62 protein-coding genes, 1 other RNA gene and 2 pseudogenes (1 of these 65 cut by a window edge) are annotated in these 56,416 nt (G+C 47.9%); 25 read left to right on the forward strand and 40 right to left on the reverse strand.

Annotation, left to right across the window (positions count from 1 at the left end; genetic code table 11):
* Window positions 1–177: 177 nt before the first annotated feature.
* Together B3G15_RS00995 and B3G15_RS01000 are read right to left on the reverse strand one after the other, a co-directional pair.
* The gene (locus B3G15_RS00995; protein WP_197499314.1) at window positions 178–354 is read right to left on the reverse strand and encodes a helix-turn-helix transcriptional regulator; all 177 of its coding nucleotides are present in this window, start codon (window positions 352–354) and stop codon (window positions 178–180) included.
* Window positions 355–485: 131 nt separating this feature from the next.
* Window positions 486–710, reverse strand: a complete 225-nt coding sequence (locus B3G15_RS01000) for a DUF2188 domain-containing protein (RefSeq protein WP_290714534.1) — start codon at window positions 708–710, stop codon at window positions 486–488.
* A gap of 146 nt (window positions 711–856) precedes the next feature.
* On the opposite strand from B3G15_RS01000, the gene B3G15_RS01005 reads away from it, so the two are divergent.
* From B3G15_RS01005 to solA, 3 genes are all read left to right on the forward strand, one after another.
* On the forward strand, window positions 857–1,327 hold the full coding sequence (locus B3G15_RS01005; protein ID WP_290714537.1) for a DUF2975 domain-containing protein: 471 nt from the start codon (window positions 857–859) through the stop codon (window positions 1,325–1,327).
* Between the two features lie 485 nt (window positions 1,328–1,812).
* Window positions 1,813–3,558, forward strand: a complete 1,746-nt coding sequence (locus B3G15_RS01010; RefSeq protein WP_290714540.1) for a methyl-accepting chemotaxis protein — start codon at window positions 1,813–1,815, stop codon at window positions 3,556–3,558.
* Window positions 3,559–3,628: 70 nt separating this feature from the next.
* Complete coding sequence (gene solA / locus B3G15_RS01015; protein ID WP_290714543.1) at window positions 3,629–4,762, forward strand: N-methyl-L-tryptophan oxidase; 1,134 nt, start codon at window positions 3,629–3,631, stop codon at window positions 4,760–4,762.
* A gap of 62 nt (window positions 4,763–4,824) precedes the next feature.
* Here solA and B3G15_RS01020 read toward each other — a convergent pair whose 3' ends face one another.
* Window positions 4,825–5,073 (reverse strand): hypothetical protein, encoded by a 249-nt coding sequence (locus tag B3G15_RS01020; protein WP_231925606.1) that lies wholly within the window; start codon window positions 5,071–5,073, stop codon window positions 4,825–4,827.
* 149 nt (window positions 5,074–5,222) lie between these two features.
* On the opposite strand from B3G15_RS01020, the gene B3G15_RS01025 reads away from it, so the two are divergent.
* The 4 genes from B3G15_RS01025 to B3G15_RS01040 all read left to right on the forward strand — a co-directional run bounded on the left by B3G15_RS01025 (window position 5,223) and on the right by B3G15_RS01040 (window position 7,716).
* Window positions 5,223–5,741: a hypothetical protein gene (locus tag B3G15_RS01025; RefSeq protein WP_069940467.1), complete on the forward strand. Its 519-nt coding sequence runs from the start codon at window positions 5,223–5,225 to the stop codon at window positions 5,739–5,741.
* A 99-nt stretch (window positions 5,742–5,840) separates the two neighbouring features.
* Entirely contained in the window at window positions 5,841–6,068 is a 228-nt protein-coding gene (locus B3G15_RS01030) for a PLD nuclease N-terminal domain-containing protein (RefSeq protein WP_290714552.1), read from the forward strand.
* Entirely contained in the window at window positions 6,065–6,949 is an 885-nt protein-coding gene (locus tag B3G15_RS01035; protein WP_290714555.1) for an ABC transporter ATP-binding protein, read from the forward strand. Before B3G15_RS01030 ends, B3G15_RS01035 begins: the two co-directional genes overlap by 4 nt.
* A complete protein-coding gene (locus tag B3G15_RS01040; protein WP_290714558.1) occupies window positions 6,946–7,716 on the forward strand; it encodes a hypothetical protein in 771 nt (256 codons plus the stop codon). Before B3G15_RS01035 ends, B3G15_RS01040 begins: the two co-directional genes overlap by 4 nt.
* A gap of 47 nt (window positions 7,717–7,763) precedes the next feature.
* Here B3G15_RS01040 and B3G15_RS01045 read toward each other — a convergent pair whose 3' ends face one another.
* Genes B3G15_RS01045 through nikA form a run of 5 tightly spaced genes read right to left on the reverse strand, consistent with a single transcriptional unit; the run spans window position 7,764 to window position 12,767 of the window.
* Window positions 7,764–8,561 carry an ATP-binding cassette domain-containing protein gene (locus tag B3G15_RS01045; RefSeq protein WP_290714561.1) on the reverse strand — a complete coding sequence of 266 codons (798 nt, stop codon included), beginning with the start codon at window positions 8,559–8,561 and terminating at the stop codon, window positions 7,764–7,766.
* Window positions 8,558–9,364: an ABC transporter ATP-binding protein gene (locus B3G15_RS01050; RefSeq protein WP_290714564.1), complete on the reverse strand. Its 807-nt coding sequence runs from the start codon at window positions 9,362–9,364 to the stop codon at window positions 8,558–8,560. Before B3G15_RS01050 ends, B3G15_RS01045 begins: the two co-directional genes overlap by 4 nt.
* Window positions 9,361–10,206: a nickel ABC transporter permease subunit NikC gene (gene nikC / locus B3G15_RS01055; RefSeq protein WP_414651111.1), complete on the reverse strand. Its 846-nt coding sequence runs from the start codon at window positions 10,204–10,206 to the stop codon at window positions 9,361–9,363. The genes B3G15_RS01050 and nikC overlap by 4 nt, the downstream gene beginning before the upstream one ends.
* Window positions 10,203–11,144, reverse strand: coding sequence for a nickel ABC transporter permease (gene nikB, locus B3G15_RS01060; RefSeq protein WP_290714567.1), 942 nt, complete (start codon window positions 11,142–11,144; stop codon window positions 10,203–10,205). The genes nikC and nikB overlap by 4 nt, the downstream gene beginning before the upstream one ends.
* A 12-nt stretch (window positions 11,145–11,156) precedes the next feature.
* On the reverse strand, window positions 11,157–12,767 hold the full coding sequence (gene nikA / locus B3G15_RS01065) for a nickel ABC transporter substrate-binding protein (RefSeq protein WP_290714571.1): 1,611 nt from the start codon (window positions 12,765–12,767) through the stop codon (window positions 11,157–11,159).
* 255 nt (window positions 12,768–13,022) lie between these two features.
* Here nikA and B3G15_RS01070 point away from each other — a divergent pair, with 255 nt between their 5' ends.
* On the forward strand, window positions 13,023–13,580 hold the full coding sequence (locus tag B3G15_RS01070; protein ID WP_290714573.1) for a hypothetical protein: 558 nt from the start codon (window positions 13,023–13,025) through the stop codon (window positions 13,578–13,580).
* A gap of 107 nt (window positions 13,581–13,687) precedes the next feature.
* Here the strand turns inward: B3G15_RS01070 and B3G15_RS01075 are convergent, their stop codons facing one another.
* The 4 genes from B3G15_RS01075 to B3G15_RS01090 form a co-directional block, all read right to left on the reverse strand.
* Window positions 13,688–14,950, reverse strand: a complete 1,263-nt coding sequence (locus B3G15_RS01075; RefSeq protein ID WP_047395867.1) for a PTS ascorbate transporter subunit IIC — start codon at window positions 14,948–14,950, stop codon at window positions 13,688–13,690.
* A gap of 32 nt (window positions 14,951–14,982) precedes the next feature.
* Window positions 14,983–15,249 (reverse strand): PTS sugar transporter subunit IIB, encoded by a 267-nt coding sequence (locus tag B3G15_RS01080; protein WP_058705306.1) that lies wholly within the window; start codon window positions 15,247–15,249, stop codon window positions 14,983–14,985.
* Between the two features lie 3 nt (window positions 15,250–15,252).
* Window positions 15,253–17,268: a BglG family transcription antiterminator gene (locus B3G15_RS01085; RefSeq protein ID WP_290714585.1), complete on the reverse strand. Its 2,016-nt coding sequence runs from the start codon at window positions 17,266–17,268 to the stop codon at window positions 15,253–15,255.
* Between the two features lie 236 nt (window positions 17,269–17,504).
* Window positions 17,505–18,461 carry a sensor domain-containing diguanylate cyclase gene (locus B3G15_RS01090; protein ID WP_290714588.1) on the reverse strand — a complete coding sequence of 319 codons (957 nt, stop codon included), beginning with the start codon at window positions 18,459–18,461 and terminating at the stop codon, window positions 17,505–17,507.
* Between the two features lie 382 nt (window positions 18,462–18,843).
* Here B3G15_RS01090 and B3G15_RS01095 point away from each other — a divergent pair, with 382 nt between their 5' ends.
* From B3G15_RS01095 to B3G15_RS01115, 5 genes and pseudogenes are all read left to right on the forward strand, one after another.
* On the forward strand, window positions 18,844–19,836 hold the full coding sequence (locus B3G15_RS01095; RefSeq protein ID WP_056060816.1) for a siderophore ABC transporter substrate-binding protein: 993 nt from the start codon (window positions 18,844–18,846) through the stop codon (window positions 19,834–19,836).
* Window positions 19,837–19,856: 20 nt separating this feature from the next.
* Entirely contained in the window at window positions 19,857–20,852 is a 996-nt protein-coding gene (locus B3G15_RS01100) for an ABC transporter permease (RefSeq protein ID WP_041255397.1), read from the forward strand.
* Window positions 20,853–20,876: 24 nt separating this feature from the next.
* Window positions 20,877–21,913: pseudogene (locus B3G15_RS01105) on the forward strand (iron chelate uptake ABC transporter family permease subunit).
* Window positions 21,910–22,662, forward strand: a complete 753-nt coding sequence (locus B3G15_RS01110) for an ABC transporter ATP-binding protein (protein WP_290714599.1) — start codon at window positions 21,910–21,912, stop codon at window positions 22,660–22,662. Before B3G15_RS01105 ends, B3G15_RS01110 begins: the two are co-directional and overlap by 4 nt.
* A 28-nt stretch (window positions 22,663–22,690) precedes the next feature.
* Window positions 22,691–23,386: a dihydropteridine reductase gene (locus B3G15_RS01115; protein WP_290714602.1), complete on the forward strand. Its 696-nt coding sequence runs from the start codon at window positions 22,691–22,693 to the stop codon at window positions 23,384–23,386.
* Between the two features lie 61 nt (window positions 23,387–23,447).
* On the opposite strand, the gene B3G15_RS01120 is transcribed toward B3G15_RS01115, so the two are convergent.
* On the reverse strand, window positions 23,448–23,714 hold the full coding sequence (locus tag B3G15_RS01120; protein ID WP_290714605.1) for a hypothetical protein: 267 nt from the start codon (window positions 23,712–23,714) through the stop codon (window positions 23,448–23,450).
* A 165-nt stretch (window positions 23,715–23,879) separates the two neighbouring features.
* Between B3G15_RS01120 and B3G15_RS01125 the strand changes: the two genes are divergently transcribed.
* Entirely contained in the window at window positions 23,880–24,986 is a 1,107-nt protein-coding gene (locus B3G15_RS01125; protein WP_290714608.1) for a citrate synthase/methylcitrate synthase, read from the forward strand.
* A gap of 64 nt (window positions 24,987–25,050) precedes the next feature.
* On the opposite strand, the gene B3G15_RS01130 is transcribed toward B3G15_RS01125, so the two are convergent.
* The 7 genes and pseudogenes from B3G15_RS01130 to B3G15_RS01155 all read right to left on the reverse strand — a co-directional run bounded on the left by B3G15_RS01130 (window position 25,051) and on the right by B3G15_RS01155 (window position 31,505).
* Entirely contained in the window at window positions 25,051–25,608 is a 558-nt protein-coding gene (locus B3G15_RS01130) for a DUF1349 domain-containing protein (protein ID WP_290714611.1), read from the reverse strand.
* A 101-nt stretch (window positions 25,609–25,709) separates the two neighbouring features.
* Window positions 25,710–26,237 carry a general stress protein gene (locus B3G15_RS01135; RefSeq protein ID WP_290714614.1) on the reverse strand — a complete coding sequence of 176 codons (528 nt, stop codon included), beginning with the start codon at window positions 26,235–26,237 and terminating at the stop codon, window positions 25,710–25,712.
* Window positions 26,234–27,280 carry a DUF871 domain-containing protein gene (locus tag B3G15_RS01140; protein WP_290714617.1) on the reverse strand — a complete coding sequence of 349 codons (1,047 nt, stop codon included), beginning with the start codon at window positions 27,278–27,280 and terminating at the stop codon, window positions 26,234–26,236. The genes B3G15_RS01135 and B3G15_RS01140 overlap by 4 nt, the downstream gene beginning before the upstream one ends.
* Window positions 27,281–27,362: 82 nt before the next feature.
* The gene (locus B3G15_RS01145; protein WP_290714620.1) at window positions 27,363–28,736 is read right to left on the reverse strand and encodes a PTS transporter subunit EIIC; all 1,374 of its coding nucleotides are present in this window, start codon (window positions 28,734–28,736) and stop codon (window positions 27,363–27,365) included.
* A gap of 12 nt (window positions 28,737–28,748) precedes the next feature.
* Window positions 28,749–29,642, reverse strand: coding sequence for an N-acetylmuramic acid 6-phosphate etherase (gene murQ / locus B3G15_RS01150; RefSeq protein ID WP_290714623.1), 894 nt, complete (start codon window positions 29,640–29,642; stop codon window positions 28,749–28,751).
* 375 nt (window positions 29,643–30,017) lie between these two features.
* Window positions 30,018–30,401: pseudogene (locus tag B3G15_RS15965) on the reverse strand (BsuPI-related putative proteinase inhibitor); the annotation flags it as partial.
* Window positions 30,402–30,551: 150 nt separating this feature from the next.
* The gene (locus B3G15_RS01155; protein ID WP_290714625.1) at window positions 30,552–31,505 is read right to left on the reverse strand and encodes an SMI1/KNR4 family protein; all 954 of its coding nucleotides are present in this window, start codon (window positions 31,503–31,505) and stop codon (window positions 30,552–30,554) included.
* A gap of 156 nt (window positions 31,506–31,661) precedes the next feature.
* Here B3G15_RS01155 and B3G15_RS01160 point away from each other — a divergent pair, with 156 nt between their 5' ends.
* Window positions 31,662–32,573: an EamA family transporter gene (locus tag B3G15_RS01160; protein WP_290714628.1), complete on the forward strand. Its 912-nt coding sequence runs from the start codon at window positions 31,662–31,664 to the stop codon at window positions 32,571–32,573.
* A gap of 3 nt (window positions 32,574–32,576) precedes the next feature.
* Window positions 32,577–33,038: a hypothetical protein gene (locus tag B3G15_RS01165; protein WP_290714631.1), complete on the forward strand. Its 462-nt coding sequence runs from the start codon at window positions 32,577–32,579 to the stop codon at window positions 33,036–33,038.
* A gap of 78 nt (window positions 33,039–33,116) precedes the next feature.
* Here the strand turns inward: B3G15_RS01165 and B3G15_RS01170 are convergent, their stop codons facing one another.
* The 6 genes from B3G15_RS01170 to B3G15_RS01195 all read right to left on the reverse strand — a co-directional run bounded on the left by B3G15_RS01170 (window position 33,117) and on the right by B3G15_RS01195 (window position 35,216).
* Window positions 33,117–33,593, reverse strand: a complete 477-nt coding sequence (locus tag B3G15_RS01170; RefSeq protein WP_290714634.1) for a glutathione peroxidase — start codon at window positions 33,591–33,593, stop codon at window positions 33,117–33,119.
* A gap of 73 nt (window positions 33,594–33,666) precedes the next feature.
* The gene (locus B3G15_RS01175; protein ID WP_290714637.1) at window positions 33,667–33,885 is read right to left on the reverse strand and encodes a hypothetical protein; all 219 of its coding nucleotides are present in this window, start codon (window positions 33,883–33,885) and stop codon (window positions 33,667–33,669) included.
* A gap of 74 nt (window positions 33,886–33,959) precedes the next feature.
* The gene (locus B3G15_RS01180; protein ID WP_290714639.1) at window positions 33,960–34,184 is read right to left on the reverse strand and encodes a hypothetical protein; all 225 of its coding nucleotides are present in this window, start codon (window positions 34,182–34,184) and stop codon (window positions 33,960–33,962) included.
* Between the two features lie 19 nt (window positions 34,185–34,203).
* On the reverse strand, window positions 34,204–34,704 hold the full coding sequence (locus B3G15_RS01185) for a GNAT family N-acetyltransferase (RefSeq protein WP_290714642.1): 501 nt from the start codon (window positions 34,702–34,704) through the stop codon (window positions 34,204–34,206).
* A gap of 25 nt (window positions 34,705–34,729) precedes the next feature.
* Complete coding sequence (locus tag B3G15_RS01190; protein ID WP_290714645.1) at window positions 34,730–35,020, reverse strand: hypothetical protein; 291 nt, start codon at window positions 35,018–35,020, stop codon at window positions 34,730–34,732.
* A gap of 46 nt (window positions 35,021–35,066) precedes the next feature.
* Window positions 35,067–35,216, reverse strand: a complete 150-nt coding sequence (locus B3G15_RS01195) for a hypothetical protein (protein ID WP_290714647.1) — start codon at window positions 35,214–35,216, stop codon at window positions 35,067–35,069.
* A 434-nt stretch (window positions 35,217–35,650) separates the two neighbouring features.
* On the opposite strand from B3G15_RS01195, the gene B3G15_RS01200 reads away from it, so the two are divergent.
* Window positions 35,651–36,889: a hypothetical protein gene (locus B3G15_RS01200; protein WP_290714650.1), complete on the forward strand. Its 1,239-nt coding sequence runs from the start codon at window positions 35,651–35,653 to the stop codon at window positions 36,887–36,889.
* Window positions 36,890–36,969: 80 nt separating this feature from the next.
* Complete coding sequence (locus tag B3G15_RS01205; RefSeq protein WP_290714653.1) at window positions 36,970–38,118, forward strand: tyrosine-type recombinase/integrase; 1,149 nt, start codon at window positions 36,970–36,972, stop codon at window positions 38,116–38,118.
* 71 nt (window positions 38,119–38,189) lie between these two features.
* Here B3G15_RS01205 and B3G15_RS01210 read toward each other — a convergent pair whose 3' ends face one another.
* Both B3G15_RS01210 and rnpB read right to left on the reverse strand, forming a co-directional pair.
* Window positions 38,190–39,335 (reverse strand): THUMP domain-containing class I SAM-dependent RNA methyltransferase, encoded by a 1,146-nt coding sequence (locus tag B3G15_RS01210; protein ID WP_290714656.1) that lies wholly within the window; start codon window positions 39,333–39,335, stop codon window positions 38,190–38,192.
* 111 nt (window positions 39,336–39,446) lie between these two features.
* Window positions 39,447–39,820: RNase P RNA component class B (gene rnpB, locus B3G15_RS01215), an RNA gene on the reverse strand.
* Window positions 39,821–39,954: 134 nt separating this feature from the next.
* On the opposite strand from rnpB, the gene B3G15_RS01220 reads away from it, so the two are divergent.
* A complete protein-coding gene (locus B3G15_RS01220) occupies window positions 39,955–40,398 on the forward strand; it encodes a hypothetical protein (protein WP_041255063.1) in 444 nt (147 codons plus the stop codon).
* 47 nt (window positions 40,399–40,445) lie between these two features.
* Here the strand turns inward: B3G15_RS01220 and B3G15_RS01225 are convergent, their stop codons facing one another.
* From B3G15_RS01225 to B3G15_RS01240, 4 genes are all read right to left on the reverse strand, one after another.
* Window positions 40,446–41,789: a S8 family peptidase gene (locus tag B3G15_RS01225; protein ID WP_290714663.1), complete on the reverse strand. Its 1,344-nt coding sequence runs from the start codon at window positions 41,787–41,789 to the stop codon at window positions 40,446–40,448.
* Between the two features lie 49 nt (window positions 41,790–41,838).
* Window positions 41,839–42,252, reverse strand: coding sequence for a hypothetical protein (locus B3G15_RS01230; protein WP_050677067.1), 414 nt, complete (start codon window positions 42,250–42,252; stop codon window positions 41,839–41,841).
* A 59-nt stretch (window positions 42,253–42,311) separates the two neighbouring features.
* Window positions 42,312–43,004, reverse strand: coding sequence for a hypothetical protein (locus B3G15_RS01235; RefSeq protein ID WP_029341394.1), 693 nt, complete (start codon window positions 43,002–43,004; stop codon window positions 42,312–42,314).
* Window positions 43,005–43,073: 69 nt separating this feature from the next.
* Window positions 43,074–44,069, reverse strand: a complete 996-nt coding sequence (locus tag B3G15_RS01240) for a potassium channel family protein (protein WP_231884689.1) — start codon at window positions 44,067–44,069, stop codon at window positions 43,074–43,076.
* Between the two features lie 68 nt (window positions 44,070–44,137).
* On the opposite strand from B3G15_RS01240, the gene B3G15_RS01245 reads away from it, so the two are divergent.
* From B3G15_RS01245 to B3G15_RS01255, 3 genes are all read left to right on the forward strand, one after another.
* Window positions 44,138–44,365, forward strand: a complete 228-nt coding sequence (locus B3G15_RS01245) for a DUF1659 domain-containing protein (RefSeq protein ID WP_290714674.1) — start codon at window positions 44,138–44,140, stop codon at window positions 44,363–44,365.
* 36 nt (window positions 44,366–44,401) lie between these two features.
* On the forward strand, window positions 44,402–44,608 hold the full coding sequence (locus tag B3G15_RS01250) for a DUF2922 family protein (RefSeq protein WP_029341392.1): 207 nt from the start codon (window positions 44,402–44,404) through the stop codon (window positions 44,606–44,608).
* Window positions 44,609–44,697: 89 nt separating this feature from the next.
* Window positions 44,698–45,591, forward strand: coding sequence for a hypothetical protein (locus B3G15_RS01255; RefSeq protein ID WP_023467917.1), 894 nt, complete (start codon window positions 44,698–44,700; stop codon window positions 45,589–45,591).
* Window positions 45,592–45,692: 101 nt separating this feature from the next.
* Here the strand turns inward: B3G15_RS01255 and B3G15_RS01260 are convergent, their stop codons facing one another.
* The 5 genes from B3G15_RS01260 to B3G15_RS01280 form a co-directional block, all read right to left on the reverse strand.
* Window positions 45,693–46,763 (reverse strand): hypothetical protein, encoded by a 1,071-nt coding sequence (locus tag B3G15_RS01260; protein WP_290714689.1) that lies wholly within the window; start codon window positions 46,761–46,763, stop codon window positions 45,693–45,695.
* A 12-nt stretch (window positions 46,764–46,775) separates the two neighbouring features.
* On the reverse strand, window positions 46,776–47,594 hold the full coding sequence (locus B3G15_RS01265) for a hypothetical protein (protein ID WP_290714692.1): 819 nt from the start codon (window positions 47,592–47,594) through the stop codon (window positions 46,776–46,778).
* On the reverse strand, window positions 47,591–48,271 hold the full coding sequence (locus tag B3G15_RS01270; protein WP_058712861.1) for an ABC transporter ATP-binding protein: 681 nt from the start codon (window positions 48,269–48,271) through the stop codon (window positions 47,591–47,593). The genes B3G15_RS01265 and B3G15_RS01270 overlap by 4 nt, the downstream gene beginning before the upstream one ends.
* A 303-nt stretch (window positions 48,272–48,574) precedes the next feature.
* A complete protein-coding gene (locus tag B3G15_RS01275; RefSeq protein ID WP_055967405.1) occupies window positions 48,575–48,997 on the reverse strand; it encodes a hypothetical protein in 423 nt (140 codons plus the stop codon).
* 147 nt (window positions 48,998–49,144) lie between these two features.
* Window positions 49,145–49,819 (reverse strand): CPBP family intramembrane glutamic endopeptidase, encoded by a 675-nt coding sequence (locus B3G15_RS01280; RefSeq protein WP_290714702.1) that lies wholly within the window; start codon window positions 49,817–49,819, stop codon window positions 49,145–49,147.
* 107 nt (window positions 49,820–49,926) lie between these two features.
* On the opposite strand from B3G15_RS01280, the gene B3G15_RS01285 reads away from it, so the two are divergent.
* From B3G15_RS01285 to B3G15_RS01295, 3 genes are all read left to right on the forward strand, one after another.
* Window positions 49,927–50,610 (forward strand): lytic transglycosylase domain-containing protein, encoded by a 684-nt coding sequence (locus B3G15_RS01285; RefSeq protein ID WP_058704753.1) that lies wholly within the window; start codon window positions 49,927–49,929, stop codon window positions 50,608–50,610.
* 15 nt (window positions 50,611–50,625) lie between these two features.
* Entirely contained in the window at window positions 50,626–51,207 is a 582-nt protein-coding gene (locus tag B3G15_RS01290; protein ID WP_290714707.1) for a DUF1643 domain-containing protein, read from the forward strand.
* 106 nt (window positions 51,208–51,313) lie between these two features.
* Window positions 51,314–52,114, forward strand: a complete 801-nt coding sequence (locus B3G15_RS01295) for an SMI1/KNR4 family protein (RefSeq protein ID WP_290714710.1) — start codon at window positions 51,314–51,316, stop codon at window positions 52,112–52,114.
* A gap of 75 nt (window positions 52,115–52,189) precedes the next feature.
* Here the strand turns inward: B3G15_RS01295 and B3G15_RS01300 are convergent, their stop codons facing one another.
* The 3 genes from B3G15_RS01300 to B3G15_RS01310 form a co-directional block, all read right to left on the reverse strand.
* Window positions 52,190–54,565: a glycoside hydrolase family 31 protein gene (locus B3G15_RS01300; protein ID WP_214860618.1), complete on the reverse strand. Its 2,376-nt coding sequence runs from the start codon at window positions 54,563–54,565 to the stop codon at window positions 52,190–52,192.
* A 152-nt stretch (window positions 54,566–54,717) separates the two neighbouring features.
* Entirely contained in the window at window positions 54,718–56,241 is a 1,524-nt protein-coding gene (locus B3G15_RS01305) for a cardiolipin synthase (protein ID WP_290714715.1), read from the reverse strand.
* Window positions 56,242–56,352: 111 nt separating this feature from the next.
* A protein-coding gene (locus B3G15_RS01310; protein ID WP_214748260.1) for a GTP-binding protein crosses the window boundary here: on the reverse strand, window positions 56,353–56,416 show its end. It continues 1,058 nt past the right edge of the window; only the last 64 of its 1,122 coding nucleotides appear in the window; the start codon falls outside the window, past its right edge; the stop codon is at window positions 56,353–56,355.

Here is a 56,416-nt window from a genome sequence, read left to right on the forward strand (position 1 = left end):
GCATCCTGACGACGCGTGGCATAGATTCGAACTTCTACCGTGACGACTTGACTCATCTTTGACACCTCCTTCATCATAATAATCAACTCCATTATAGATTTACTATAAATGTATTTCATCAGGAAGAACAGTCGGCGACATGCGGTGTCTGAAGACATCCCGTCCCCGAACTCGCTATCATCCCACTTCTAAAGGAGTGGGCTTTCTCGCTCGTACATTCTGTAAAGTCGGATCATACTTGTTGTTTTCAATCGCATTGATTGTCTGCCGACTGACCTGACAGCGGTCAGCCAGTTCTTGTTGCGATAATTTTGCCGCTAGACGCAGTTCCTTGATGTGGTTTCTCACGTTCATTCCTCCACAACGGGTCAAATTCTTTTTAAATCTCTACTGTGATGAACTTCCATTCTCATATCAAAAACTTTTGACATGAGAATCATTAAAAAGACACGCTCTCATGCTCAGAACGTGTCTTATATGATGGCTCAACCTCGTGGTGGAAATGGATCGTGTCCGTAGGAATCTTTTTCGCGAATCTGCCCTTCTTTGTTATGAATGACGAGCTCTGTCTTCTGACTTTTCGCAATGCGACGCCATTCTGCAATCGCTTCTTTCTGTGTAGCGAATCGTTTGGTTGCTCGAGTCGCACCGGCAGCTTTCACTTGATAGCCACCTTTGGGATGCGGCGTGACATGTTGCTCTCGTTTCATCACGTGACCTCCATTTCCTTAATCTATTTCATCTTCATGAGACTGTTTTGGCGTACGGTTGTCTTTTCACTTGAATTTTTTACTAGCCTATCGGGGAATGCAGTATACTAAAAGAAACGTTTGTTGCCTCGAAAGGAGTTGATATCGTGAATCATTTCGTCTGGCAAATCCGGTTTTTACGTTTTATCGTCTTCGGTATCATCTTCAGTCTGTTCGGTTTAGCTGGACTTGGTATCCCACTTGTCTGGCATGGTATCACGAAAAACTTGTTACTCGAGCGACCTGGCTACAGTGTTCTATTGACCGCATACCTTATCTTCATCCCAACTCTTTTGATTTTATTCCATGCGCTCCGAATCCTTCGATATATGTCGATGACTCCTCCGGCTTTTCCGCTCATCACAGCTTCCATTCAATCGATGAAATTGTCTTTTTATATCGTCGCCATTTTAACGGCATGTCTCTTTCCCGTCTTTTTCTATATTGGTCAGATTGACGACGCACCTGGTCTGATTATCATCGGAATGGGTTTGATTCTTGCTCCGTTGACAATCGGAACGCTACTTGCCTGTATCCAACAATTATTATTACGCTATGTGTTGCCTATGAAATCCTAACGTGAACGACCGAAAAACAAGTGCTCATGATTGTTTTTGTCATTCTAGCCGTTGCTTTTCCTACCTAACACTTTGTTCAATCTCGCTCCTAAGAGCGGGATTTTTTAGTTCGCGTCACATTGATGGCTATCCTGATGTCCCTGTTTCAACAGAATCTTCGATTGGCAACGTAGACATGTCATCAATCGAAATGTAGTTTTTTTTGTGCTGACCGCATGTCTTCGTAATTCATTTTCATATACATGTCTTGCTTTGATTCGATGATCGACTTCACTTTCCATCTCGATCCCTCTTCCCTCAATTTGTATTTTTTCTATTTAATATGTGCCCTGAATCATTCTTGATAAATCCTTTTTTTAGAAAAAATAGTTTGTCTTCCAGCGGTGGTATAAAAAAAATCGTTAAAAGGTCCTGTTTAATATGTATTTTACCAACCGATAAATGAATTATAGATAGAAAATATGAGTTGAGAGGACTAGTTACAAGTGAAGAATACAACCAAAAACCATTCCATCCGAACACGCCTTTTAGTAATGATTAGTTTAATTTTGATTGCCTTTTTTGTTTTTAGTAGTCTGGCCTTATACTTCAATACGAAGCAAACTGCGGTTTCAACGCTTAAAGCGACCGCTGAAAAGGATGCGCTACGCATCAGCAAGACATTCGACACGGCGGCTTATAGCGAATTTCTACAATCGCCTATCACGTCTGAGCAATATGAAACGTTACGAAATGAACTTGATGCATTACGTAAGCAAAACGGACTCCTGTATGCATACACAGCACACATCGACCAAAATAAGGTCCGTTTGCTGATTGACGGTCTCCCTAAGAAAGATGCCGCAAAGATTAATGAACCGGCGAGTGGCGCAAAAGTTACTGACATGAAGGACGTATTAAATGGTGGAACACACGCGACGGACATCATTGATGATCCTGTAAATGGACAGTATATGAGTGTCTACGTTCCGTTAAAGGATGCGTCTGGTCAAATCATCGGCATTCTTGGCGTCGACATCGCTGCGAAGGAAGTCGATGCGCTTACGACGGATCTATTACAACAAAACGCTCCGATTTTCATCGGGTTAATGCTCCTGCTGTTAACGATCACCCTCGTCTTGCTCTACATCGTGCTCGGTCGAAAATTACGTCCGCTCGAGACGTTACAGAAAGTCGCCGCCTTGATCGCCGACGGACGACTGAATCAGGCGAAACAGACGTTGCGCGATTTGACAATCGCTTCAAAGGACGAAATCTATGCGCTTGCGATCTCGATTCGTGATATGAACGAGATGCTGCGGACGATGATTGTCGACATCAAACAGACGGCCACTCTCGTCTCGACGACGAGTCAATCGATTGATCAAAGTACATCAGAAGTACTCGACGGATCTGAGCAAATCGCTCATACGATGTCGGAAATCGCAACGGGAACTGAAAGTCAGACGCAAGTCACGCTTTCGTTGAATGACGAGATGAATCGGTTCGCAACATTGATTGAGACGACGAATCAGTCTGGTGTTGAAATTCAAGGAACGATGGAGCAGATGGCAACACTGACACGAGTCGGCCGGGAGCAAATGTCTACTTCTGTTGAACAAATGCGTCACATTCATCAGCATGTCACGCAATCTGCTGAACAGATTGATCTACTGAAACAGCAATCATCGGATATCCAAACGCTCGTCGGTATCATCCGCGGAATTTCCGAACAGACGAATCTACTCGCCCTTAATGCCGCGATTGAAGCGGCACGGGCGGGTGAACAAGGGAAAGGATTCGCTGTCGTTGCGACCGAGGTCAAGAATCTTTCGAGCCATGTCGCTAGCAGTGTCAGTGAGATCGCAACGATTGTCACGTCAATCGAAGCCAGTGCGCAGCAGATGCAACACAGCTTTAAGACGACGGTCGAAGCAACAGCAGCCGGCAAGCAGATCGTTCTCGATACAGATACAACGTTCGAACGGTTGACGGATCAAGTCACGCATGTCTCAACGGCAACACAGCAGATGACGCAACAAATGGAAGACGTCTTGCAGGCAGAACGGTTCATCCGCAATGCCTTGACGGAAATTGCTGCTGTCGCAGAAGAGCACACGGCGAGTAACGAAGAAGTTGCCGCTGCGTCTGAACAAATGATTGCGACGATCACGACGCTGCATACGCTCGTCGGTGATTTGAACGAGCGGACAGAACACTTAGAACAAGAAGCCCGTCGCTTCGAGATTTAATCTTTCATTTGTTCTTTTCTGGTTCTCACTCTATACTGGTGTGAACTTACATATGAAGGAGTCGAACCAGATGTCCCATTATGATGTCATCATCGTCGGTGCGGGTTCCATGGGGATGGCAGCCGGCTACTATCTCTCACGAACCGATCAAAACATCTTACTACTAGACGCCTATAATCCACCGCATGATCAAGCGAGTCACCACGGGGAGACACGAATCATTCGCCATGCCTACGGTGAAGGTGAAGCTTATGTGCCACTGGCGTTAGCCGCGCAACGCTTATGGTACGAGTTGGAACAAATCAGCGGTCGGAGCCTGTTTCTGAACACCGGAGTTTTGAATGCCGGTCACCGCTCGTCCCGTTCGATGCAGACGATCATCAGGAGTGCAGCGCAGTATGATTTACCGCTTGAGGTCCTGACGGCTGAGGAAATTAGAACGCGCTGGTCCGGTTTAACGATGCCCGACGAGTATATCGGTTGTTTTGAACCGACGTCCGGTGTGTTGAAGTGCGAGGATTGTATTGAAGCATACCGCGATTTTGCTGTCGCGAACGGTGTCGACATCCGGACGAATGCGAAAGTGACGACGCTTACCGCCCACGCCACTGGCGTTGACGTAACCGTCGGAACAGACACCTATTCAGCTGATGCATTGATTGTCGCAGCCGGTGCCTGGTCTGGTCCATTGCTCGAACAAACTGGACTCGCCTTACCGCTACGCCCGGTCCGCAAGACGTTCGCCTGGTTCGAAGCAGCGGAAGAGGTATTCAATGACACGGTGTTCCCGGCCTTTGCCTTTGATACACCCGCCGGTTATTATTACGGTTTTCCAAGTATCGCTCAAGCCGGTCTGAAAATTGGACGCCACGACGGCGGCATTCCCGTTGATCCAAATCAACCACGCCGTTCATTCGGTCAAGAGACGGGTGATCTGGCTGATTTACGACAGTTCACGAATACGTTCATGCCCTCAATCGATACTTTAACTCACGGCAAAACGTGTCTTTATACGATGACGCCAGACGAGGACTTCATCATCGATTTGCATCCAGACTATCCGCACATCGCGATCGCCGCCGGCTTCTCCGGTCACGGGTTCAAGTTCAGTAGCTTAGTCGGAAAAGTACTCAGTGAATTGATCATGGAACGATCGACGACTGAACCGATCGGACCTTTCGCGATTAAGCGTTTTGCGAAATAAGGCATATGAAACAATAAAGACCGGCAACGAAAATTCGTTGTCGGTCTTTTGATGTGCATATATTATTTTTGCTCTGTATTCGATAAGGCTTTATGTTGCGCTTCCGTCGATTTCCACCAGCCGTTGATGAATAGGACGAGTCCGGCGACTAAAGCAATGATTGGGAAGTACATCAAGTGATATTCTTCAAGTGTTTCGCCAGCAAATTCTGGTGATAATTCCACATATGCTCGGAACATCTGAACAAAGAAAAATAAGAAAAAGCTTGTAATGAGTGCATATGTACCATAGCGATAGTTTGAATCTTTCATAATAAACGCTCCTTTACCAATTAGTGTCATTATAGACTATTCCCTATTCACTTTTTATTTCCTCTTTTTTCATTATCATTTTTAAGAATGTTTCCAAAAGCATGATAAGATAGTTTTAGAAACGATTGGATGAAGGAGTGGGACACGACGTGAACTTTAACTTATTCAAAAATCATGTCCGGTTTAAGATTGCGCTTGAGTTGATTGATCTCGAAGACGGCTTATCAATCATGCAACTGAATCAACGTTTAACGGATGTACCGCAGTCTACTTTGTACCGGCAAGTCAATGCGATGATGGACGATCAGTTGTTGAAGGTCGTCGCCGTCCAGCGTGTTGGAAAAGTCGAAGAGAAGATCTATGCCTTGAACACAAGCGGCTATCAAATCAGCGAAGCAGACTGGAACAGTGCGACGTACGATGAAAAAGTAAATTTTGTCTCGTTCTACTTCATGTACGTCTTGCAGCAGTACCAGACGTACTTCGAACAGACCGTTCAAACGCAAGGTCAGGACCACTCGACGTTCTCGATCGCGAAATTGCACCTGACGGATGAAACCTTCAATGATTTTCAACAGGACATGCGGGCACTGCTCGAAAAATATCATCACCTGGAGACAGAAGACCAGGCAAAAGAAAGGACTGTCTCGCTCGTCATCTTACCGTAGACACTCTCCGAATTCAGGAGAGTGTTTTTTATCAGTACATCTTTTATTGACTTTTCTATTTTCATTATTGATAATGGTAATAGAAAAGGAGGGTTTTTCATGAATACAGATTTCTCTGCCTTATCACAAATCGACTGGGAACGATTCCTGCCCCTATTATTGATTTACATCTTCATCAACCTGATTCTACTTAGCTGCGCCTGTATCGATTGGTTCAGACGGAAGGACCGGATCGCGACACCGACTACTTGGTTATTGATCATTCTCCTCGTCCAGCCGATTGGCTCGATTCTCTACTTCGTCCTCGGAAGGAGGATGACAGCATGATTCAGATTTCTCATCTCCAGCTTTCACTTCAACGACGTCTTATCCTAGACGATATTTCCTTTACGATTCACGAACATGAATGTCTTGGACTGATTGGTCCGAATGGTGCCGGAAAAACGACACTCCTGAAATGTCTGAGCGGCATGATCGAGAGTGACCGTGGTTCGATCACGATGTCTTCGCGCCCTATCCGTCAACAGCAGCAATCGATCGGCTACTTATCACAACAAACAGATTTCAAGTCTTGGATGACGTGCGAACAATCACTACGTTTTTTCGGTCGCTTGTCAGGTCTCGATCGCGCAACGTTAAATAAGCGGATTCCAGCTGTTCTACATGAAGTTGGACTCCACGACCAACAAACAGAAGTCGTCGAACGACTGTCCGGCGGCATGCGCCAACGTCTCGGAATCGCCCAAGCCATCTTACATGAACCGACATTTTTGATTCTTGACGAACCAGCTTCCGCCCTAGATCCGAGTGGTCGACATGATATCAATCAATTAATCCTCCGCTTAAAGAAACGGATGACGATCATCGTCTCAACGCACCTGTTAGAAGACGCAAAGACGTGTTGCGATCGCTTCCTCGTCATTAAGCACGGAAAATTGTTAGGTCCACTCGACAATCAACGCAACGTGGATCAATATCGGATTCAAGTCGAGACGCTTACAGCTGCCCCTTCGTTTTCTGCGACACGATTTCCACGAATCGAGATTGATCGAATCAACCCATGCTGCTATCAGTTCTCCGCACAGCAGCCGCTTGATCTCTCACAGTTAGCGACCACCTTGATTCAACAGGGATGGTCGATTGCTTCGATTGCCTATCAACCGATCGGACTCGAGGAACGGTTCCTCGACATGGTGGCAGACGTATGAGGACGTTTTATACGCTGACATGGACCGAGTGGTTGGAAGCATGGAAAGAATGGAAGATCGTTTGGTTACCGCTGTTCTTCATTGCTCTCGGTGTGACCCAACCGTTGCTGTTGATGTACATGGATGTCTTGCTCGCACACGTCGGAAACGCGGACGGAATCATCGTTGATCCGAATCGTCCTGCTCCACAACCGCTTGACGTCTTCAGCGCAACGATCCACGGGCAGTTCAATCAGCTTGGCTTGATCGTCCTGATCATGAGCTTCATGGGATTGCTTGCTTCAGACCGACAAACCGGCATGCAGGATTTCATTCTGACGCGCCCTGTCTCTCGGAATGTTTATCTCCTGTCGAAATGGTTCAGTCACGGGATGATCAGTCTATTCGGGATGCTGATTGGTGCCCTCACATCCTACTGTCTGACCGTCTATTGGTTCGGATTCCTTTCGCCGATGCTTGCGCTACGCATCATCCTCGATTTTAGTCTTTGGACGTTATTCGTCGTCAGTCTGACGCTTCTGATCAGCACTTTCTTGCGACGCGCCGTTCCGATTGGTATCCTGTCGCTCGTCGTTTCCTTACTACTTGTTGCACTTCCTTCATTAATGCCAGACATTCTATTCTTTATGCCTGGCGCGCTACTGTCGCTCCCATCGTACACGTCGTTTTTTTCTTCGTCCCATCTAATCGGAATCATTTCTTGTCTCATTTGGATTCTTCTCATACTCGGCTGGTCAGCACTTCGGTTCCGAAAAACGGCTTATTGATCCACCGCTACAACACAAAAAGGATAACGGAGCCGTTCAGCAGTCCGTTATCCTTTGTTTGATTGTGTCTTTCGAATCGTTCGTTGCCTTGGATGCACGGCAAGCTTTGCTTGGCGCATCCGTTCAACGGCAGGATCCGTCGCAGCATCAAATGCAACTAAACTCGGGTAATTCCCGACGAGGCGCCCTTGCTCTAAGATCGCGAAGCTGTCACACAGTTGCTCCGCAGCTTTAATGTCATGGGTGATGAAGACATATGTTAGACCGTGTAGCCGCTTCAAGTCAGCTAGCAAAGCGAGAATCAATCGTTTATTGACCATGTCGAGACTACTGACCGCTTCGTCTAAAACAATCAGTCGTGGTTCGGCAGCAATCGCTCGCGCAATCGCGATCCGCTGCAGTTGCCCGCCACTGAACTGCGCCGGATATTTCGTCAAATCCGTTGCCTTGAGTCCGACTTGTTCAATAAGCGTGACGAGACGTTGTTGCCGTGCTTCACCCTTTAAACGAATGAAGTTATCAAGCGGTTCGGCGATAATATCAGCAGCCGTCAGCTTTGGATTGACGGCAGCAAACGAGTCTTGGAAGACGACTTGGACATCTCCTTGAAACGGTCGTTTTGTCGCATGCCGGTCGACACCGTTGAACCAAATCGTACCGCTTGAAGGACGTTCGAGCCCAAGCAACAATCGTCCGAGCGTACTTTTTCCGGCACCACTCGACCCGAGTAGTCCGAGACAACGTCCCGCTTCAAGCGTCAACGACACATCATGTAAGACGGTCTGTGCTGGTTGAAACCGGCGTTTATAGACGTGTGAGACTTGATCGATCTGTAGTAAACTCATCCGAACGCCTCCCTTCCTAGATGCTGTGCGAGAAGAGACTGTGTATACGGATGTTGCGGTCGATCAAACAAATCAAAGACATCTGCCTGCTCAACGATCCGTCCTTGTTGCATGACGAGGACATCGTCTGCAAGTTCAGCGATCACACCGAGATCGTGTGAGATGAGTAACATCGCCGTTCCGTAAGTTGCCCGCATCCGTTCAAGTAATTCAAGCACCGTCTTTTGATTGAAGACATCGAGTGCCGTCGTCGGTTCGTCGGCAATCAAGACGCTTGGGCGCAGGGCAACGGCTAAGGCAATCATGATCCGTTGCAACATCCCCCCACTCAGTTCGAACGGATAAGCTTTGAGCAACCGGGCGGCGTCCGTCAGATTGACTTCTTCGAGTGCCGTCATCGCTTGCTGTTTTGCTTCACGTTTTGAACAACGTGTATGGGTTTGAATCGTCTCGATTATCTGGTGCCCGATCGAGTAGACCGGTGTGAAGGCACTCATCGGATTTTGCATGATGAACGCAATCTCACCGCCCCGAATCGTTCGCACAGCGCGTTCTGATAAGGATTGAATTGATGTTCCGTTCAGTCGAATATCGCCAGTGACGTCTGTTGTCTGTGGATTAAGTAGACGCATCAAGGCGAGACTCGTCACCGTTTTTCCGCAACCACTCTCTCCGACAAGACCAAGAATCTGTCCAGCTTGAATTGAGAATGTCACACCTTCGATCAATGTTACTTGTTGTTTCGTATGGACGGTCAGACCGTCGACAGCTAAGATCGGTTCGATACGGGCACCTCCTCTCATTTCATCGTTTTTGATACACCGAATCGTTCTGCTAACTGTTCTCCTACTAGGTTAAAGCTGATGATGACGAGCATGATCGCAAGTCCCGGATAAATCATCAATTCCGGATTCGTCCGGATGTACGATTTTCCTTCGTGAATCATCGCCCCCCATTCGGCTGTCGGTGACTGGACACCAAGCCCAAGGAACGACATCGCCGAGATATCCATGATCGCCCAGCCCATCTCAAGCGTTCCGATGACGAGCAGCGGCGGTAAGATGTTCGGCAGGATGTGCGTCCGGATGATCTTCCACGAAGACGAACCGTTGACGCGAGCAGCGGCGATGAACGCTTCCGTCTTCAGCGTCATGACCATTCCGCGGAACATCCGCGCGTAGTAGACCCACTGGACGAGCATCAAGGCGATGATGACTTGCTTAAGACCTGGACCGAAAATCCCGACGAGACCGAGGATGAGAATCAGACTCGGAAATGCCATTACACCGTCACACAGACGCATCAAGAGTTGGTCGACCCAACCGCCACGGTAACCGGCAAGTGTTCCGACGAACAGTCCGATTGCGAGCGAGGCGACGAAAATCAACACGGCACAGCCGAGTGAAATCCGCGCGCCGTAAATCAAGCGCGATAAGAGACAGCGTCCGAGCTGATCGGTTCCGAGCGGATAGGCTGACGACGGACCATGGAGCTTTTGCGTCAGGTCGACGAGGTTCGGGTCATGCGGCGCAATCCATGGCGCAAATAACGCAATGCCTGCCATACCGATTAAGACGAATGCACAAAGATAAAGAAGCGGCGTATACCGCGACCGGATCATCGTTGCTGGAAGTGGAGTATTCATACCGTCCCTCCTTTTTTCGCTAGGCGTGGATCGAGCACAGCTTGAATGATGTCGACGAGCAAACTGCTACCGATGAAGACGAGGGCCGCGAGAAAGACGTAGCCTTGGATGACCGGCATATCCCGGTCAAAGATCGCTTCGATGAAGTAGCGACCGAAGCCTGGCCACGAGAAGACGGTCTCGACGATGATCGTTCCCGTCAGCAACTTCCCGAGGTTCATCCCAAGACCCGTGATCATCGGCGGAATCGCCATCCGAAGGACGTGTTTCCCAAGAATCCGTCCTTCCTTTAATCCACGTGTCCGGGCAAACAAGACATACGGTTCGTTCAATGATTCGATCACACTGCCGCGTAGCAATCGTGTATAAAGGGCAATCAACGGAAACGCGAGTGTCAATGCCGGTAAGATCAAGTGCATCACACTTCCCGTTCCGCCGACTGGGAACCAATCCAGCTGGACGGCAAAGAAGAAGATGAACAGATACCCGAGCCAAAACGACGGAATCGAGGCACCGATGAATGCGATCCCCCGACTGAGATGGTCAAAGAAGCCATTCTTCTTGATCCCAGCAAGGAACCCGAGCGGGATACTGACGACGAGTGCTAGCAGCAGACTCGTCACTGCCAGCTCGACCGTCGGTGGTAAGCGGAGCAAGACATCTTCTAAAACCGGTTTTCCAGAAAGATACGATGTTCCGAAATCGAGCTGCGCCAGGCGGATGACGGCATCGAAGTATTGTTTGTAGAACGGTTGATCGAGTCCGAATTCTGCTCGTTTTGCAGCGAGCAGTTCATCCGTCGGTTGGATATGGGCAGCGGATAGATAGGCCTGTGCCGGATCAACCGGTGACAAATGAATCAACCCTGTCAGAATCAAGACAGCAAGTAACAAGATCGGGATGACGGATAATATGCGTTTGACGAGGAAGACCACCATGTCATCCCTCCTTTACTTAATTCCGATTCGGGTAAATGGACTCTCATCCCGGTTCGCCGGGAACTGGAAGTTCGTCACGTCCGACTGATAGACCGCCATCTTCTTCAAGTACGAAATCGGAATCAATGCCCCTTGATCTTGGAGTGATGGCAGAATGTCGGCGTAAATCTTCTGACGCTTCGTCTCGTCTGTCGTCTTCAAGACATCTTTGATCTCTTGCAACAGTTGTTCTTTATTCGGATAAGCCGAAATCGCTTCTTTGAAGCCGAAGCCATCCGTATCAATCAGGTTCACGAACGTATGCGGATCGTACGGTGCACCGAAGTTGCTGTAGAAGTTGATGTCAAATCGGTTGTCCTTGAAGCGCTGGACTTGATCCGGTAATTCGACAGCTTCCGTCTTCAGCTCGACGCCGATTTTCGACCATTCCGACTGCAACGTTTCGGCCATCGCCTTTTGGACCTGCTCGGCCGCATCATACATCATCCCGATTTGCAGCGGTTGACCATCCTTGACGCGGACCTTTTCGCCCTTCGGCAGTTTCCAACCTGCTTCATCAAGGAGACGATTCGCTTCCTTGACGTCATAATCCCGTTGCTTCACTTTCAGATTCGACGTGTACGGCATGTTCGGTGGCAACAGGTAGTCAGCTGGTGCTTCTATTCCCGACGTGATCCCTTCGACGAGAGCAGCTTTATCAAACCCGTGCTGGAGCGCCTGGCGGACGCGTTCGTCAGACAGACGCTTATTTTTCGTATTCAAGACGAGGAGACGCGTCGCGACTGGTTCGGACATCTCTGTCTTGTAGGATTTATCCGTCTTTAACTGATTGAAGGCATCGATGCTGATCGCCCCTTCACCGTAAATCAGATCAACCTGTCCTTTTTCGAGTGCTAAGACACGTGTCTCCGCATCCGGGATGATGTCGACCTTGATGTGATCGATGTTCGGCTTCGGACCCCAATAGTTCTTGTTGACCTTAAACGTCGCATACTGATCCGGTTTGTATTCGTCGAGCATCCACGGACCTGTCCCGACTTCTTTTTTGACACCCTTCGACGTATCGCCGTTTTCAGGGAATCCCGCTTCTCCGAGGAAACGGACCGGGCGGACGACCGCGAGTTCCTGAATCGTCGGGTAATAGGCTTCGGATAATGTCAGGCGGAACGTCTTCGCATCGACAGCTTCCGTCTTCTCGATTTTCGTGATGAAGCCAAGCCAGCTATGTAAGGCCTTTTGTTTGAGGATCGCGTCAAAGTTCTTTTTGACGATCGATGCGTCGAACGTCGAACCGTCCGAGAACTTGACGCCGTCACGGAGCGTGAACGTATACGTTTTTCCGTCTTCAGAAATCTTCCAAGACGAGGCTAAGTATGGCTCGAGCTTTCCACCTTCTCCGTATTGGACGAGTGGCTCATAGATCATCGACTGTGCGAACAGTTGTGATGGATTATAGACGTGCGGGTTCATCGTTCCGACGTCGCGTGGCCACGCGAGCGTCAATGTATCTTTATCTTTTCGCTCTCCTGTCGACTCGCCGGGGTTCGAGCAGCCGATCAATAATGACGTCAAAGACAGGATCGAGACGGTAGAAATCAGTAATTTTTTACGGTTAACGTTCATGGTAGACAGAACTCCCAACTTGTATTGATAATCATTTTCAATTGTATGAGGGGAAGGGAAGGATTGTCAATGGATAATCCAGATGTTAACTGGACGTAACGGCGCTTTTTGACAGGATTTCCACGCTTAACTGAGTAACATTCTGTATACGTCACTTTTTTGTCAATAATTGTAATCAACTGTGTTAAGCGGTATCCTAGTTTGAATGTTGCGTTTCTTGTCTTACGAAATCATTTGCACGGAAAGGATGATAGGATGTCACGACTGGTTTCCTCCGTCTCGCTTGTATTTCTTGTTCTCCTCTTAGTGCTTCCTTTGCTGATGATCGATGGGCTGATCTTATACGTTGGAGATGCTTCCTACGACTCGTTCGTTGGTTGTCTAGTGTTTCTCCTATACTTTTATTTCGCTAGTCTAGTCGTCAGCGTCGTCTTCGACGGGATGATGCGTGCGCTTAGCGTACTGTTTAAGCGTCGTTTCTCGAACATTCTGTTTGCTATCGTGGACGGTTCCGTCAGTTTGAGCGTCTTACTTTGGATGGATCTCTACGTGGAGTCCATCACGATCCCGCTTGCGACGAAAGTCGTTCTGGTATCTATACATACGCTATTGTTTTACCTGATTCATCAATCAAGCGATTCGACTGCTTCGTCTTCTGAAGACAATGCACAACATGAGCCAATCGTTAAAGACGCCATCCGTTTGTTAGAAGATATCGATCCTGTGACATGCGTCGAGACGTTATGTCTCAAGTACCCTGATCTTCCGAAAAAAGACATCATTCGGATCGTCTATCGTCTTCATGGCAACTAAAAAGACCTGATCGTTTCTGAGGAGATTCAGAAGCGTCAGGTCTTTTAGTGTAACTAGAAATGAAACGCACAACTTTTTATAACGAAATAAGATGCAATGGAACCCGTTTAGCTGAATAGAGAAACAATCCAACTGATCAAAATACCGACGAACGCAAAGTCAGAATCCCCGAATGTCGTCCCTTCGAATCCGAGATTGCCGAGCAGTGGTAAGAGGAATGCCGGTAAAAAGCTAATCAGAATACCATTTGCAAATGAGCCAAGTATTGCACCTCGTCTTCCACCAGTCGCATTACCGAATACGCCAGCAGCAGCACCCGTGAAAAAGTGTGGTACTAATCCAGGCACGATGATTGATAATCCGAGTAAAGGTAAGAAGAACATTGAAATCAATCCAGCGACAAAACTGGATAGGAAGCCGATGATGACCGCGTTTGGTGCGAATGGGAAAACTGTCGGGCAATCTAGCGCCGGTTTGGCATTTGGAACTAGTTTATCCGCAATTCCTTTAAACGCTGGTACGATTTCAGAAATTAACATCCGAACACCGGCAAGTACGATATAGACTCCTGCTGCGAACGTAATGGCTTGAATGATGGAGAAGACGATATAGTTCGAACCACTCGATAATTCTTTTTCAATAAATCCTGGTCCAGCAAACAGAGCAACGACAACAAAAAGTAATGTCATCGTCAAAGAAACGGCAACGGATGTATCTCTTAAGAAGCCTAGTTGTTTGGGCACCTTAATTTGCTCAGTTGAGTGTTCTTTATTTCCTGCATATTTACCAATCGTTCCAGAAATAAAGTATCCAAGGGAACCAAAGTGGCCGACTGCAAAGTCATCAGAACCAGTGATTTGTCGAACGAAAGGTTGCAAGAGAGCTGGAAAAAGAACCATACATAATCCCAGTAGAACCGAACCTACAACAACTAATAGAACGCCACTCAATCCGGAAACTGAAAGTATTGCCGCAAGTAAACTCGCCATGAATAACGTATGATGTCCAGTCAAGAAGATGTACTTGAATGGTGTAAATCGAGCCAAAACAATGTTCATGACCATTCCGAACACCATGATCATTGCCGTCTCTACACCAAATGCATCTTGAGCAACTGCTACGATTGCTTCGTTATTTGGAATGATTCCCCGAATGCTGAATGCGTGATCGAACATTTTACTAAAGATTTCGAGTGCTGCGATGATAACACCGGCTCCTGCTCCAATAATGATAAAGCCCATGATTGTCTTCAGTGTCCCCGAAACAACTGTCGCAATATCCTTTTTTTGCAACAGTAATCCAACAAGAGCAAATATACCGAGCAAAATTGCTGGTGTCCCTAAAATATCTCGCATAAGTAAATCAAGCAAGGTCAGTCCCCCCTTCTGTTATGTGTTGTTACTTAAAGTCTCGTACTAAGTTGTGCCTTAATGTCTTCGATATTCATGACATTTTCAAGAGCAACAATGTCACGAGTGCCGTTGTCGAGCGAAATAATGATGTCTTTTGCACCTAAATAAATATCAGCCGGTTCCGTTTGTGCAGTCGAGAGATCCGTATGAGAAACATCTGCTTGTTTCCCCATTTGTTCAAGTGCCTTTTTAACGTTAAGTTCCATGATGAAACTTGATCCAAGTCCGTTTCCACATACCACTAAAATTTTCTTCATGATTTAGTCCTCCTCAGAATATGGTTCAATGATTGTTTCGATATCTGTTACAGAGTTTGCTTCTAGTAAACGTGTGACATCTGCTTGATTTCCTAAAAGATTCGTCAGTTGGCTTAGCGCTTTTAGATGCGTTGTTTGATCAATGGCTGCAAGAACAAAAAACAGACGTACTTCTTTATCTTGAGGAAATAAAACAGGTTCTTCTAATTTCAAAATACTCATTCCTAGTTGAAGTACACCGTCTTCCGGTCGTGCGTGTGGAATCGCCACATCTGGCATTAAGACAATATATGGACCATGAGACTCAACGTTTTGAATCATCGTTTCGATATACGCTGGTTGAATTTTCTTTTCAAGTAGTAAAGGACTTGCTGCCACTCGAATGGCATCCATCCATGATTCCACCCGTTGGTGTATCTGTATTTGGTTTGTTGTGATTAAATCATTTAGCACCGGTTGCCCTCCTTGTAGCAGTTTTGGCTGTCTTGGATATAACAGCTGATTTAATTCCTGTCGTAACGCTGATTCACTTTGGATTGTTGCATGTTGTTTGATGACAGCAATCAAATCCTCCAATTGAATTTCATCTGATTGGTTTCGTTTTAGAAAACGCTGCTCCACCGACCGTCTTAATGTAATTTGCTCAAAACGTGTCGGCAAGGTAGGTACAAGCATGACATCTGCCTGCAAATGAATACTCTCTTCTAACGGAACTGTCGTAAAAATCACATCGATAATTTCCACGAATTGACCCACTTCACGTTGTGACACCGGTGGTAAAAATACAATCTCAGGAAATTGATTTTTTAGAATGTAATCAAGCATATGCGATACACTAATCCCACTTGGACAGACAACAATTGCTTTTAACTTTTTATCCAATTGCTCTCCTTGCTGATTTAGATGTGTGGCAAAGTGAAGCGTATAATACATGATTTCGACATCTGGTATGTCTTGATTCATCAACTTGCGGAATGGTTCTAACGCTTTCGATACAAGAACATGTAATACTTGGTGTTCTTCCATGACATACCGCTTTAATTCCGATGATGATTCCAAACCTGAATAGAGGCGCTGCATCGTAGCTTTCGAGTGAAGTACTAACTTTTCACAAAGAGCCTCTTTTTCGATAATGAAAGTGCAAGAAATCGTCTCAAAATGAGTAATCACCTCATGCATGATTTTGAAAAGACGAGCATGAAGATCTTTTTGAATTTCCTCTTCCATCTTCGGACCACTTTGGATAAGGAGATCTAACGTATCAACAAATAATGTCCGTTCTTCGAAATAAGAAATGAGAGTTGAATCAATGTTCTTCACGAACAGCGGTTCTTCACTGGGTACAACTTCCTTGATAGCTATTGATCGACCTAACATCAAAAAATAAGATAGTTTCTCTCGATGCTCTTCTACAAATTGGAATTGTTGTTCTGCTTCATATGATTCAATGTGTTGTTTCGCTTTAATTAAACGCTCTGACCAATCATCAATGATCATAGACATCAAATCGTTTTTCGTAGAAAGTCGAATTAATCGCTCAATCGCTCGGTACATATACAAATAAATCGTTTGTAGATGCCCATAGAAGTGATATCCATCTTTTCGAGAATAATTGAGCGTAATCCCAAATTGAACCGCGTCTTTTTTCACAGCGTTTAAACTTTCTTGCACTGTAAACTTCGATACATTTAACAACTGCTGATAATGAACGGAAGATACAAAATCTTTTTCCACCATCGTATAGAATGTGATCAACAACTCACGTTCTTCTTCCGAAAAGATTAATTCAGCTTTCTCTAATTTCTCTCCAATCCCCTTATCAGATGGAATCGTCAAAATCGGTCCATTCACATCAATCAACGGTAATTGATGATATCCAAGCCATTCTTGAATACGTTCGATTTCATACTCTAAAGTTCGTTTAGAATACGGTAAGATTGTTAATAAAAATGGAATTTGTACGATTTCTTCATGAAGCATCACATAAAGGATTCGTTTACTTTTTTCGTTCAATAACATAAGTGGAGGCCTCCTACGCATTCAGTATAAAACGAAAACAGTTGCTTTTTGTAAGCGTTTACGATTGAAGTTTGTTCTGGCTCATGACAAAAAACTGTCTCTACTTTCTCAACACAAAAAAACACTCATTCGCTACATGAGTGTTTTACAAGCAATTTAATTTTTATTTGTACTTTACCATACTAAAACAAGCATCCTGTTCTGTAACGAACAAATATTCATGGGCATGGTAGACTTTACTCTTTTACTAACTCGTAAAATTGATACGTATTCTTTCCTGACGACTTAGCGGCATATAGCGCGACATCTGCCTGCTGTAGCAAGACTTTTAACTCTGGACGAAATTCGGTGTCATATATCACAATCCCGATACTTGTTGACACTCGGTAGTCTGTTTCCCACTCACTTAACGAAGTGACGATCCGCTTCGCGAGTCGCTCCCACCCCTCCTTCGAATCGGCATGACCGAAATGGAGGATGAACTCATCGCCTCCTAGGCGCACGGCCATCGCATCGTCTTGTTCGCGCACGAACTGTCGTAGACGTTGCGCGACCTCTTGCAAAACAATGTCCCCCGTCTCGTGTCCAAAGACGTCGTTGACTTGCTTAAAGCCATCGAGATCAAGGAAGAACACCGCACCTGTCTGTACGGGATGATCCTCGAACTGCTTCGTTAAGTAACGCCGATTATGCAGTCCTGTCAACGCATCCTTCCAAGCATGACGCTCAAGCTCCAGATAGTACAAGAAGAGTCGAACAATCCGTTGCAATAGCTGAACATTCTTCTGTTCATACAAGCTGACCCGATTATTGATCGCACATAACGTGCCGAACGTCTCTCCGCTCGTCAAGACGATCGGAATCCCTAAGTAGGACCGGACGTGAGCCTCCTCCAAGCCTTTTCGCCAGTCGCCGAGTTGTTCCGCGTTCGGAATATCTTCGAGGACGACCGGCTGTTTCGTCTCGAAATCAACCAGTTTACATAATGATTGGTTCAATTCAATCTGCATGCCTTCTACCATCGGAATATCTGCTTTATCGTTTGCAATCTTTAACATCCGTTGTTGTCCTGCTTCGATTGCTGATAAGTACAACATCTGATCCGGTAAAATTTCTTTTGCGAAATCGAGTACATCGTCTGCGAGCTCATCAAAATTTTGATACATCTTCAATTTTTCAAATGGTTGATTCATACAGCACCTCATTCCAAAGTCGTCTTCTGCGGTGTCTCTGATTTGAAAATTTGATACATATATTACCACTTTCTCTTTTTGAAGTCGTCTAAACCTCTGTTGCTCAAAAGCGTCCGATGGTCCTATTTCTATATCCAAATGAGAAGGATTATCATTTTTTTATTTTTGTATAGTTTATAGAAGTAAAAAACTGTTCCAGGTAATTCCTTGGAAAATGGCGTTGCGTCTTCCAAATTCGTTTGCTATGATTCTCAGTGAACATGACAATGATAATCATTATCACTTATTGAGAACAGATTAATCACGTAGACATACATAATCCATCTGCTGCTCAATCCGTGATTTATGTGTTATCAAATCAAATATGAGGAGCTGAATCATCATGGGGAAATGGAAAACACCACTCGTCGTGAGTTCGCTTGCTGTTTTACTCGCAGCATGCGGGAACGCAGGAGAAGCAGACACGAAGAAGGACGCCGAGGCACCAAAGACGATCAAAATCAAAGACGCACATGGAACGGTCAACGTTCCGGTTGATCCGAAGAAAGTCGTCGCACTCGATAACCGGACATTTGAGACGCTTGCCGCATGGGACGTCGAACTTGTTGCAGCACCAGTCGGACTGCTCCCGGCTGAGTCACCTTATGCAAAAGATAAGGATATCGTCGATGTCGGCATGCACTTCGAACCGAACCTCGAAGCGATCGCTGGTGTCAATCCGGACGTCGTCATCGTCGGGCAGCGTTTCGCTGATCATTATGAAGACATCAAAAAACTCGTTCCAAACGCCGCTGTCATCGATCTTGACATCGCATTACCGGAAGACTCTGGTACGCCAGGTGAGTTACTCGTCAAAGGACTTGAAGATACGACTGAGACACTCGGACAGATCTTCGATAAAAAACAAGAAGCGGATCAGCTCGTGACGACACTCGAGCAATCGATCAAAGACGTCAAAAAATCGTATAATGGACAGGACAGCGTCATGTCGGTCATCGTCTCGGGTGGCGATATTGGATTCTCAGCGCCGATGAGTGGACGTGTCTTCGGACCGATGTATGATTTGTTCGACTGGAAACCAGCGCTCGAAGTTAAACAAAAATCAGGGAACGATCAAGGTGATGAAGTCTCGGTCGAAGCGATCGCTCAAAGTAACCCGGACTGGCTACTCGTCCTTGACCGTGACGCGCCACTTGGAAACGCAGAAGGTGCCGTACCGGCGCAAGATGTCATCGACCGGGCGCCTGCTCTGCAAAAAACGAAAGCAATCAAAGACGACAACATCGTCTATGCACCAAAAGATACGTACTTAAATGAATCGATTCAGACGTACTCGGAATTCTTCACTGACATCGCGAAAGCGCTCAAGAAGTAATGGCACATGCACAGCAACAAATGAATGGAAGAGTTGAGCCACCCGCTCGACCTTCCTTTTCTGTCGTTTGGACGAAGCCGTTCGTCTTGACCTTATGTCTCGTCTTAGCGCTCGCTACGGCGTCCCTCTTCACGGGCGTCTACGAACTACGGAGTGCCGCGAACGATTTCGATATGTTCTGGATCACGCGCGTTCCACGGACGCTCGCCTTGATGCTGACCGGTGCTGCGATGGCAATGGCTGGACTCGTCATGCAGCTGATCACGCAAAACCGGCTCGTTGAACCGACGACGACAGGAACGATCGAGTGGGCAGGACTCGGACTGTTAGCTGTTTACTTACTCGTTCCGGCACCGTCGTTGATGATGCGGATGAGCGGTGCCATCGTGTTTGCGTTCATCGGGACGATGGTCTTCTTCTGGTTTCTCCGTTCAGTCCGATTGCGGTCATCGTTGATCGTTCCAATCATCGGACTGATGCTCGGAGCCGTCATCTCCGCGATTTCGACGTTCCTCGGGTTGTTCTTCCGTGCCAGCCAAGCGATCGAAGGCTGGTTCGTTGGTTCGTTCGCGTCCGTTCAGATCGGTCGCTACGAGTATCTCTGGATTATCATCGGAGTCACGGTCTGTATCTTCTTCCTTGCGAGTCGCTTGACGCTCGTTGGGCTTGGCGAAGACATTGCGACGAGTCTTGGCGTCAACTACAATCGACTGATGCTGATCGCGACCGGGCTGATTGCCCTATCCGTCGGTGTTGTTGCGACCGTCATCGGCAATTTGCCCTTCCTCGGCTTGATCGTTCCGAACATCGTCTCGATGTTTCGCGGTGACGATCTTCGTAGTAATTTGCCGTGGGTCTGTCTGATTGGCATGGCAACAATTCTAATTAGTGATCTGATTTCACGCACGATCATCCGCCCGTTTGAACTGCCGGTCTCCTTGATTCTCGGAACGGTCGGAGCAGCCGTCTTCATCATCATTCTGTTACGTCGGCGGAAGACTGGAGGTGTCAGATGAGTACCGCGATTAGACAACAGGAACATACAAGAAATCAACCGAGCGTTACACGTCAAACCAATCGCCGGGCGTCTGCCTTTCAGTCGAAACGACTCGAGCGCCGCTACTGGATTCTCCTCATCCTGTTCCTTAGCGGCGGGGTGTTCAGCACGATTGGTCTCTTGCTCTACAATAATCCGGTTCCAGTTGATTCTCCGTCCTTTTGGCCGGTCGTCGAACGCCGGATCACGGCAGTCATCACGATGGCGATTGCAGCAATTTGCCAAAGTCTCGCGACCGTCGCCTTTCATTCGATCACGAGCAACCGGATCATCACACCGTCCCTGCTTGGTTTTGATGCCCTTTACTCAACGATCCAGACATCGATGATCTTTTTCTTCGGTGCGGGAGCACTCGTTGGCTTTACCGGCACGAGCGCCTTTTTGACACAGGTCGCGATCATGCTCGCGATGAGCCTCTTGTTATACGGATGGTTATTGTCTGGTAAGTACGCGAACTTGCAATTGATGTTACTCGTCGGAATCATTCTCGGCACGGGTCTGAACTCGCTGTCGTCATTCATGCGAAAGATGCTTGCACCGTCCGAATTCGATATCTTACAAGCACGATTATTCGGTTCGGTCACGAATGCCGACGCGTCCTACTTCCCGATTGTCATTCCAGTCGTCCTTATCGTCGGTCTGTTGCTCTACTTCTCGTCAAGACGACTCAACGTCGTCGCACTCGGTAAAGAGGTCGCGACATCGTTCGGCGTCAATCATCGTGGCAGTGTCATCTACTTCTTGATTCTGATTTCACTCCTGATGTCGATGTCGACGGCATTGATTGGACCGTTGACGTTCTTCGGCTTTTTAGTGGCGACACTCAGTTATCAGGTCGCTGCGACGTACGATCATAAATACGTCTTCCCGATGGCATTCGCAATTGGTTTCTTCGTTTTGACGACTGCCTATTTCTTCATGTATCACATTTTCAACACGCCAAGCGTCGTCTCCGTCATCATTGAACTGTTCGGCGGACTGATTTTCCTTGTCGTGTTGCTTAGAAAGAGGTCCCTATGATATCACTTGAACAAGTTAAAAAATCGTATACGGATGATGTCCGAATCGGTCCAATCGACTTAACGATTCCTAAAGGCGGATTCACGGCGTTGATCGGTCCAAACGGTGCCGGTAAGTCGACGACCTTGATGATGATCGGACGGTTGCTTGATCTCGATGCCGGACAGATCGAAGTCGCTGGCATGGATGTCACGAGTAGCAAATCGAAAGACTTGGCGAAAATCATCACCATCCTGCGACAGGAAAATCATTTCGTGACCCGGCTGACGGTCCGCCAGCTCGTCGGCTTCGGACGTTTCCCTTACTCAAAAGGTAGCTTGACAGCTGACGATGAGACGATCATCTCGAAATACATCGATTTTCTCGAGTTGACGTCGCTTGAGAACCGCTACCTCGACGAATTATCCGGTGGACAGCGGCAAAGGGCATATGTCGCGATGGTACTCTGTCAGGAAACGGAATACATTCTACTTGACGAACCTCTCAATAATCTTGATATCGCCCGCTCGGTCCAGATGATGGGTTACCTGCGACACGTCGCTGATACGTTCGGACGGACGATCATCACCGTCTTGCACGATATCAATTTTGCTGCGAAATACGCCGATCACATCTGTGCGATGAAGGACGGACAAATTGCCGCTTTCGGAACGGTCGCTGAAGTCATGGATGAAGCGCTATTATCCGAGATCTTCGAGACCCCTCTTGAGATCATCGAAGGTCCATACGGTCCGATTGCCGTCTATTGATACTTTATATAGAAATGAGGAATGAATGATGCAGATCGATTGGCTACCACTAGAACAGGTAACGCAAGAAGGCGAACACACTTACACGTTTCACTTGAAACGTCCAGATGGTTTCGTTTGGGAGGAAGGCGCCCATACGCATATGGCGCTAGAAGGGTTTAATGCAGGCGAAAAGCCGAACCGCAGTCTGATTCGGCATATGTCGATCTCGACGCTCCCTCATGAAGGAACGATCGGCATCACGACGCGAATCAAACCGGAATGTTCCATCTTCAAGGAGACACTTCGGCAGCTGAAAATGGGTGAGAAGATTGCTTTGTTTAAGACGCACTCGAATATTCCGCTACGCCGGGAAAATCGTTCGGTGTACTTACTGTCAGCAGGCGTTGGTCTGGCAACGTTTCGTCCGATCATCTTGCAACATCAGGCTGACAGAAGTGGTATTCCGCACATGCACTCGTTAAACGTCGATTCTGCGCGCACTGAACTATTCAAAACTCAGCTTCCTTCGCATGAGCAGTTCAACCCGGCTTATGTCGAGAGTCGCGCTGCCTACTACGATGCTGTCAAAGCGATGACAGCGGACAAGGAAGGGTTATTTTACATCGTTGGTAGTGATGAATTTCTCCATGACACGATTGAGGTGTTGCAAGGCGTTAACATTCCAAAGGCTCAGATTATGATTGATAAACGTCAGGACCAATTAGATACGTTTTTGACATGAACAAGACCGGGACATTCACACTGTCCCGGTCTCTTTTTTGTTATGACGAATATAGGATCACCTATCCAAAGATGAATACAATGGGTAAGAATAATCCACTCATCAAGAGCATTCCTACTAGGACAGCGATACTCGATTTGAAAATCGACAGCGTTTGTTCTTCTAGTGGCTTGAGCCGTTTCACAGGAATGAACATGGTCAATGAAGCAACGACTAATGCCAGTGGCTCAAGAATCGTTCGGCTCACCGAAAAGAACAAATCAATCATTAAAAAAACAATCAATACAAAGAAAAATCCCAATAAGCGAATGATCATTGCTTTATTCATATGTACTCCTTCATGGCTACTTTAAATTTGATTTGTTTCATGAAACAGAATGCCCTCTTATTATAGCGCTTCACAGAATAATTTTGGAAACGCATTCAAATTACTGGTGATTTAGTGGTAACGTACGTCATACTGATTATAGGTATTAGAAAAGGAGTGTTGAAGATGGAATACAAAAAAGGACTCGAAGGCGTTATTGCCGCTGAAACACAAATCGGTTTAGTCGATGGAACGTTAGGTCATCTTATCTATCGTGGACACTGGGCAAAGGAACTCGCATTATCCTATTCATTCGAAGAAGTGGCGTATTTCATCTGGAACGGTGCGTTCCCGACTGAAGCGGAATTGGTCACATTCAAAGAACAGATGACGAGCTACCGTGAACTTCCTTCTTATATTAAGACGATTCTCGATACATTGCCGAACGAGATGGATGTCATGAGTACGATGCGAACAGCGATCTCGGCACTCGGTACGCCCGCTTTCGCTTGGCCACCGACAATTGATCAAGGGATGCACGTAACAGCACTCTTACCAACGATCATCGCCTATAAATATCAAAAAAATCAAGGTGCTGACTTCATCGAACCGAATCCGGAACTCGATCATGTCGCGAATTACATCTATATGATCAAAGGACAATTACCGAGTGACGTCGAGATAAAAGCATTGACGGCGTATCTGATCTTAACAATTGAACACGGTATGAATGCTTCGACGTTCGCTTCCCGTGTCGTCGTTTCGACGGAATCGGAAATCATTTCTGGCGTCTGTGCTGCGATTGGTTCCATGAAAGGACCGCTTCATGGTGGCGCCCCGTCAGAAGTCATTGAGATGATTGATGAAATCGGAACGATCGATAACATCGAACCTTGGATCCGGAACAAATTAGAAAAAGGCGAAAAACTGATGGGCTTTGGTCACCGTGTCTACAAAACACGCGATCCGCGTTCAGAAGCCTTGAAAGTCGTTTCAAAAGATCTCGCGCAAGAGAGCGATTGGTTCAACCTGATTACACAAATGGAGCAAACGGCGATTGATTTGCTCGAAGAATACAAACCGGGTAGAAAACTGTATACGAACGTTGAATTCTTCGCGGCAGCCGTCTTAAAAGGACTCGACATTCCGAAAGAACTGTTCACACCGACGTTCACCTCTAGTCGTATCATCGGCTGGACGGCACACATCCTCGAACAATCGCAAGACAACCGGATCTTCAGACCTCAATCGTCATACACAGGACAGATGCCGGAACAAACAGCTAAGTTTTGATTAGTCTCTAGTTATGATCAAAAAATGGACCGATGCCTGACATCGGTCCATTTGCTATGGCGTTTTATTTAACGATAGTTTCTAATGAGAAATCTAGTACTTCCACTTCACACCCTGCCGCTTCTACATCTGGGCTACACGCATACGGTCCAATCTTCAAATCGGTCACGTCATGTAAGTGTGCGATTCGGAGTTGCTCTTTGTGCTCTCCTGTTACGTGATACAACGTGACATCTTGATTGAGATAGTGGAGTTCAAAGACAAGCGGAGTATCAAACAACGTATTATCGACATCCCGACACGACCAGTCCGAGTAACCGAAGCTCGTCAAGACGGCACCAAGATGCGATGGACCACCTGGAATGAACTCAGCCGAGACTTTTACCCAGTGGTCGTCGTTCACATAAAGCAAAATCCCCGCTTGGTCATATGTCGCATTCGGATTTATCTTCACTTCAATCCGGCATTTGAATTCTCCTTTTGGAGCATCCTGTAACAAAGCATGACCTGTCAGACGGTTGAACTGATAATGGGTATTGCGCCAAAAATCCGTGTCTGGATCCGTCGTGAACCGTAATGGCGATTCCTCTTTGATTCGTGTCGGTGGATTGAGCCACTTCATCGATCATATCCTCCTTTTTAACGCCCTCTTAATTTGCGTAACTTTCGATAGCCACGAATGAGCATATCGAGCATACAATCCCTCCTATTTTCGATGAACCCTTAGACGACTTTACGAAGTCGATGCATATCCTTATATAATGCCGATCGTTTCAAACGTCTATTCTGTATTAAGTATTGCACATCTGACCGATTATCGTACATCAGTTGGATATGGAAATAATTGATATATTCAAGAATTGCAAAGACATATAAAAACAAAGTGATTCGTAATCCGTACACTGGAAACTCAGATCGGAAACGCATCCAATCGATTCCGAACGCACACGCGGTCAGGACAAGCAAACTCATGTTAATGACACGACAATGGCGTAATCGTCGGACGACTGGTTCCGGGGTGATCGATGTTCCTTCCTTCTTCAGACGTCTTGACTTGCTATACCAATACCAGGCTCCTTGAATCAACAACAGTTCAAACAATAACAGCGACATCCAAAATGCACTGAGTTCAAATAACTGAAGCTGTGGAAAAAGACGATTTCCGAACCAGCTCAGCGGTAAAATCGCAATAACTGTGAACAACTCCCCTCGGTATAAATAGGCGAGTCGTTCCGCAACGCGCTGCTTCATGGCGTCACCCATTCAATCCGAAACTTACTTCCTGGACCAAGCCGTGCGATCAATGGTTGATCGACCTCGATCACGCGTCCGAGGACGTTGACTCGCTCATCTGCCGGCAAATTACGTTTCGTGATTTGTACCTCACCGGCATACCGCCCGTACCGTTCATTATCAATCGTGATCGTACCAAGCGGTCGGGCAGATGGGTCTTGCGGTGTTAGATCGATCGTCGACGGCTTCATCCGCGACTCGACGGACCGAATGACATCCCGCGCCGGATCAAACCGATTCGTTTCCGTCTCCCGTCGTGCTTGCTGTCCGTTCGCCACGGCTCGGAGGATGATGATGCCGTCTTGCTCTGCTTCGAATTGCCGGATTGTCGCCTCCGTCAATCGTGGATCTCCAACGAGGATCCGATCGACGGTCGATTGTAAATCGATATAACTGGCGAACGGTGACGCATGCCGGTGTTCTTCAAGTGTCGGTAGCGTCTCAAACAATGGTCCACGAAGTGTTCCATCACCCGGTATGAACGCTTGGACCCGTAATCCTTGCGCCTGCAACCAAGCATTCTTTGCATCAAACCATTTCCGGTCGAGTCCTGTTTCCGGTCGCGGATAAAAATTATGCCACGCTTCCGTGTGATCGAGTCGCAGTCCCTGTGCCTTCATCTCCGTTAATTCGTCTTCTGTTAACGTACTGGCGTTCAGCGCGACCATCATTTGGTTCGATAACGTCGCGATTTGCAACGGACTGATGCCGTAATCAAGACGCAGTCCAGTGACACCCCAGTCCGTTAACGTCGCAGCCGTCTCCCATGTTTTGCCGAGCGTCGCGAGCGACGCTGGTGCGATGTCCGCCACGAGTTCGAATCCGAGCTCACATGCTACGCGACCGAGCGCTTGCAAGCGTTCAACGTACAGTGAAGAATCGTCCTCGGGAATATGTAGCGATGTAAAGAGCGACGTAAAGCCAACAGCGCGCATCCGCTGTAGCCACTCGCTCGTCTCGTTTGTGATCGGTTCACTTAAATAGATTGATAATCCTTTCATCGACTCACTCCTTCTCTTCTCTACTTAGAGAAAAAGCAGCTGATTCCTTCTTTTGGGAAGGATTCAACTGCTGGTCAACACCTTAAATACCGTCTGCCATCTCTTCTTTGAAACCGAACCAGTACGTGAACAGGAATCCTGCCGCGTACGAGATGACGAGACCACCGATGTACGTCAAGTACATTCCGTTATCGATCAACGGTGTCAATGATAACCCGGATACGCCGACGCCAAGCGCCGTCGTCTTCATCGTTGCTTGGAAGGCACCACCGACTGCTGCGCCGAGACATGCCGTCACGAACGGACGACCGAGCGGCAACGTGACCCCGTATAACAATGGTTCACCAATTCCGAGGAAGCCGACCGGAATCGCACCTTTGATGATGTTACGAAGGCGCGGATTGCGCGTCTTGACAAAAATCGCCATCGCTGCCCCGACTTGACCCGCTCCTGCCATCGCAAGAATCGGTAAGAGTGGTGTGTTGCCAATCGTGTTCAAGAACTCGAGATGGATTGGTGTCAATCCATGGTGGAGACCGACCATGACGAGTGGTAGGAAGAAGCCGGCAAGCACGGCTCCGGCGAGTGGTCCACCGACCTCAAGTACGGCATTGATTGCTTTCATGATACCGTCTGACAACAGTCCAGCAACCGGCATGATCGCATAGAGCGAGGCAAATCCGACGATCAACACTGTCAACAGTGGCGTAAAGATGATATCGATCGATGCGAACATGAAGCGACGGATCTGTTTCTCAAGATACGTCATCAACCACGCAGCGAAGATGACACCAAACAAGCCGCCCCTGCCTGGAACGAGCGGTTCCCCGTAAATCGTGATGTCCGCAAGCACGGGGTTGAATAGAATCCCACCGGCAATCGCCCCGAGCACCGGTGTTCCGCCGAACTCCTTCGCCGTATTCCAACCGACAAGGATTGCGAGATATGCAAAGACCGTCCCACCGATCAAGAGTAAAATCTGCATCCATGTCTGTGTTGCATCGACACCCGCATTTTTCGCGAAGTTCGCACCACCGTTGATGATACCGGAAGCAACAAGACCCGGAATGAGCGGAATGAAGATGTTCCCGATTCGGCGCAAGAAGCGTTTGAACGGAGACTGTTGTTTTGCTTTTACTTTTTGGCGTTCGACGGCAGCTCGTTCTTCTGGCGTCAGATTTGGATCAACGGACTCTTCCCCGATCGCGAGTCCCGTCTCGCGACTTAAGTGATCCGCTACTCGATTGACCGTTCCCGGACCGACGACGATTTGTAACGTCTCGTCATCTATGACCCCCATGACTCCATCAATCCGCTTTAACGCATCGATGTCTGCTTGCGTCGGATCCTTTAACGATAAACGAACCCGCGTCATACAGTGCGCAAGCTGCCGGAGATTATCTTTTCCACCGACGTGCTCAAGAATCGCGTGTGCCAGCACTTCTTCCTTCTTCATCGTGTTTCCCCCTTAGAGTGCGTCTCGGACGAATCCGTTCGCTTGCTGTAATCGTTCGACGGCTTCCGTATACGAAACATTCGCGAGAATCATGACGATCGCCGTCTTGACGTGCCCGTGCGCTTCGCTAAAAACACGCTCCGCTGTCACAGCATCGACTCCTGTTGCCTCACTGATCATCCGCTTCGCCCGGATCTCCAGTTTTTCGTTCGTCGACTGGACGTCGACCATCAGGTTTTGATAGACCTTGCCAACACCGATCATCGCCGCCGTCGAAATCATGTTCAAGACGAGCTTTTGCGCCGTTCCAGCCTTTAATCGTGTTGATCCCGTCAAGACTTCCGGACCTGTTTCGACTTCGATCGCATAACGCGCGTGCCGACTGATGACCGCATTCGTGTTACAAGAGATCGCTGCCGTCACCGCTCCAACTTCCTTCGCGTAATCAAGCCCACCGATGACATACGGCGTCCGTCCGCTTGCTGCGATCCCGATGACTGTATCACGTGCTTCTAACTGGAGCGCTTTCAAATCATCGACGGCAAGCGTCCGACTATCCTCAGCTCCCTCAACGGCTTTAATCAACGCGCGTTCGCCACCAGCGATCAAACCGACGACCATATCTGGTGAGACCCCGAACGTCGGTACACATTCTGCTGCATCAAGAATCCCGAGCCGCCCGCTCGTACCAGCACCGATGTAAATCAAGCGTCCTCCGGCATTAAATGACGTAATGACGTGTTTGACAACTTCAGCAATGACCGGTATCTGCGTTTGAATGACCGTTGCGACCGTCTGATCCTCGGCATTCATCACGCGCAACACATCTTCGACCGACATATCGTCGAGATGCATCGTGCGCTCATTTCGACGTTCCGTTGCTAACTGATCTAACATCTGCTTCACCCTTTCTGTTATCCCTCCCTTTATTATACAATTAAGAAATTTTAATTCAATATTTTTTATTTAATTTTGAAATTAAATTTCTATATACAATAATAAAGTTCTTTTCTTCTTTTTCAGGATGGATCAGCAGATTTCCTGCGGGCTTCGCTGACCATCTCTTTTGAAAAATCGAGTAAGGAACAGACTTGGTCGCGACCGATCGTTTCAAGGACCAATAGGATTCGTGGACCTAGGGTTGATCAATCGTCAGTTGATAGAACAGTGTCGCGTAACACCATTAATAAACAAAAAGCTGATTTTCACCCGTTAGTTGCCTAAAGGACAAAAATCAGCTTCCTATGAAACCACTTTTTACATCTCATGTTACTAGTAGCATCATTCGTACCGGAACCTGCATGAGGCTCTAAGATATTTATTGAAGAAGTCGTTCACCAGAGGCGTAAATCGTTTTAATTTCTCTTCCATGTCCTCTATTGAACTAGAACTGTCGCTATTCTTTTCTTTCTTCTCAACGAGATATTCGATATCATATGTACCCGGCTCGATCGTACCGCCTTGTACCGTTTGTTTGAGAACGACGGTTTCTGATGCTTTGACGCGTTTCTTTTGTTGGCTTGTTTTACTCTGTTGCTTTCTTGAATCGAAGACGACAGTCCTTGATTTGCTCTCACGAACGATGACATTCAACAAATGCCCAGAGCGAGCTACGACATCAAATGCATGGTCTCCTGTGTTCGTCAATTTGTATTCAAAGACGAGTCCCTCTTTCGTAGTCCCTTTGAAGGATGTCTCATTCGTCTCACTCCCACTTTACGGTTGAATCATACAACCGCTCAAACAAAGGATCATAGGGATCAACAACCATTTTTTCATCTATAAAACTTCATTCTGTATAAAGAAATTGCTGAGTTACTCCCACCCTGGAAGTGGGCGTGGTGGTTCCTCAACAAAGGCACGATATCCATCGAAGCGCAGTCCTTGACGTTGCGGATTATAGTTACGAATCAACGGATCACCTGTCTCGTCCTCGTTCTGCCAAAACCGATGTTCCGTTTGAAAGACCATGATTGACGAATACTGGAATCGCTCTGCCATTAGATATTCTCGAACCGATTGCATCACTTTTTCAAAGCGCGAATCCGAGTCGTAGCTTGAACCAAGGCGTTCTTGTTCTTGTTTCCCTTCGAAAATCTTAACCGAGAAATACGCATCCCTCTTCGCAATCGGATACTCGATTTCAACGCGAACAGAGTCGACGAAGCGAATCGGTCGTGGTTTGCTCACTTCCTCTTCAGAATTGTGATTCTCTACATAATAAGTATTTGTTGCAATCGAGAAGTCCTTGAACTCCCAGAACATATCGCCTTGCGCAATAATCGCATATTCGAGGAACGTGCCGAAGTTCTGTCCAATCGGGTCAGTCTCCTCTGTCGATAACTCATGAAACATCCAGTGCATATACGGTGTCTCATCCGTCTTTGCATCTTCCGTCTGGATCAAGACATATCCTTCGTTCATTTCGCCAATCATCAAGAAGTGATCATAGTCTTCATGGATCAGGTCGTCCTCTTTAGCCTGGATTGTCATTTCAATGACTTTTTCAAGTGGATAGAGTTCGATACCAAGACCTTGGATCATGAACAACTCCGCTCCGTCATGTAAACGAAGGAATGTCTTATATTCACTTGGTAACGTTAGTTTGAACTGTTTTTCAAATGACTGAATCGCCTGTTCCGTCACGGGATCATTCAAATTGAATTGAGCGACTCCTGTATCGTATCGCCGCTGAATGAAGGTCGACCCGTGATTGATTTTTTGTGACAAGACGTCAAGTACCGCTTCGATTTGGTTCATTTCTTTCATGGGTCCCATCCTTTTCATTTTCGTATTCGTGAATGATACGACTTCACCCTATACACCATACCATTTTTTCAATTATTTGGTGTATTCCATCCTACGCGTTCTGTGGTATTCTCGTTCTAATATCATTTTAAAAAATTGCATTCGAAGAGGTGACCCATGTCTAAATCATCATCGATGTTGCTCATATTACTCGCTGCGATCTTTTGGGGCACGACGGGGACCTCACAAGCCTTTGCGCCAGAAGATGCACACCCGATTGCAATTGGTGCCGTTCGTCTGGCTGTCGGTGGACTGTTCTTACTCTGTCTCGTTCTCTTCAAAGGAACGCTGACGTTACGCGACTGGCCGTTGCGAACGATTTTACTCGCTGCCGTCAGCATGGCGGCTTACCAACCGCTGTTCTTCTCAGCTGTTTTGATGACCGGTGTCGCCGTCGGTACCGTCGTCGCGATCGGTAGCGCACCGATCTTTTCCGGGTGTATCGAGTGGCTGTTCCTAAAGAAACGTCCAGCGCTGCTGTGGTGGGCATCGACCGGACTATCGATCACCGGCTGTCTGTTGCTATTGAACAATCAAGGAACGGTTGCGATTGATCCAATCGGAATCGTCCTTGCACTCGGTGCCGGACTATCGTTTGCCGGGTATACGTTCGTCAGTCGAGACCTCGTCAAGACACACGCACCGCTGTCAGTCGTTGCCGTCATTTTCACGACGAGCGCCTTACTGTTGTCACCTCTGCTCTTCTTATTCGATCTCTCCTGGTTGTTCACGTCACGTGGTGCCGGAATCAGCCTCCATCTCGGCGTCGTTGCGACTGGAATCGCTTACTGGTTATTCGCGAAAGGACTATCGAACGTACCATCGTCGACTGCCGTCACACTTTCGCTCGGTGAACCGCTGACCGCCGCCTTGCTTGGTGTGTTCGTCCTCGGTGAAGAATTAAGTGGTACGGCCTGGTTCGGAATCTCGTTATTATTACTCGGAATCGCCTTATTGATCGGTTCGTCTCGCCTAGCAGCGCGCCAAACCGTTTTGACAGAAGAACGACAAACTCGGACTGGAGGCTAAATCATGCAAGAAATCACGCTTGAGAAACTACAATTTCGCGAAGATTATCACATCGGACTCAATCAGTTCTTGATGGATGTCGCGAATGGTAACCGATTGATCTTTCATTTCCGTGGGCATACGGAGGAGACGATGGTCATCGTCGGTGACTATAGCTGTAATTACTTCCGATTGACCTTCGAGGCGGATGCGATTCTGCTTCGTTCACCGGACCTCTATGAACTAAAAGAAGATGTCGAGATCAATCCGATTCCACTTCTGACGCTGACCGATTCAAAGCTACTGACGTTTGCTCGTAAAATGATGAATCTCGATCCTACAAAAGACTGGGTCCATTACTGGCTCCGGGCGTTCGAACAGGATTTTCATGTCTTGTCCCCCCGTCCACCGGTCCTGACTGATCTCGGACATAAGCGTAGCGATGCAATCGTCACCTATTCATTTGATTCGCTCATTGTTGAATGACATAAAAAAGCCCTACCTCGCCAAAGGTAGGGTATTCGTTCATCCCGTCCAACGACTCGCGCCGGACGGTTACTTGGATTATAGATAAAAGGATAAGGTTTTTTCAACTGACTGGACGGAATCGACCGGACTGAACCGCTGTACGACACGTCCTTGGCGATCGATTAAAAACTTCGTATAGTTCCATTTGATCTTTGACGACAGTAGACCCGACCGTTCGCGTTTTAGGAATGTATATAGCGGATGTTCATTTGGTCCATTGACGTCGATCTTCTGAAACATCGGAAACGTCACGCCATAGTTCAGCTGACAGAACTGCATCGTCTCTTCCTGACTCGCGAACTCTTGCTGATTGAATTGATCGCACGGAAAGCCAAGCACCGTGACTCCTTGCTCGTCATATTTATCGTACAATGCTTGTAATTCGCCAAGTTGTTTGACGAGCCCACATTTGCTTGCCGTGTTGACGATCACGAGGACACGCCCAGCGTAGTCACCTAATGAAACAGTCTCTCCCGTTGCGTTTTGTACGGTTGCATCATATACGGTTTGCATGTTTCCCAGCTCCTTTGCCCCGAGTATAAGACAAAACGCGCACCCTGTCGTTTTCAGGCATGCGCGTAATGCTTTACCAAATCGCCTCTTCTTTGTCGCTCAGTTTGATGACGAACGGTAGGATCAAGACGAACAAGAGACTAACGTATCCGAGCGATAAGTAATGTTGCGAGTCTTTTGAAATGTATTGCTTCACGCCGCAGTTCGGACATGCTTTCCCATGTTTCGCCAATCCGACAGCGAGCACTTCTTTCGTTTTGAACTTATACTGGCAATTCGTACAACGTACCATCTGATCATCTCCTTCTTCCTTATCTACTGGTGGATTCAGGAAAAAGTTTCATGAAATCGAAGGTAACCGACATCTTACCTCATCGATTCTTCCCGGTCGCTCAACCGGATTAGAAATGGCAAGAACAGGACGAACAAGAGACTGATATTACCGAGTGAAAGATAAAATTGTGACTTCCGGGACATGTATTGTTTCACGCCACAGTTCGGACATGGTTTGCCTTTCCCATGTATTGCAACACTGACAGCGAGTAGTTCTTTTGTGCTGAACTTATACTGACAATTCGTACAGCGTGCCATGACATCATCTCCTTTTCTGTTATCTACTTATAGATTTTGGAAAAGGTTCCGTCGAGTGGATGGGTTGTAAACGCATCTTCAAAAATTCATAACTTCCACCATTTGTCGCCTGTTGGAACCGTTCGACTGGAAGGAAGCCACTCTTCGTATACAAGCGAATCGCCCGCTCGTTGAATGTCGCTACGGCTAATTCGATTTGTTTAGGTGCATACCGGTCCATGATGAACGCAAGACCGGCTTCTAAAAATGCCGTACCATTTCCTCGCCCGGTCAAGACCGGTCGCATGCCAAGCCCGACGTCAACGACGTCTGCGTTTGGTTCAAATACATAATAACCAATCAATTCTTCACGATCCAACACAGCAAAATAATGTTCCGTCCGCTTTGCTGGATCGAGAAATTCTGCTAAATCTTCTTCGTCATTCGGCATATCATAAAATGCAAACGCCCCGTCATATTGCCACTCATAGGCAATCTGTTCCGCCTGTCGTTGCGTCAGCGGTGAAAATGTATAGATCATCAGGATTCAGCTCCTCTTGGATTCCTCAACGAGATCGATTCTTTCGGTAGTCTAACAGTAGCGGCAATACATTTAATCCGATCGAGATGAACGTCAATACCCACAGTGCCCGCTCCATGCCCTGTACGACGTCTTGTAACGCTGCCCAGTCCTCCCGCGCCACGAATTCCGCGACAAGTCGGTATTCAGCGCACAAAGTCAGTGCCGTAAAACTCAGTCCGAGCACCATCAGGAAACGATAGTCCTTACCGATCAAATAAAAGATGATATTCAGTGCCGTAAATCCAATCGCCAGTAAACCCAGTATGATCCACATCGTATCGTCTCCTTTCGCCTCTCCTTTTTACTATATTTGGAATCCATTAATCGGTATATCCGCCTAGAGTTGGATTTTCTGTCCGCTCAGCGAAATAACACTCGAGCAGCCGATGATGGAGTAACGTTTCGACCAAACGGACGGTTTCGAGCGTCGCTGCAAAATCAACCTGTTCAAAATCCGTATGCTCATGCATAATGTTTATCTTTTGACTACTGTTCATATCATCCTACTCAAAAATATTATTTGCGCTAATCAAAAACACCTTCAAAACTAGTACTTTTTAAGTATGTCATTTCAAAGTTATTTTTTATAATGCCTTAATTTAATCTAGAGAGGTTCTTAAGAACTATGTAATGATTGTGCAACACTGGTCACGCAAATACCAAATGTAACTTAAGCATAAGACCTTTTGCGATAGAAACTATAACACTTGGAAAATAATGCAATAACTATATTTCAATATTCATACAAGTTAGATATACGATTGTTAGATGCGAAGATAGTTATCCCATCGCTTAAATCAATGTCGTATAGTAAATCATTTTGAGTTAAAATTAATATGGAAATTAAAAACATAAATGTTCTAAATAAGGACTAAAAAAAATAATTACTAATGGAGGATATATCGTGGACAAAGAAAGGAAACATACTTTCAAAAATGGTCGTTATAATAGACGGACCATCCAGATGCGCTGGGTCATCGGAATCCTCGCGGTCATATTAATTGGGGGATCGTACTTTCTTGGGATGAACGCTAAATCATCACAGGTAAAAAAGGAAACTCCTGTTACCGAATCAAAAGCAGAAAAGACAAAACAGAAAAACGACACACCTGTAGCATCTGACCCGCGCGATCTCGCCTCTTTCGGTCATGGAACAAATGTAGAAAAAACAAACAATGATTTCTCCCCAGAAGATGTTCAAAATGCCTTAGATACAGGAAAGCCTATTATTGAGAAGGCTATTTCATCTACAACTGAGTTAGTGAACAATATCGTTAAAGAACAAAAAGAGATGAAAGAAGCAGAACAACTTCAAATTAAGGATTTTCAAAAAACCGTCACTCAAGATGTTAGGGATCGAGTAGACGCGCAAGTTGAAGTACTGAACGAAGCTGCACAGGTTGCTCATACGATGGCAGCAGGTGCGTACATGGCGAAAAACGAAGATGTTCCGTTTACTAACGCAGAAAACGTGATAGCGGAGAAACTCGAACCTCTCTCTCAAAACTTGTTAGATATGGCATACAGTTTAGAGACGTATACGGTTTCTAGAAGTTTTGAAACATGGGACGAAGCTGAAAACTATCTACCTAATCGAGAGGAAAAAACGTTACGGGCGATTCCGCTTAATGAAGCAATCTTCAACGTTCCTTCTAGTGATACTACCAAAACGAGTAACGACGCTTCAAAAGTAATGAACGAAGATGACGGAGAATTGATTGCAGAATTTTTAGATGGTCAATTTCAATTGACAGCCATGCTGAAGGAAGCGGATGAAGAATATTACGAGATGTCACTCGAATATCCAGTAGAAGGTGATGATTTAACAACTGGCGATTCTTTGACTCTTATGGTAAATGGTATGTCGGAAAAAATCATCAGCATTCAGAAATCACCCACAGCAGATGGAAGTATTAAACACATCGCCAATGTCTTGTCGACTGCGATCATCGAGATGCAATCCGCTGCATCTGAATTAGTGAGTTCGGAAAGACTACTCAAGAGTGATGAGATGGAATCGCGTCAGGACGGATACTATAGAGGACAAGAAGCTATCCAAAAATTGAACGAATTAAATAGCAATTTAGATACATCCGGATTCACATCACTCGATTTACCTACGCCAGATATCGACGGCGTTTAAAAAGGTGTACACTGAAGGCACTCAGGTGCCTTTTCTTACTGACATGAATAGAACGTATGTACGCAAGAGGAGGAAGGAACATGGCAACAATCAAGAAGAATGAAAAGACAGGACTCTGGTGGATTCGTCTCTCGCTTGGGACGGACGAAAACGGGAAACGGATTCAAGCCTATTTTTCTAGCAAACGAAAGCAAGAGGTCGAGTTCTGGATCGCGGAGAAGATGACCGCTCGACGAGACGGGACGATCGGGAAGGTCATACAGGTACGGACGATGGCGCAACTGTTCGAGGTATGGCTTGAAGACCATGTCCGTCTGACGAAAGCTGAGACGACGTATCATTCGTATCAATCGATCATCAAACAGATTCCGGAATGGTTCACGAAGTTGAAGGTTGATCGCGTCGAAGCGATTCACGCCCAGCGCCTTCTTGCTGACTGGAGTCGGACGTCGTTGAAGGCATCAACCATCAATTCTCGTCGCGCCATTCTCGTCGGCATGTTCAGTTGGGCGATCCGTATGAACAACTACAAAGGACCAAACCCCTTCTCTGCTGTCTCGAAGCTGAACGAGGGATTGAAGGAGATGCAGACCTATTCGGCTGAACAGCTCGCGACGTACCTACGGACTGCTCGTGACGTGATGACGACCGGAAACTACGCTGCTGTGATGTTGATCAGCTACACCGGTCTTCGCGCTCGGGAAGCGACAGCGCTCCGGTGGTCGGACATCGATTTCGAACGGATGGTCATCATGGTAAAACGGACAGCGATCGAGGTCAAAGGTGGACACGCCTTCTCGAATACGAAAGGAAAGAAAGTACGTGTCGTCACGATTTCCCCGCACGTCGCGGAAGAACTGCGTCGGATCCGGACGGAGCAACGCTACAATAGCTTGCGGATGGGATGGCGGAACGAAGAGGACTTGATCTGTCTCGGTGTCAATGGTGCTTACCTCTGGCACTCCGGACTTCGCCGACGTCATATCGAGACCGTCAAAGCGGCGTCTCTCCCGAACATCACATTACACGGGCTGCGGCATACCCACGCGTCCTTATTGATGGAGATGGGCGTCCACGCGAAAGTCATCCAGGAACGTCTCGGTCATGCCGATGCCACCTTGACGATGGATACCTACGCGCATGTATTGCACACTTTGCAGTCAGATACAGCAAGTCAGTTTGAACATTTACTGGAAAGAAAAAGAACCGCTCAACCGAGCGGCTCTTGATAAAAATCGTATTTTTCAGACCAACTGTGCAATGAATGTGCAATGACGGTCTGGCGGAAGCCGGAAATGGCTTACTGTTGCGGTCTTTTTCGACGCAAACCATAGTACTGATAGAATTGAACTTCGATATTCCCGTTATACAGCTTTCGGCGCTTCGTCGCTGGACGACCGTACGCTTTTTCGAACTCAACATACGACGTGATCATGTAGACACTGTAGTATGGGAATTCTTTATACGCTGTTCCGATTTTGCGGTAGAGCTGATGAACTTCACGTGCGTCCTCGAGACGCTCCCCGTACGGCGGATTCCCGATGATGACACCGAAATCTTCCTTCGGTTTGAAGTCTGCTGCGTCGCGTTGCATGACGTTGATCGCATCGCGGACGTCTGCGAGTTCTGCGTTCGTTTTCGCGAGCTTGACCATCTCTGGATCGACATCACTTGCGTAGATCTTCAGTGGTTTGTCCCACTCGGCTTTTTCGTTCGCTTCGTTGATCGCGTCGAACCACGCCTTCTTCGGAATGCATTTCCATTCCTGTGAGACGAACTCGCGGTTGATCCCTGGTGCGATATTACGCCCGATCATCGCTGCTTCGATCGCAAGCGTACCTGAACCGGTGAAGACGTCGTAGAGCGGCATGTCCGGCTTCCAGTTCGTCAGCATCAACATCGCTGCTGCCATCGTCTCTTTCAGTGGAGCTGCTGAGTGGAACTCACGGTAGCCACGTTTGTGCAATGCGTCGCCTGATGTATCGATCGTTAATGTTGCGATGTCTTTTAACAAAGCGACTTCGATCGGATAGCTCGCACCTGTCTTCGGTAACCATTCCGTTCCTTTGTTGTACTGCTCTTGCATGTGCGAGACGATCGCTTTCTCAGTGATCTTTTGACAGTCACGGATCGAGAACAGCTTCGATTTGACCGAACGACCGTTGACGATGAAGTTCGCATCCCACGGCATCAATTCGTGCCACGGTAGTGCCTTGACTTGATCGAACAATTTTTCGAATGTTGTCGCGCGGAACTCAGCAACGACAAGTTTGATCCGGTCCGCTGTCCGGAGCCACATGTTCAAACGGGGAATGTCCTCCATCTCACAATCGATGTAGACCTTTCCGTCTTCAACCGTACACTCGTATCCTAACGCACGGACTTCTTTTGCGACGAGCGCTTCGATTCCCATCGCCGCTGTCGCGATGACTAAGCGTTTTGCCATATCGCGTTCACTCCTTTATCGTTTCTTCCACTGGATCGTTTCATTGCAATAAAAAAAGAGCCCAGGGTGGACCTGGACTCTCGTTCAACTTAAAAATAACAGCCTATGTGGTCCTGTAAGCCATGTTCTGTTCCTTAGTGTTCCAAACGGTTTGACCCTCACACGCAGGCGACAATCATCTATCTCCGTATTTGCATACGCTCTCCTTCGCGTTCAATTCCGCTCCGGAAATTCCCCTACCAAATTTGGGTTTCTCGCTCGTGGGGTTTACCTCGTTCCACCTTCATGGTTTCCCATGAAGCTCCGTCACTGTGGCACCTTCAAGAAGTTTCGGCCATATCCGAAGACTTAGGCGTTCCTTCTGCCGTCAGCTTGACGCTGCCTACACTTATCTTTTTGTGTAGCACGATCACTACAGCCATCGCAGGCTGTGCGAGCATGGACTTTCCTCAAAGCACCGAAATGCCCCGCGATTGTCCGAACCAACATAGTCACTGCTTATGAGTGTAGCGTAGATGCCGCTTTCCTGCAAGAGGCAATTCTCGTTTTACAAACGAAAAAGTTGCGTCCCTGCCTCATTTCACGGTATAGTACAAGAGTTCAGAAGGGGGCATGCAGTATGAAAAAACGACGCTCTGGTACGAACCGGCGAACGGTTCGCAAGTTGACATTCCTGATCGAGATCGATGAGATCAAGGCACTTCATCTGCGAAACGGCATCTTCGCTTTCTATCGTCAAGGAGAGCTCATCCACGCGTTCGAGCCGTTCAACGTCAAGGCGCCCGATGCACTCTCAAAACGTAGCTATCATTTCGATCAACACGATATCTTGCTTATGAACGAACGGTTCCCTGAGCAAATCCCGTTGTATGATAATGCGATGACGTTACGCTCTTGGGCCGACCAGGTCGCTTATGGTTTATACCAATTGATCGATTCCAGTCGCCTGTCGTTCGTCCATGAGGATGACACAGGATACAAGATGGAAGCGATGATCACGTGGACTGGAGAGGCATTAACACCTCCGACGCCCGTCTATAAAAAAGGAAAAGACCCGAAGTAATCTTCAGGTCTCGTACGGCGCTTCCCACTCGGTGGGAGGCGCTTTTTTTATTTCACTGTCAGGAGTCGTTCGACGGTCCGCGTATGGCGCCCGCCTGTCGTCGTAAAGACGAGCTTGTAAGCCCCCTTGTCTTTCAACTTATGCGTAAACTTATGCGTCCCATTCGTTAAATTCGATTGCGTGAACGTCTTGACGACCTTCCCGTCCTTATAAAGACGTGTCGTCGTCTTCGCACTCGCGTACTCATCGAAATAGAATGAAAACAGCTGATTCGGCTTGACCGTTGAAGGCAACGAGATCTTCGAGATCGGTGCTGGTAACGTCGCCAAGATTCCGGCGTTCAAGCGACCCGTCCCATAATGCGACTTCGTATCGCCTGATTTTTTCGTCGCTGCCGCATATAACTTACTGCGCATCGTCGTGTTCGAGACGAACGGATTCTTCGATTTTGCGAGTGCCAGTACACCGCTGACGACTGGTGTCGCCATCGACGTTCCGTCCAAGTAGCCGTATTTATTCCCGACGATCGTCGAGTAAACCCCTTCACCCGGCGCCATGATGTTGAGTCCTTTGCCGTAGTTCGAGAACGTCGAGGCACGACCGAGCGTCCCGACCGATCCGACGGCAACGACTTGACTCATCGAGCCTGGGAAAAGAACTTTCCCCTTCCCGTCGTTTCCGGCTGCACCGACGACGAGGATGTTTTTCGCTTCTGCTTTTTTGATCGCGGACTCCATATATGGATCGTATTCATATTGTCCGAGCGACAGATTGATGACATCTGCACCCTGCTCGATGGCATACAAAATACCGTCGCCAATATCGATCGACCCGGCATATTCTCCGTCAAAGACGTCCGCCCCAATCAGTTTGACACCAGAAGCGACACCGACGATCCCTTGACCGTCTTCACGCGCCCCGACAATCCCCGCGACATGTGTCCCGTGATCATCTGGTTTGCGAATCCCGGAAATCGTCGTCGTTTTATAGATGACATCCTTGAACTCACGGTGTTTCGTATCGATCGCGTCATCGATAATCGCAACACGAACATCCGATTTCCCACGGCTGTACTTCCAGTAAGCCGGAATTCGTGACTGATCGAGGTACGTTTGTTGGAACTGGGCAGAATCCGTCGCTTTTTTGACGTCCGTGATCGGAATCAAATCAGCGTCGATATCCTCTTCCTCGATATGTGCAAGTGGCTCGACGAGAGAGAATCCTTTTTGTTTCAGGGCACGAATTTCGGTCAGACCTTGATTCGCCAACCATTCTTGTTTTTGTTGTTCTGTAAATGTTGGGTCGTATTGTACGTATTGAGACTGCGCGAAAGCAGACGTTGGCATGGCGACGATTGTCGCTAGCGTGAGTAGTGCAAGTTGCTTTTTCATGGGAACCCTGCCCTTCTCTGTTTACGCGCCGACCGAAGAATCGTTTGGACTAAAGCGGAACCGTACCGTCCGGTTCTTCGCTGACTTCAAAAGGAATGATCTTTCCGATCGTCACGTAAGCATAATAGCGTGCAAGGACCGCACGCCAACGCGTTGCATCGATACCCGTCAAATCTTCACCTAACGGGGAACCGTCGAACGTCTCGAACTGTTGGCAAAAGAACGCTTCTTCATCTTCATGCCACGTTACTTCTTCGCCGATGAACCCGGTCGAAAAGCGGACGAAGTCCGCAATCGAGGGTCCAATCACTTCTGCCGGCAAGCGTTCGCTCATCCGTCCGACCAGTTCATACCGGTCACGTTGTGCTTGTTCCGCTTCTTCAATCGAATGACACAGCAGCACTTCACGATTTATTTCTACTAACACGACATAGTCACCACTCGGTAAATTGACGTGAATCATCCCTACACCCCTTGGATTGGATTCGTGCGGCTTCTAGGTGTCATTTTTTCTTCGATAATTTATAATGTCCATTTTCGATCAAATGTTAATTCAATCGGCTCGTTATCTTTCGACTTTAACATAACGACCCGTGTCGTTTCAATTTGATCGACGAGATCCGCTTGACGAAGAGACTGAATTTCCTTCGATGAACCGGCTTCAATCCGGTCTCTGTACGGGGCAAGCAACTCTTGTTGATTGCTTGCGAGTGCGTACCAGGCAAGACGAGCGAACGGTTCATCCTTTGCTGTCTCGAGCGCATAGCTCTCGAAGATATCTGGAAGATAACTGCTAAATTGATCGAGGGCGTCAATCCGTTCTGCGACATCTAAAATCGTCAACCAGCTCGGGAGTGACAGCAAGGATTCACTTGACCACCAGTCGAGTAAATCAACATGTTCTTTAAGTAATTGCTGCGCTTCTGGCCGATCAATCATATGTTGTAGGGTCTGGATGAGTTCGTTCCAGGCAAGTGACCAGTATTCCTCTGACGGATTAGCTGAGAGGAAGAATTGACGATAAACCGTCAGTAGTTCCGAAACGTCCGTTAATGGTTCGACTTCCAATCGTTGATTAAAACGACTAACTGCTTTTGTAAAATAACTTGGTTCAAGCGTCAATGCCATATAGAGTAATTTCGGTGCATTTTTAATTTCACCTTGATCGACCGTCTCGAATAATTCTTGGATCCATTCTGGTTGTGGTTGTGTCATAATCCTTTTCCTCCGTTTAGTAAATTTGTTTACTATACCCGAAAAAAGATTAGTTGAATCATGCCCGACCTAGATTGCTCCGATTCGTTGGGCGGTTTCCTCCGAACATAAGACGATCAGCGTTCCATTTTTCGGAATCGTTTCGTCGAGACGTTGGTTCAAATCCAGCCGCTTCCCGTCAGATAGAATCGTCACCCCTTCTTCCAGCAAAGCGTGAAACGCATCGCGATATGTCGCCCATTCCGGTCGTGTCGGAATCGAGAACATTCCCTCACCATCCTTCGTCAATAGATTCGTCACGACTTTCGTTACGCCAGGATGATGGGACGCGAGGATCGCCATCCGGGCAATCGTCTCGTCACCGAGCAATACCTCATCGACCTTGACCTGTTCGAAGCTGTCGAGGTGTTCTTCGAGCATCATCTCGACGATCGTATAGATGTTCGGATTCGCCCGTTCGATGCTTGAAGCGATTAACAGTGTCCTTCCGTCAGCGTGGACCGGCGGAATCGAATGATCCGCGAGGACGATCGCGCGGACCGCCTTTTCGATGTGTGCTCGCTCAAGCGTCGACGTCAGCGCCGGATCACCACAGACGTAATGGAACCGGGGGTGACTGAATGGCTCTCGCTCTAGATCGTCGACGAGGACGACATCCGTATGTTCGAGCAATGACTCAATGACGTGCTTCGAACGCCGACTGTAACCGAAGACGACCGTATGCCCTGTTTCCTTCACTTGTAACAACCCTCTTTCCTTTTGATTACGAATCAACTGGACACCGTCGACCAGTTTTGAGATCAATCCACCGACGATTCCGATCCCGAAGATGAAAACGAAAATCGTCAGAATCCGACCGGTATCCGAGTTCGGGAAGAAGTCACCGTATCCGACCGTGACGACGGTCGTCATCGTCCAGTAGACGGCGCGGAAGTAGGACCCGAACGTCTCCGGCTCAAGCGCATACATGATGCCCGCGACACCGAAGACGAAAATTAAGGACGCATACCCGAGCGTCCGCATCCGTAGAAACGAGACTTTTCGTAAAAAACGTAACCAGACCATGTTTTTTTCATTCCTTTCGAACAATCCGGTCTCTTCCCCTGTCAATAAGGGCGAAGGAGGTGATACACATGACACAAGCAGAAGAGATCAAGACGAGTCTCGTCATCGTCTTCGAGCGTAAGGACAAGGTGACAGCGAACGGTGATGCCGTCGTCGCTCGCCGCCACTACAACGGCTTACGTTCGAATCTTCCAGCAGACGTCGTCGCTTCGATCGGGCAATCGATCGGTAGCTTACTCGACGGACGCTACGCGCTGACGGAAATCAGCCGTGACTACGCTTTACTGAAGGCATAACCCATCCTCTACATTTCATGAAAGGAGTGACCATTGATGGAACATACGATCGTCCTGACGTTCGATACGGTGACGAAAAAACCGTATCGCTTGCGCATCGCTGGTGCGAAGGAGAATGCGACCGTGGCGGAGATCAAAGCAATCGGTGACTTGTTCGTCGCCCATGACCCGTTCATGAACGGTGTCACACGTCTCGCGTCCGCCGAATTGCAAAACAGTTCGGAATCGGCATTCGTCTTGTAAGCTTTTTCAGTCCATCGTCACGGGATTACGTGACGATGGCTTTTTTTTGGTATACTAGAAACATCAACCAGCTGAAAGGAAGTCAATTTATGGCCAAACGCCCACTCACTCCTCGCGAATGCGAACTCGTCGTCTGTAGTCTCTACGTAATGGAACTCATCCCGTTCGAAGGCATCATGGAACGTCTCGAATCCATTACGCTCCGAGACATCATCGGCCCCGTCGCACGTGGTGAATCGACGCGGGAGCAAGCTGCTGACGCGCTTGACCAGTACATCAAGGTCCGACGTCGCCGGTTCCGCAACGTCCCACCGGAACATCTGTGGTCGCTTGACGACCGGATTGAACAAGAAGCACTGCGGATGATCCGCAAGCGTTCGCCGCTCTCGGCAGGAGAAAAGCTCCAGCCGAAAGCCATTCCTCATGAAATGGGGGATACGGTCGAGATGAAAGTGACCGAAATCCAGGATCGCAACAACAAAGTGACCTTGATCGGGAAAGTCGGAAACGTCACGGCGAAGCTCCCGGTCGCGAATCGTCAAGCTTATAAGGGCAATAAGACGATCTCCGCCTGGATCACGGGTGTCGAGAAAAAACCTGCCTTACTTCATCTATCGACATCCGACTACGGCAAACATCAGCCGTCGGAAGACGTCAAGGCAGCGTATGCGACTGCCGTCGCCGCGTTACGTCGCTATTTCGAGACGAACGAGCTCCCGACGACCGAAGAAGTCGATCTCGCAAAATCACTGTTCCAACGGATGATCCGTCGCGATCAGAACGATTGGTTCACGGTATACGTCGCGATGGGTCGCCCGCAACTCGATCACGTCCGGCGCTGGGTCAAAGTCATCCAGATGCTCGCCCGCTCCCTGCGCGGGGACGAGGAAGCAACACAACAACTCGCTTCGCAGGAAGATCGTTTCTTCAAGGATGCCTTATTGCGTGCATGTAAAGCGGCAGAGAAAAACTTCACGTCTTGATGCTTTCGCCTTAGGACGCATTGATTCCTAGTCAAAACGAAAAAAAGAACGCTTCGGACCGGATAACTTTTTCCGGTCCGAAGCGTTTTTTCATTCGTAGATCATTGAATCGCAAAATCATAGATATGCGTTCCTTTTTTATGATTCGCATCTTTGATTTCCCCTTGGTACATCAGTTGTTCATTTTTTAAATCGATCACGGATACTTGGAATCCTTCGTTCGTCTCGGAAGAGAGATAGAGCTTCATTTCGTCAGTCGAATCCAACCAATCGATCTTTTTCAAAACAAGCGGACTGCTTACGCTATGCTCGGATAATCGTTTCGTTTCCAAGTCGAACATCGACCATTCGATTCGTTTCGTCTCCCCTTCCGGCAGACGGAAGCCGATGAGATAACGACCGTTCGCATAGGGCGTAAACCCGATTTGTTGCTGATTCAACTCCTTGATGGAACGAACGCTTTTGCCGTCATCGAGGAAATAAGATAGTTTGGTGTTCTCCTCATCGCTGTCAGACGGTTGTTCCGTGTAGACGACCTCATTTTGATGAATCGCTAAAAATTGACGAGCGTGTTTAGGCGCTACTGGCTTTTGAAGAACGATCTCTTCAACCCGGTCGCCTGTTAAATCGAGCACAAGCAGTTTCGTTTCCCTTGGCTGATCGACTCGATCAAGTTGGATGTAGACCTTCATCGCCTGTTTATCGACGACACTGGCTTGTATGTCCATCCCCGTCTCAAGTTTTGTATCATACTGAAATGTTTTCTCGAACATCTCCTCCGTCTTAAACGTAAACATCTTAAGTTGCAGTTTATTGTGTTTGATCTGAATCGCATACTCTGATTGTCCATTTCCACTTACATTCGTTTCCATATGCGTCGTGAATTCGTAATATTTATCTGGTAAATCCGTCATGCTATCTTCACGGAATAGTTGTCCGACGTAAGAATTTGACTGTTTTTCGATGTCTCCCTTAGCGTTGACATCATAAATCGTCGAACGCATGCCTTTCGTCTGAAGACGTAAATTAAAATTTTCGATTTGCGAAGGTTTTCCACTGACGGTCTCGAGCGAAAAGTCTGCTCCTTTGATCGACAGCGTGTAGCCGATGTAGCTTCCGATTGTTATGAAAATGATCAATCCATAGATCAGGAGTTGTCGATATCGCTTCATGAAGTCTCCTCCTTAAACGGATAGTCGCGTCTGGACTAGCATCAGATTTTTGTATGACACATATAACGTTAATAGTACGACGTATCCGAAATAAAATTGCATATGCAGTTGACTCAGGTTGCTTGAAATAGCTGACAATGCTAAGCCTAAAATGATATTACCACCAATCAGCGCAATCCCGTGTAATCCGACGATCAAGAACGCTTTTCCTCTTCGAAACGATCGTTCAAGTAAAACTGTCATGAAAACGAACGAGATGACGATGAATGTCATCAGTAAGATGAATAAAATGTCAGTTGGGTACATCGTATAGAACAACTTCATGTAGAAGGAGTATTCGTTGATGCTGGCTGTGACCTGTTGAGCATCTGGCAACAGCCATAAGTAAAGATTGCGACTAAGTAACAGCAACACCCACTGAATTCCGATCAAACTCGTAACGACAAGTAAAAGCGCCGTCATTTTCGATGCAATAATCGCCCGACGTGACCCCGGTAACAATAGTAGCCGGTAGATGTACTTCGTCTCGCCCACCCAGTCGCGATACCAAATCCAGAACGCGAACAAGAGGATCATTCCCATTGCTAATACGATGATTGAATCGTAAAAATCAATCGCTTGTGCGAAGGTCAACGCACCACCGCCTTGTTCGATGGCATCCATTTCTGAAATCTGATCGATACGCATCGTTTTCTCGATCGTGCTTTGATAATCGTAAATCTGATAGAGCAGTGATGCGATTTCTGCGACAATCAATCCTGAAATCAACAACACCAGTAATTTCGTACTTCGTTTCAGCTCTTCATTCGTTAATAACAACCAGCGTTTCATCCTTGATATACCTCCCGCATCCGGTCCTGGACCGATTGATGATGACGGCCACGTAACTCATCCGTCTCTTTGACTTCGACGATTTTCCCGTCCCGCAAGAACAACACTCGGTCAATCACCTGCTCAACCTCGGCGATCTCGTGAGTCGTCATCAGGATACTCCGTCCTTCCATGAACTCACTTGAGAAAATCCAAGCGATTTGTTCTTTCATGAAGAGATCGATTCCTGCGAGCGGTTCGTCGAGTAATATGTACGGTCGATCGAGAGCGAATCCTAAGACGAGATTGAACTTCGCCTTGTTCCCTTTTGATAAGTTTGCCATTTTATCCGTCGTAAACAGCTGGAACGTCTGCAGCAACCGTTCCGCTGTCTCTTGATTCCAATCTGGATAATGATCCGCCATATACGCGAGCGCTTGTCCGATCGTCATGTAGCTCGGCATCGTCTGGAGATCAGGCACGAACGCGATCTGGTCGCGCGATGTTTTGCCGTCGACCGTCACCGTCCCGGCATCTACCGGAATCAGACCGAGAATTGCTTTTAAAATCGTCGACTTCCCTTCCCCGTTCAAGCCGATCAGACATGTCACTTCGTTTAGACCGACAGAGAACGTCACGTCACGTAAGACGTGCTTCTTTCGTCCGTATCGTTTTTGTAGCCCCTTCACTTCAAGCACTAAACTTTCCCTCCTTCATTATCACCATTGTATTAAGACAATAGTACATCTGTTAACTGTATGGTACATGCCATACAGTCTAGCGTCAACCTGTTTTTTCCTGCTATCATCCAGAAAATGAAAAGGAGCCGGACAAAAATGTCCGACTCCGCGAGTATTTCGACTTCGTTTCTACTTTTTATGACCGGAAGAAAGGAGAGCGATTTGTTCACTCGAAATCACTTCCCAGGAAAACGATTCGAGATGAACAAAAAAAGAGAGGACGCCCTAATGGACGGCCTCTCTGAACACGTGACTGGTGTTTCAATAAATATCAATCGTTGACTCCAGTGCCCGGCATGTCCGACGCACGGTCGGTAAGAAGTCGGTCCGTTTTGCGACACCGCCTTCAATCTGGACATGCTGAATGCCCTTCGTCCGCTGCATCGCTGTTAAGACGGTGACCAGCTCGATGAACCAATTCGAGATCAGTTCGACGACCTGTTCGTCAAAAGCGGCAGCACCATACACATCATACCCGTTCTCGCAGAGATGGTTCGGGAAGCGGGCTTTAAACCGATGAATCAAAGTATCCGTCGTCGGAATCAAAAATTCGTCGTAGATGACACGTTGTTCGGCATCAAGCGTTTGTTCTGTCACACCATCCATCATCAAATGTGGCTGATTGCCGATATTCAATGTCCAACTCGTCTTCTTTCGCTCGCCAGTGGAAGTGATCGTTCGCATGGTTTCATCCATCTCCTTTTGATGTGTAAGCGTTTACCTTCTCATTCTACCTGTCATTTGACCTGTTCTGCAACCGTCAACTTGACCAATTTAAACGATGACTTCGCTTGACATTCAGTCTACCAAATTCAACGCTTTTTGACGATGTCAGGAATTAACATCGTCCTTGTAAACGTAGACGGCAACGAGATCGATCAAGACATGGATGATGATCAGCGGCCAGAGCGTTTCGAGCGCTAGATACAAGTAGCCGAATCCCGCTCCGATCAGTCCTGTCACGAGAATCGCGAACCACCCTTGATAGCGATGGGCAATCCCGAACAGGATGGCACCGATCCAGACGAAGCTGACTTCAGAAAACGGTAAAAATAATCCAAGCGTATGGAAGAGAAACCCGCGATAGATCAACTCTTCCGTCACTCCTGCCATTAGCGCGACCATTTGGAATCCGGTCCGCTCCTCTTTCGTTCGCGGCAGAATCAGTCGCTCCGCTTCACTTTGATAGAGCGGCAACAAACGTTTGCGAAACGCTGGAACGGTCGCTGTCAAAAGCAAGATGATACAAAGAAAGACGATCAGTCCGATCGTCGCGTACCAGACTGGTCCACTTGGGACAAAAAACGTCAAGCCGATTTCCGGCAATAGCGTACCGCTAATCAGCGTTCCACCGACGAGCAACAGACATAAGATTCCGCTCGACTGGACCATCGAGGGGTAGAATTCCTTGCGGGGGACGATCGTCAAATCGACCCGACGGACCGCTTCGATGATCGAAAGGACGACGAGTAATCCGAGTAAAAACCCATTTACGAAGAGATACATGACTTCGACTCCTTTTTTGATTCCACACTCCCGTCACAGAAAGTGCTATTAGACCCTACTAAAATATGATACCATTCAGTGGAATCCTAAACAGAGGAGAGAACAATATGCGAAAAGTTTTTCGAATCAGCATCTTGTTCGTACTGTTCGCCCTCATCGTCAGTAGCTTCATCTACTGGCAAAATCGGGAACGTGTTCAAAATGAAATGTATCGTACGTATTATGGACAGCATGGCGTACCTGCCGAGAACATCGACATCTACGAACAAGCCGCGGCACGTTACGGCATCGACTGGAAGCTGCTCGCCTCCATTCATCGCGTCGAGACGATCTTCTCCAACTCGTCAGCGATGCAATCGTCCGTCGGCGCTATCGGTCCATTCCAATTCATGCCGAAAACATGGGTCGGTTGGGGATACGAAGGTGGCACGTCGCTCGGTGACATCGAGCATGACGGCATCGACGTGACGGATCCGGAAGCCATCGAGAAATATGGTGGTCTCGGAGTGGACGCGGACGGCGACGGGAAAGCTGACCCGACGAGTCTCGTCGACAGCGCCCACACGGCAGCGAAATATCTGAAACAACATGATGTCACGAAGACATCCGACCGAGACACGCTCGCGACAGCACTGTTTGAATACAATCGCAGTGAACAATATGTTTCTGACGTGCTCGCCCAATACGATCGTTACCAGCAACACGTCGAGGCGATCGATGCGAACGACCTCGACCTCAAGAAGAAGACACTCGCGTTCTTCCTTCGCATCAGCTCACGTTTGACCAATTAAAAGGAGGCACCACCCATGACACCAGCCGATTCTTCCGAACTCTTGATTGAGGAATCGTCGATCCGCGTCCAGACGACGTTTGATCGAGACAAGACGAAACGCTATTTACGCAGCTACATCTTTGACGACATCGCAGAAGGGACGCACGTCGCCGCTTTAATCTACACACCACGGACGACGGACGCCTTTCTCTCTGGAACGACGACACAACGTGCGTACAATTTGATGAAGAAGTATGTCAATGACCCCGTCAAACAATATGACATCATCAGTTTGATGCCGGACCTGCTCGTCAGCGAGGATCTGCCGTTCGCGCAAGCGAGCTTCGATGAGACGAACTACGAGTTCGTCGCGAAGACACTTGCTGAAGTCAAAGCAAAAAATGGCGTCGTCCTCTGTGGCTGGGGATCGCCCGGTCGCCTGATGCACCACCTGCCGGCTTACGAGGATCTATTCAATGAATATGCCGACATCTTGTACTGCTCCGGCATCACGAACAAAGGCGAACCGAACCATCTACGCTTGACGATGGACGATAGCCCGATGATCACGTACAACGACATGAAACAAAAAGCGAAAAAATTGCGTCGTAAATGACGCAATGGACCCTTCCATAACGGCAAGGGTCCTTTTTTTGAAACATTTTCCATCAACTTCGCGTATAATCAAAGTCTACATACTACATAGTAAAGAAGGTCATACGATGCCATTTTGGGATGAAGATTTAAGAGAAGAAACGATGATTTCAGTCAAAGAAACAGACATTCAACGAATCGAGCAAGCCGTCAACGGTTCACTCCCCGTCCGTTACCTCGAACAAATCCGGGAACAAAACGGTGGTGCCCCAGAAGCCATGGCCGTGATGGTCGAGTTCAAGAATACATGGTCGGACGAAGAAAGCGGATTGCACCTCCCACTCCGCTCCATGACGTCATTGACATTCGAACGGTATCTGGACGAATTGTCGGTCCTCCGGGAATGGGATGTCGAAGGAAACGTCATGATGTTCGCGGAAGGAGAAGGGAGCTATTTTTGGTACTTCCACTTCATGGAGGCTGCTGAGCCGACTGTCTGGTGCCTCGATATTTCGGATGAAACGACCTATTTCGTCGCGGCGACCTATGACGAGTGGTTAACGAAGCTGAGTACCGATGTTCCGGAAGTCGTCATGCCGGATGTCGTATTTCTGACGTTACCTGAAATCAAGGACATTCTCCGTGGAGATGACGAAAACGAAAAACTTCTCGCATACTCCCACTGGATGATTCTCGATGAAGAACAGGAAGAACTCATCGAAGCGTTCATGACACTGATCGAACGAAACGACCAGCCTGATTTCCTCGACTCTTATGCGTATTACCTCATGGAAGTCTTGACGAACAACCCGGAGTTGTTAGAACAGAAACGAGATGACGTCACGACCTTGATCCTCAGTAAAGGTGACGATCTCGATGCAGAAGACTTGCTATCTTGGATGGATGAAGAGATAGACGAAGAGTTCTGACCTCAACCAGAAAGCCAGTATTCCTCGTCCATATGGATGACGAATACTGGCTTTTTCGCATGCCTATCCAATCGTTTAAGACAACATCAACTCAAGCAGACAGTCGACGAGATCCTTCTCGAGTTCGAGTGCTTGCAACTGGTGCATCATATTGACCGGGTCGAGCTTTTGTGACAGCAGACGGTACAAACGATCCTTCAAATCATAGCTGATTTCCGCTTGGTCGAGGAATGCATACAACCGGTCCATCTTATTCTCGTTCGTCGAGATCTCAACTTGGAGCGACAACGTGATCGTATCGGTCACTTCACCCAGTTCAACGCGAAGGGACTGCGTCGCATGATCATAGACGCCGGTGACACTCTCTCCGTCGCGCTGAACGTATCCTTCACGGACTCCACGTAAGATCAACGTAATCGAGCGGTTTTCGGGTAGCAAGTCACGGTGTCCGGTTGGTGCCGCGATCGTCAACTCACGTGCTTCCCAGTCGAGCGCAAACGTCGTCTCGACGTTGACACCGTCGCGGTGCGCGACACCTGTGCTATCGTCTTCGAACAACGTAAACCGGTTCGATGCTCCCGGGAAGACGACGACTTCGAGATCGTCCGGATTATGCAGGGCATTCGACTGTTCGAGATGACGACCGAGTGGAACGATCGCACCGGCTTTTGCGAGTACGCCTTGGTCTTCGAGATAACGGAACAGACGGATCTGCTTGCCGCCGCGGTATCGGTGCCCATTAAAGAAATCGAACCATTCCCCTTCCGGCAACCACGCTGTCGTCGCCGTCATGTGCAGTTTCCGGTGCATCGGTGTGACCATCGGCGCGACGATCAATTCCGTTCCGAAGTAGAACTGATTCGGAACGTTGTATGCTTGATCGTCTTCCGGATGCTCATAATACATCGGTGAGACGAGTGGCAAGCCGTCAAAGTGATTACGGGCATTCATCGTGTAGATGTACGGCACGAGCTGGTGCCGAAGTCGTAAATATTTCTTCATGACGTTCGCCGCATCGGTCGAATAACGCCACGGTTCTTTCCCGTTGAAGATGCTCATCGTACTGTGCAGGCGCATGATTGGACTGAAGACACCGTATTGGAGCCAACGTGTCGATAACTCGTCATCTTTCTCTCCCCGTTGGTGTCCCCCGATATCATGGCTCCACCATCCATAACCGATGTTCGACGCTGTCGCTGTAAAATATGGCTGGAATTGGAGTGATGCCCACGAGATGATCGTATCGCCTGAGAAACCAACCGGATAGCGGTGACTTCCGGGTCCCGCGTAACGTGAGAAGATCAACGGTCGATTGCCATCGCGGGCGATATCGAGCGCGTGATAATGATTGAGCATCCAGAGCGGATCAAGCCCTTTCATCTTCGAGTTCGCGCCCTGCTGCCAGTCGATCCACCAGAAGTCGACGCCATCTGCCTCGTGCGGATGATGCAGCTTCGTGAAGTAGTTCTCGATGAACGTCCGGTCTGAGAAATCAAACGGGATCCGGACATCCGATTCGGGATCGACGCCCATCGCGACCGCCATCGCCTCGTATGCTTCCTCAAACCCACGCACACCGTCCGCCGGGTGCAAGTTGAGCGTGACCATCCGGTCGTCATCCTTCAACCATTGTAAGAATCCGCGTGGATCCGGGAATAAATCACGGTTCCACGTATAGCCCGTCCAGCCACTTCCGTAGCGTTCCGGGATATCGGTGACGTGCCAGTCCATATCGATGACACTGACCGAGAATGGAATATCTTCCGTCTTGAAGCGTGTCATCAAGTCCTTATATTCTTTCTCACTATATCGCCAGTAGCGACTCCACCAGTTGCCAAGTACCTGACGCGGTAACATCGGTGTCGGTCCTGTCAGGTGGTAGAAGTCACGCAGTGCCTGTTTGTAGTCGTGACCGTATCCGAAATAATAGATGTCATGCGTACCAGAGCGACGCGGTTCGACGAAGTGGTCTTCCGTCAGTACGAAGGCGTTCGAATCGTCGATCGCCGCGTATCCTTGCCGTGAGACAATTCCTTCCTCGAGAGGAATGACACCGTCCGCGTGGTCAAGCGTCCGTGCCGTTCCTTTTAACGTCCGGAGTGGTCCGCCGAACGTATAGCGGCTGTAGTAGGTACTGAAGTTCCCTAAGACATCGATATAAAGTGTGTTCGCAGCGAACGGTCCCTTCGTATAATGCAGATGGACGTGCTCGGTGATGATTTGCAATTCTTCCTCGTTTTCGACGATGCGGTAAGCAGGTACCGGAAAATCACGATTGAAGACCGTTTGGGTCGGTCGATCCTCGAACTGTCCATCCGCCGCGTACTCAAGTCGGATCATCCGACTCGTCAAGACCGTGAAACGGTAGACATCTCCTTGGATGATGGCGTCTGGTCGTGCTTGTGGTTTCATGTCGCGCGTGTAGAAATGGGATTCATCAATTGTTCGCATACGAATTTGGGACTTGCGCCCCTTTCACTTCCTTCCAGGCTAAGTAGTGTGCAACCGATTACACATCTAGTGTATAAGAGTTCATGTTCCCACTTCAAGGAAGAATCAACCTAAAAATGTCCCGCACCTGAAAATAGATGCGGGACGTTACGTCATAATAAGGGTGAAATCAAGCGCGAAAGTGACTCGAAAACCCGGAAGCGGAGCGGGCGTTTGACGTAATCATTCGATGATAACTGAATCGAGACGTCGAAATCAGCAATGAAGTCACGCTCGAGCTGTTCCGTACTTTCTGTGTCATACAGGAACGCCATTAGTTCATAATTGAGGACAAAACTGCGAATGTCCATGTTTGCCGTTCCGACGGCACCGATCTTGCCGTCGACGAGAAACAGTTTGGCATGGATGAAGTGACGGTTGTACGTGTAAATCTTGACCCCATCTTTCAAGAGTGGTCCAAAGTAGGAACGGGTGCCGTAGTAAGACGTAAAACTATCGCCTTTCCCCGGCGTCAAGATGCGGACGTCAAGCCCGGCACGTGCAGCAAGTCGAAGTAGCGTCATCGTCTCATTGTCCGGAATCAAATACGGTGTCGCAATCCAGATCGAGCGTTGCGCCGAGATGATGGCCGCAATCAAGGCATTGCGAATCGCGGGATCCTTCGATGTCGGTCCGCTCGTGACGATTTGAATCGCTCCGTCGGACGCCACATCATGTTTCGGGAAGTACTGGTGGATCGACTCATCCCCCGCAAACGTCTCCCATGTGTCGTCCGATTCGATTTGGGCATAAATCCAGTCGTCGAGGAACGTCGCTTGTAATTCCTTAACGGCACGTCCTTCGAGCCGTAAATGCGTATCGCGCCAAAACCCGAACTTCTTACTCTTGCCGTCGTACTCATCTCCGACGTTCAATCCACCGGTGAAGCCGACTTTTCCATCAACGACGACGATTTTCCGGTGATTGCGGAAGTTCGCCGTGAAGATGAACAAGGGACTTGAGATTGGGTCATAGGCTGCGATATGCGCTCCCGCGTCGCGTAGCGGGCGCAGGAAGTTTTCACCGAGCATATAACTTCCGAGTCCGTCATACATGAATCGAACCGTCACACCGGCTTCGAGTCGCTCGATCAATGCTTCCCGGATCGCTTTACCTGTCTCATCGTTCCGATAAATGTAGTACTGGATGTGGACATGATGCTGTGCTTGACGAATCGCGTCAAGAATCGCCGGGAACGTCTCTCCCCCGTTCGTCAGGATGTCACTTGCTGTATGAACGTCCACCCCGCCACCACCGAAGTTACGAATCGTATTCGCGAGCTTCAAATGGTTCGGTGGCAACTCACTGACGGCAAGCGACCGGACTGGACGAATCGCTTGTTTGAGCAATTTCCGTTCGTCATGCGAACGACGATTCCGACGGCGACGCCGTGGATTCCGACCGAACATCAACCAGATGATGACTCCGAGAATCGGTAAGAAGATCAGGACGAGGAACCAAGCAATCGTCGATTCTGCGGTCCGGTTCTCGATAAAGATGATCATGATGACAGCAAGCGGCACGACCGTCGCTGAAATCGTTAAGACATAAAATAAATAGCCGAGTTGATATAGTCCCCAAATGATGCCGCCGGCGACTAAAAATACGAGTGCGAATTGTAAAATCCGGTTGCGCACAGATTTTCCTCCTTCAATTAACATACCTTCACTAGTATTCTTTCCCCATTCACTATGAAAATATAACAAAAAAGAGAAACCGCAGATACGATTTCTCGAAAGATTGACCTCTTATAAAAATGTTTCTTCGTACATCTCGCGACCAGGAATTGGATCATTCAATGACGCCCAGTCC

Origin of the sequence: Exiguobacterium sp. UBA1053 (genome assembly GCF_002316465.1) — a bacterium.
Lineage (GTDB): Bacteria > Bacillota > Bacilli > Exiguobacteriales > Exiguobacteriaceae > Exiguobacterium_A > Exiguobacterium_A abrahamii.

Bases quoted from the DNA above. Each gene is read 5' to 3' on its own strand.
- B3G15_RS01240 (WP_231884689.1), bottom strand. From the start codon at position 44,069: ATGGTCTGGTTACGTTTTTTACGAAAAGTCTCGTTTCTACGGATGCGG.
- B3G15_RS01230 (WP_050677067.1), bottom strand. From the start codon at position 42,252: ATGATTCACGTCAATTTACCGAGTGGTGACTATGTCGTGTTAGTAGAA.
- B3G15_RS01180 (WP_290714639.1), bottom strand. From the start codon at position 34,184: ATGGCACGCTGTACGAATTGTCAGTATAAGTTCAGCACAAAAGAACTA.
- B3G15_RS01080 (WP_058705306.1), bottom strand. From the start codon at position 15,249: ATGAAGAAAATTTTAGTGGTATGTGGAAACGGACTTGGATCAAGTTTC.
- B3G15_RS01250 (WP_029341392.1), top strand. From the start codon at position 44,402: ATGGAACATACGATCGTCCTGACGTTCGATACGGTGACGAAAAAACCG.
- B3G15_RS01275 (WP_055967405.1), bottom strand. From the start codon at position 48,997: ATGCGAACGATCACTTCCACTGGCGAGCGAAAGAAGACGAGTTGGACA.
- B3G15_RS01245 (WP_290714674.1), top strand. From the start codon at position 44,138: ATGACACAAGCAGAAGAGATCAAGACGAGTCTCGTCATCGTCTTCGAG.
- B3G15_RS01160 (WP_290714628.1), top strand. From the start codon at position 31,662: ATGTCTAAATCATCATCGATGTTGCTCATATTACTCGCTGCGATCTTT.
- B3G15_RS01260 (WP_290714689.1), bottom strand. From the start codon at position 46,763: ATGAAGCGATATCGACAACTCCTGATCTATGGATTGATCATTTTCATA.
- B3G15_RS01285 (WP_058704753.1), top strand. From the start codon at position 49,927: ATGCGAAAAGTTTTTCGAATCAGCATCTTGTTCGTACTGTTCGCCCTC.
- B3G15_RS01265 (WP_290714692.1), bottom strand. From the start codon at position 47,594: ATGAAACGCTGGTTGTTATTAACGAATGAAGAGCTGAAACGAAGTACG.
- B3G15_RS01170 (WP_290714634.1), bottom strand. From the start codon at position 33,593: ATGCAAACCGTATATGATGCAACCGTACAAAACGCAACGGGAGAGACT.
- B3G15_RS01255 (WP_023467917.1), top strand. From the start codon at position 44,698: ATGGCCAAACGCCCACTCACTCCTCGCGAATGCGAACTCGTCGTCTGT.
- B3G15_RS01135 (WP_290714614.1), bottom strand. From the start codon at position 26,237: ATGAAGCAGCGCGTTGCGGAACGACTCGCCTATTTATACCGAGGGGAG.
- B3G15_RS01155 (WP_290714625.1), bottom strand. From the start codon at position 31,505: ATGAAAGAAATGAACCAAATCGAAGCGGTACTTGACGTCTTGTCACAA.
- B3G15_RS01120 (WP_290714605.1), bottom strand. From the start codon at position 23,714: ATGAATAAAGCAATGATCATTCGCTTATTGGGATTTTTCTTTGTATTG.
- B3G15_RS01040 (WP_290714558.1), top strand. From the start codon at position 6,946: ATGAGGACGTTTTATACGCTGACATGGACCGAGTGGTTGGAAGCATGG.
- B3G15_RS01145 (WP_290714620.1), bottom strand. From the start codon at position 28,736: ATGAAGAAGGAAGAAGTGCTGGCACACGCGATTCTTGAGCACGTCGGT.
- B3G15_RS01210 (WP_290714656.1), bottom strand. From the start codon at position 39,335: ATGGCAAAACGCTTAGTCATCGCGACAGCGGCGATGGGAATCGAAGCG.
- B3G15_RS00995 (WP_197499314.1), bottom strand. From the start codon at position 354: ATGAACGTGAGAAACCACATCAAGGAACTGCGTCTAGCGGCAAAATTA.
- B3G15_RS01300 (WP_214860618.1), bottom strand. From the start codon at position 54,565: ATGCGAACAATTGATGAATCCCATTTCTACACGCGCGACATGAAACCA.
- B3G15_RS01090 (WP_290714588.1), bottom strand. From the start codon at position 18,461: ATGAATCAACCATTTGAAAAATTGAAGATGTATCAAAATTTTGATGAG.
- B3G15_RS01175 (WP_290714637.1), bottom strand. From the start codon at position 33,885: ATGGTACGTTGTACGAATTGCCAGTATAAGTTCAAAACGAAAGAAGTG.
- B3G15_RS01110 (WP_290714599.1), top strand. From the start codon at position 21,910: ATGATATCACTTGAACAAGTTAAAAAATCGTATACGGATGATGTCCGA.
- B3G15_RS01295 (WP_290714710.1), top strand. From the start codon at position 51,314: ATGCCATTTTGGGATGAAGATTTAAGAGAAGAAACGATGATTTCAGTC.
- B3G15_RS01095 (WP_056060816.1), top strand. From the start codon at position 18,844: ATGGGGAAATGGAAAACACCACTCGTCGTGAGTTCGCTTGCTGTTTTA.
- B3G15_RS01050 (WP_290714564.1), bottom strand. From the start codon at position 9,364: ATGAGAGGAGGTGCCCGTATCGAACCGATCTTAGCTGTCGACGGTCTG.
- B3G15_RS01290 (WP_290714707.1), top strand. From the start codon at position 50,626: ATGACACCAGCCGATTCTTCCGAACTCTTGATTGAGGAATCGTCGATC.
- B3G15_RS01035 (WP_290714555.1), top strand. From the start codon at position 6,065: ATGATTCAGATTTCTCATCTCCAGCTTTCACTTCAACGACGTCTTATC.
- B3G15_RS01070 (WP_290714573.1), top strand. From the start codon at position 13,023: ATGTCACGACTGGTTTCCTCCGTCTCGCTTGTATTTCTTGTTCTCCTC.
- B3G15_RS01205 (WP_290714653.1), top strand. From the start codon at position 36,970: ATGGCAACAATCAAGAAGAATGAAAAGACAGGACTCTGGTGGATTCGT.
- nikC (WP_414651111.1), bottom strand. From the start codon at position 10,206: ATGAATACTCCACTTCCAGCAACGATGATCCGGTCGCGGTATACGCCG.
- B3G15_RS01030 (WP_290714552.1), top strand. From the start codon at position 5,841: ATGAATACAGATTTCTCTGCCTTATCACAAATCGACTGGGAACGATTC.
- B3G15_RS01085 (WP_290714585.1), bottom strand. From the start codon at position 17,268: ATGTTATTGAACGAAAAAAGTAAACGAATCCTTTATGTGATGCTTCAT.
- B3G15_RS01195 (WP_290714647.1), bottom strand. From the start codon at position 35,216: ATGCATGAGCATACGGATTTTGAACAGGTTGATTTTGCAGCGACGCTC.
- B3G15_RS01220 (WP_041255063.1), top strand. From the start codon at position 39,955: ATGAAAAAACGACGCTCTGGTACGAACCGGCGAACGGTTCGCAAGTTG.
- B3G15_RS01190 (WP_290714645.1), bottom strand. From the start codon at position 35,020: ATGTGGATCATACTGGGTTTACTGGCGATTGGATTTACGGCACTGAAT.
- B3G15_RS01235 (WP_029341394.1), bottom strand. From the start codon at position 43,004: ATGACACAACCACAACCAGAATGGATCCAAGAATTATTCGAGACGGTC.
- nikA (WP_290714571.1), bottom strand. From the start codon at position 12,767: ATGAACGTTAACCGTAAAAAATTACTGATTTCTACCGTCTCGATCCTG.
- B3G15_RS01020 (WP_231925606.1), bottom strand. From the start codon at position 5,073: ATGAAAGATTCAAACTATCGCTATGGTACATATGCACTCATTACAAGC.
- B3G15_RS01125 (WP_290714608.1), top strand. From the start codon at position 23,880: ATGGAATACAAAAAAGGACTCGAAGGCGTTATTGCCGCTGAAACACAA.
- B3G15_RS01000 (WP_290714534.1), bottom strand. From the start codon at position 710: ATGAAACGAGAGCAACATGTCACGCCGCATCCCAAAGGTGGCTATCAA.
- B3G15_RS01130 (WP_290714611.1), bottom strand. From the start codon at position 25,608: ATGAAGTGGCTCAATCCACCGACACGAATCAAAGAGGAATCGCCATTA.
- B3G15_RS01140 (WP_290714617.1), bottom strand. From the start codon at position 27,280: ATGAAAGGATTATCAATCTATTTAAGTGAACCGATCACAAACGAGACG.
- B3G15_RS01280 (WP_290714702.1), bottom strand. From the start codon at position 49,819: ATGTATCTCTTCGTAAATGGGTTTTTACTCGGATTACTCGTCGTCCTT.
- B3G15_RS01225 (WP_290714663.1), bottom strand. From the start codon at position 41,789: ATGAAAAAGCAACTTGCACTACTCACGCTAGCGACAATCGTCGCCATG.
- B3G15_RS01165 (WP_290714631.1), top strand. From the start codon at position 32,577: ATGCAAGAAATCACGCTTGAGAAACTACAATTTCGCGAAGATTATCAC.
- B3G15_RS01100 (WP_041255397.1), top strand. From the start codon at position 19,857: ATGAATGGAAGAGTTGAGCCACCCGCTCGACCTTCCTTTTCTGTCGTT.
- B3G15_RS01045 (WP_290714561.1), bottom strand. From the start codon at position 8,561: ATGAGTTTACTACAGATCGATCAAGTCTCACACGTCTATAAACGCCGG.
- B3G15_RS01115 (WP_290714602.1), top strand. From the start codon at position 22,691: ATGCAGATCGATTGGCTACCACTAGAACAGGTAACGCAAGAAGGCGAA.
- solA (WP_290714543.1), top strand. From the start codon at position 3,629: ATGTCCCATTATGATGTCATCATCGTCGGTGCGGGTTCCATGGGGATG.
- B3G15_RS01185 (WP_290714642.1), bottom strand. From the start codon at position 34,704: ATGATCTATACATTTTCACCGCTGACGCAACGACAGGCGGAACAGATT.
- nikB (WP_290714567.1), bottom strand. From the start codon at position 11,144: ATGGTGGTCTTCCTCGTCAAACGCATATTATCCGTCATCCCGATCTTG.